We start from the raw sequence: 57,283 nt of genomic DNA on the forward strand, positions 1-57,283 counted from the left end.
AAAAAAATATATGGTTAATTATTATATGTTTTTTTGAGCGGTGTTCTGATTATAGTATTTCTTAAGTTATTGATTACAAAGGCTATGAATCTAATAAAAGGATATAAGAGATTTATCACAGTGCTTGTACTGTTTATATATAAAATCTTGATAGCTTTTACACTGTATTTTGACTTTTTACAACGGTGAAAGCATCAAAAACATTAAGTACTTAGGATGATAATATGCATATTTGGACACTAACAAATTGGGAGAAATATTATAATCTAGAAGAGAAGAGTCACCGTACTGGACTACGATTAAAATTTGATACAGATGTTGATCCTGAAGTAAGAAGAGCCATTAAGGAATTTTGTAAATGGTTGCGCCAAGAATACTTTTTCCCAATTAGAGTACCTATTTATGTGAAAACTTCATATAAAATAAAGACAATGGATGGAGAGCTAGTCTATGGTACTTTCTTTGGGCCGTTTGATCGAAATGTTGAGCCGTATATTCGTATTTCGGCAGGGGATTATTATGATACGGTGCAGAAAAATGGAAAAGATAACGCTTTAGGGTACTATCTGGTTACTATTGCGCATGAGCTAACGCATTATTTCCAATGGATTAATGATATAAAACTAACGAGAATTGGATATGAGAGGCAGGCTACTGCTTATTCAGGATATATTATTGATGAGTATAAAGAAACTAGAGAGCATCCGTAAAGTAGAAACTGTATAGCTAACTGGAAGTATGAGGATTCTACATTTGTAATGAATGTTTAGTAACTCTTTGAAAAGGAGATATGTATATGAAATTTTATAACGCTGGATACCTCATAATTTCCTATGATAGGGAACTTATCTATAAAGAATGCAATATTGAGGGACTATCAAAAATGATTTTAACGATATGTAATGGGATACGGCCTACATTTCCGGATTATTGGTTTTTCCCTTGGTGTAATTCAAATAAAAATGATCCTATTGCTCAGATGATAAATGGAAGGTTGAAGATTAGTAAAGAGGAACATGAAAGTGGACAATCCTTTTTAGATACACTAATGGAAGAAGAAAAGTTCTCGTGGCCGAATACTTTTAAAAATTTAGAAGATGCGAGATTCTTTAAGCGAAATTATTTAAAAGGGATAGAAGATTTAGAGATTATTAGTTTGCATCTTTCAGAAGAGTATCGGACGGATTTTTTAATGAATGAGCGAGAAGAAAATGACTTTAAAGTTTCTATATATGACTTTCTCGAAAGTTCATTACCTGTTGATGTTGAAAACGATGAAATATTAGGATTTGATATATGTGGCTTTAGTAACAATAATTTTTATTCTTTTATTCATAACAATTTACAAGAGGATTTTGAAGCGTTTGGCAAGAAATTAAATGATTTATCACTTGTTGATAAGTATGAAGATGCAAAGTAGATTATCCATTTAATTGATGATGGGGAAATTGAGACAGAAGAGGTATTGTGGTATCCGTGGTTAATTTTGAAATGTTAAAGAAAGAGGTATGAGCATCGGATTAAAAGGGGGGCATGATAGTGCAAGATAATGTACTAGAACAATTAATAAACCGTCTTTCCGTATTATGCCCTGAAAAAGAACGTGAAATATTAGCGGTGGATTTAAATGATATATATGAGAGTAGTGAAAGATTCGAAAAATTGCTTGAAAATATTATGAAATCTCAGCAAAATAAAGACGACTTAATAGATATATTAATTGAAGTAGAGGTAGAACTAGATCACATCAATTGGCATTATAAAAGTCTGAAGAAAAAGCTGAAAGTATTAATGAAAGAATAAAAAGCACGACCTTATTTTAAAAAATAAGATCGTGCTTTATTTTAGTTCTCTTTTCCAAAAAGATGAGAAAATGTATCTTTCAAATCACTATCGTTTATTTTAATATCCGCCTTTTTTAATTCATCTTGTAATAATTTTTGACCGAAGGAAGGGTCGGCAATACGTTCTTCTTCTAAGTCTTTACGTATAGAGTCTTTCACTTTATCGTAAGGTTTTAAATCTTTTTTATCAGTTAGTTTAATAATGTGATAGCCGTTTGGTGATTTAACGGGATTGCTAATTTGTCCAACCTTTAATTTGTAGGCAGCTTTTTCAAATTCAGGTGTCATTTTGCCTGCCCCGAAGTATCCGAGGTCTCCGCCATTATCTTTTGATAATATATCTTGAGACTCTTGTTTCGCTAATTCTTCAAATGAAGTGCCGGTATCTAATTTCTTCTTTATTTCTTTCGCTTCATTTTCGTCACTTACTAAAATATGACTAGCTTTAATTTCTGGTTTATAGTGGTCTTTCACATCTTTTTCTGTAACGCTTTGTTTAATCGCTTCATTTAATGAAAGTTTGAATCTAATTTGATTTTTGAAATCTTCTTCATCTTTTAAACGATTATTTTCTAGTGTTGCTTTGAATTGTTCTCCATATTGATCTTTTGCTTTTTCTACTTCTGTATCTACTGCATCATTAGATACTTTATATTTTTTAGTAATAACATCTTGTGCTACCATTTCGTATAGCATGTCTTTTCCATATCGATCTTTCAATTGTTTTTCGAAATCGCTCTTCGCAATGGTTGAGTTTGTTGTTGTAGCGATTGTGGCCGAGTCATTTTTTTGTCCGCAAGCAGATAGCATTAATATACTTATTAGTGCAGTGATAATGAATGTATTTTTTCCTTTCATGCTAACACCTCATCCGAATATGTTATCGCTATTGTAGAATATAGAAGTGAACATGAAGTGAATTTTTAATGTTTTTTCCCTGTAAAATGTAAAAAAAGTACATCAACATTAACGTTGATGTACGATGTAATCAAAGGTGATCGGTTTTCTTAGAATATGCACGTTTTCCTTGCTGAATATTTTTTTGCTCTTGTTCATTTTTTTGAGTGCGCTTTGCATTATTGTCGCGTGCTTTTTTGTCGTTATCGCTCGTATGTGGCATATGTATCAACTCCATTTCTAAACGTTGTATGTTTATCATTTCCTTTTTCGTAAAGACTATGTATAGCAGTGCATTCATGAATACTAAAGGTGGATTAGAAATGGATTTGAAGCTGAATTATACTGAACTTATTAAGAAGTTAGTCGTTGTGATTATTGCAGGTTTATTAAATGCGATTGGGATGAATTTATTTTTAACACCAGCGAAAGTATATGCGAGTGGCTTTGCTGGATTGTCTCAATTATTATCGCAAGTATTAGGTGACTTTTTATCCATTCATATATCTACGGGTGTATTGTTTAGTTTATTTAATATTCCCGTCGTTATTTTAGCATGGAAAAAGGTTGGAAAGGCTTTTACGTTTTTTAGTTTTCTTTGTGTTATATTTATGACTTTGTTTTTAGAAATTATCCCAGTTAGAGCGGTTTCGAATGATATTATATTGAATGCGATTTTTGGTGGTATTATTTCAGCGATTGGGGTAGGAGTTGCTTTAAAGTGGGGGGCTTCTACAGGTGGCCTAGATATTATTGCCATGATTTTATCAAAGATAAAAGATAAGCCTGTCGGTACATATTTTTTCTTCTTTAATGCAATTATCATTATCGCTGCTGGCTATGTGTATGGATGGGAAAAAGCATTATATACTTTAGTCACTTTGTATATATCAACGAGAATTATTGATGCGATTCATACCCGTCATGTGAAGATTACGGCATTAATTGTTACGAAGAACGGGGCAGATGTGCGAAAAGCGATTCACTCTCGCTTAGTGAGAGGGATTACAACTATACCAGCAACAGGTGCTTATACAAATGAAAATAAAGAAATGTTAATGATTGTTATTACTCGTTACGAGCTGTACGAATTAGAGAGGGTTATTAAACAAGTGGACCCAGGTGCATTTACAAATATACTGCAAACGGTCGGAGTGTTTGGGTTATTTCGAAAAGATTAAAGAGGACCAAAGCTGGTCCTCTTTTTTAATGCGAATTCGTAATGTTTTGCAATTGCTCCTGCATTTCACGTAGCTGAACTTTTTCAGCAGTTGAAGAGTTTGCATAAGCAGAGTGCAAAGAGTTTTTTGCTCTATAAACGAGTTCCTGTTGTTCAGCACCACTTGAACAAGAAACGGCACTTGAAACAGCGTCTCTAGCTTGTTGGAATAGTAAGTTTCCCATTAAACCCCTCCAAACGAAGAGTTACTTCTCGCTTTTTCTGCCTCAGCTAATGTACCTCTGTACGGGAATCTTGCATCATGCTTCATAACAGCATCGGCTCCTTGCTGGATAAAACGTTTTGATTTGTTCTTTTTACCCATTCGAAAAACCCCCTTTATTTAGCTGAAAACAATTGACGCGCTGACTTTTGCGTCTAATAATAGTATGAGCGTTTGGCGAGAAACTATAAGCAGGGAATTTTTAGATTACAATCCAAGAACCTCTTCTAAATATAGAGCGATACCATCTTCTTCATTCGTTAATGTCGTATGATTTGCGAGTGATTTTAATTCAGGAATTGCATTACCCATTGCGATTCCATGACCAGCAAATTCGATCATTTCAAAGTCGTTATCCTCATCACCAAAAGCGATAATTCGCTCTTTAGGAATATTATAATGGCCTGAAATTTTTTGTAATCCGACAGCTTTATTTAATCCGCTTTTTACAATTTCAATAATTGGCCAAGGTGCACCCCATTTTCTATGGTCGATGACTTCAGCATGCATATCTGTTAAATGTTGGCGAATTGCAGCAGAGTGCTCGTCATGTGCATCGATTAATAAGCAAGTTGGATGGTCGTTTAAAGTATTTAATAAATCTCCTGTGAAAATCTTCGGAGAACCGAATTCAAAAATATGTTTTTTATCTTCATCAATTTCACGGACATACACATCATCGATGACTTCAGCATAGACATTTTTCACGCCGAAATCAAAGCAAGCTCGGACGATTTCTTGCGCTGTTGAAAGTTCAAGAGGAGAGTGATGTGTTCCCCAACTTGAATCAAGAGGGTGATGCACGTAAGCTCCATTAAAGTTTACGATTGGTGTGTTAAGGCTAAGTTCTTTATAATAATCGTAACTAGCGCGGAATGGGCGCCCTGTTGAAATAACGACAATATGTCCTTGTTCTTTTGCTTTTGCAATTGTGTTTTTCGTTCTTGGAGAAATTATTTTATTGTCTGTTAATAAAGTTCCGTCTAAGTCTAATGCGATTAAATGTTGTTTATTCATAATTTCACCTCTTATAATAATTTTTTTATTTCTATCTGTATTTCCGTTTTTAATATGCAGAAATAAGAGGTTAGACTGGGTGAAACTACTGTAGATGAAAGTTTCACTATATATCCATCTTACGTCGCGAAGCGCTGTGGTGTCTACTATTTCTCATTGGAAATCAGGAAAAAGTCAATATCTTTTTAGAAAGTTCAAACAATGTTTCTTTCATTATGTACAAATTGTGAAAAGGGTTACATTGTTTGGATGATGCGACTTATAATGAACATGTAATCTTCTCGTATATGTTTGACTCTCCTTTGGAACTGGCCTAAACTTAGGTTGGTTTCTTTTTTTTCAACAAATATACCAATAATTCCTGCTTAGGCTTGTGTAATTATATATATGTACATGGATAAACGGTAGTACTGTTTCCTAAACATGACAGAAAAGCTTTCTTTTAAAATGGATATACTAATGAGGCAAGACGTCATGGAAGGAGAATGGAAATGGGACAAAATCGCAGGTTTCGCTCAGGGCAAAAGGCGCCAAATGATGGCATTTACGTAGAAATTGGTGAAACGGGAAGTATGGTGAAAGATCCACAAATGGTGAAATTAACTGCCGGGGAAAGGTTTCCAGAGAACGCAAATCATAACCGTCAGTGGACATATAAAAGAAAACCGTAACAGAAGCCGCAATCGTTATTGCGGCTTTTTTGATTAGGAAAATGAATGTTACTTTTTTCTTTTTCCAATAATAAGTTGGAACTACATAAGCAAAATTATTGTATAAAAAAGTCAGTTGGCGTATAATCAAATCAAAGGTCAAAGAAAGTCAAACATTTGGAGGGCTGTAAAGATGGACTTAAATCAAATGACAACGAAAACACAGGAAGCGATTATGAGTGCTCAATCTTTAGCGGTATCTCATCATCATCAAGAAGTAGATACTGTTCATCTATTGCTTACGTTATTAGAGCAGCAAGACGGATTAACAGTACGTATTTTTCAAAAAATGAATGTCGATATAGAAGCGTTAAAGCAAGGCGCCGAAAGTTTAATTAAGAAAAAGCCTTCTGTAACTGGAAGCGGGGCAGAGGCAGGGAAATTATATGTAACAGGTGCTTTGCAACAACTGCTTGTAAGAGCAGGAAAAGAAGCCGAGAAATTGCAAGATGACTACATTTCAGTCGAACATGTACTGATTGCTTTTTCTGAAGAAAAAGGCAATATAAATCAATTATTCACAAAATTTCATATTACGAAAGATAATTTATTACAGTCTTTAATGACAGTTCGGGGGAATCAAAGAGTGACTAGTCAAAATCCAGAAGCAACTTATGAAGCGTTAGAAAAATATGGCCGTGATTTAGTGGCTGAAGTAAGAGCGGGGAAAATTGATCCTGTAATTGGCCGAGATAGTGAAATTCGCCGCGTGATCCGCATTCTTTCACGCAAAACGAAAAATAACCCTGTTTTAATCGGAGAGCCAGGTGTTGGTAAAACAGCAATTGTTGAAGGATTAGCACAGCGTATTGTGAAAAAAGATGTCCCAGAAGGATTAAAAGATCGAACAATTTTCGCTTTAGATATGAGTGCACTTGTGGCCGGAGCGAAATTCCGCGGTGAGTTTGAAGAGCGCCTGCAAGCTGTATTAAATGAAATTAAAAAGAGTGAAGGTCGCATTTTATTATTCATTGATGAACTTCATACAATCGTCGGCGCTGGTAAAACAGAAGGAGCGATGGATGCAGGAAATATGTTAAAACCGATGCTAGCGCGTGGTGAACTGCATTGTATCGGGGCGACGACATTAGATGAATACCGTAAATATATTGAGAAAGATCCAGCATTAGAAAGACGTTTCCAACAAGTATTAGCAGAAGAGCCAACTGTTGAGGATACAATTTCCATTTTACGTGGTTTAAAAGAGCGTTTTGAAATTTATCACGGTGTAAATATTCATGACCGCGCGATTGTAGCAGCATCTGTTTTATCAGATCGATATATTTCAGATCGTTTTTTGCCCGATAAAGCAATTGATCTTGTTGATGAAGCTTGTGCAACAATTCGAACAGAAATTGATTCTATGCCAACAGAATTAGATGAAGTAACGCGCCGCATTATGCAGCTGGAAATTGAAGAAGCTGCTCTTGGGAAAGAAAAGGACTTAGGTAGTCAAGAGCGCCTAAAAACATTGCAACGTGAATTATCGGATTTAAAAGAAGTTGCAAGTAGTATGAGAGCGAAATGGGAGAAAGAAAAAGAAGACATTCATAAAGTGCGTGACTTACGTGAACATTTAGAGCGCTTGCGCCGTGAGTTAGAAGAAGCAGAAGGAAATTACGATTTAAATAAAGCAGCTGAGCTTCGCCATGGGAAAATTCCAGCTATCGAAAAAGAGTTAAAAGAAGCGGAAGAGATGGGTGCACATAATAAACAAGAGAATCGTTTATTACGCGAGGAAGTAAGTGAAGAAGAAATTGCAGACATTGTTTCAAGGTGGACTGGTATTCCTGTCGCAAAACTCGTTGAAGGTGAACGGGAGAAATTATTACGTCTTGAACAAATTTTATCAGAGCGTGTTATCGGTCAAGAGGAAGCGGTAAGCCTTGTATCAGACGCAGTTCTTCGTGCTCGCGCTGGCATTAAAGATCCGAATCGTCCAATCGGTTCATTCATTTTCTTAGGCCCTACAGGTGTTGGTAAAACTGAGCTTGCAAAAACGTTAGCACAAACATTATTTGACAGTGAAGAGCAAATGATTCGTATCGATATGTCTGAGTATATGGAGAAACACGCAGTGTCACGCTTAATTGGTGCGCCTCCTGGATATGTTGGATATGAAGAAGGCGGACAATTAACAGAAGCAGTAAGACGTAAACCGTATTCTGTTATTTTGTTAGATGAAATCGAAAAAGCACATCCAGAAGTATTCAACATTTTATTACAAATGTTAGACGATGGACGCATTACAGATTCACAAGGACGTACAGTAGACTTTAAAAACACAGTTATTATTATGACTTCAAATATTGGATCGGCTCACTTATTAGAAGGGCTAGAAGAAGATGGTTCTATTAAAGAAGAGTCAAGAGAACTTGTAATGGGACAATTAAGAGGACATTTCCGACCAGAATTCTTAAACCGTGTCGATGAAATTATTTTATTTAAACCTCTTACAAGGAATGAAATTAAAGGTATTGTTGATAAGATTGTACAAGAATTACAAGGGCGTTTAGCAGATCGCCACATATCATTAGAATTGACGGAATCTGCAAAAGAATTTGTTGTAGAAGCTGGATTCGATCCGATGTACGGAGCTCGTCCGTTAAAACGATACGTACAGCGTCAAGTTGAAACGAAATTAGCGAGAGAATTAATTGCAGGAACGATTACTGATAATAGCCACGTAGTGGTCGATGTTGAAAATAACGAATTAGTCGTTCATGTAAAGTAAAAAAAGAGTTCGGATAAAATCCGGACTCTTTTTAGTGTTGTTCTACTGGCTCGTTTGGAATCGCAGCTGCAATCGCTAATACTAATACCGCAAGAACAACTGAGAAAATAGACGCTTGGTTAAAATCGTATGTACCGCCAGTCATAGAGCCGATTACGTAGCTCATCATATGTACAAGCGCGAACGACCAAATTAATGCCCAAATGAAACGCATATTTTACACCTCTATTCGTTCAATCTGTCCTTATTGTAACACAATTGAAAAAAGAATATAGAAAAATATTTGTAGATTTTTCAACGCAAATTTGCATTCTGTTCATACATTATAAAAGAGTACTTTTATACGTTTAGAAAATAAGGCGGGGGAAAAATGAGTATTACAGAACGTTTTTTTTACTTAGAAAAAGAACCATGTGTAATTTATTTACCGGAAAAGCCAAATGGATTTTCTGTTATGCTCCTAGGAGATTATAACTATTTTATTGAGAATGGTACAAGTTTATGGACACAGCATGCAGGGAGAGCTTATTTTTTACAGGGCCTTATTGAAAAAGGTTACACAGTCTTTTCGTCTAACTTATACGGAAGGCATTGGGGGAACGACCGAGCTGTTCGTCTAGCAAAACGTTTGTATGATGTCGTTCTAAGAAAAGAGACATTGAATACGAAAATGCACATTATGGCAGATGGTATGGGAGCACTTGTAGCACTGGAGATGATGAACAAGTACCCTGAATGTATACGTTCGGTCGTTATGTTAAATCCGTGTTTAGATTTACCAGAATATGTGGAGTTTGAGAAAGAGCATAAGTTTTTTTACAAAAGATTAGTGAAGGAATTAAGTTTGGCGTATGATTCCAAAGAAGAAGAATTAGAATCAAAAATAAATAAGAAATCATTTGCGTTTCTTCCGTCTTGTGTACCTGTTAAAATTTTCGTATCAACACAAGAAAAAAGAGGAAGAAAACAATTGTTACGTAAATACGAGAAAATGAGGCAATTAAATCAATGTGATACTTCTGTTTTATTCCATCTGCAAGATGTGAAATATAAAATGGTTAGACAAACGACTGATTTCTTTAAAAAATATGAAGAAGAATTGTGAAGCTCCCATATACATAAATGAGGAGCTATTTGTTTCAAGGGGAAAGGGTTGGTGGTATGAAACGCGTGCTGATTATAGGTGCACTTACGTTTGTAGGTTATCACCTTGTAAATAAAATGATTGCAGAAGAAATAGAAGTGTATGGTCTTGATTTTGATGAATTTGATAGTATGACAAAAATTAATGAAGAGAAATTATTGTTGATTGGGCGAAATGCGTTATTTACGTACTATTCTATAAGGGATGAAGACGGATGGCGATCGGTAGAGGAAGAGAGTTTCGATACAGTTTATTTTTGTTTGTATGAGCCGAATCAGCAAAGTGGATTTCGGAATGAAAGGGTCATATTACAATATTTAAAACGAATCGTAAGGATGTGTGAAAAAAATAACGTAAAGTTAAATCTAATTTCTTCTATTGAAATAGGAAGCACTGAAGAATCCGAAAACAAACGTCTATTTTCGAAGGTGGAAGAAGGGTTGAAAAAAGGCGAATTACAATATAGTGCATATCGAGTTCCTACATTATATGGGCCGTGGCAACCGTCGTTTATGATGTATCATCAGCTTATTTTATCAGAACTTGATGAAAAAGAGTGCCGTTGTATAAATGGAGAAATAGGAAGCGATTTACTTTACGTTGAAGATGTATGTGAATATTTATGGGAACATGGAATGAATGTAAAGCACCTCGGTGTATATAATTTACTTAGCGGAAAAGAAGAGTTATGGGAAAAAGGTATGACCTTGCTGCATGCAGATGATAAAGTAAATAAAAAAAATGTGGAAGTAAAAGATGAAGCTGTAGAGGTTATTTCTATTCAAAAAAATACACCAGTAGAATTCGGTTTAAATAAACAATTGGCACATATGAAAAAATATAAAGAGTTATACGAAGGGTAGCGCACGTGTTAAACTATTGTATGGATAATTGATTGAAAAGCTTTAATGGAGAGGAAGAGATTACATGAACGAAAAAAGTATGCAATTTTTACAAATCGCAATGAAACATTTACCAGAAGCTAAGGCAATTTTAGATTCTAATGGAATTGCGCTTGATATGGAGAAAGCACAGCCGGTGTTAGAGCTATTGATGAAAGTAATGGGCGAAGCATATGAGCTTGGGAAAGCGGATAAAGAATAAAACTGAAAAACAAAACCTTCTTTTTGGGAGGGGAGAGGGGCTCGAGCCGTGGATAGAAGCGGTTGGGGCTTTTTTTAGTCTCGAGCGGGGTAAGGGTAAGTGTATGGAATAATTTGTATTTTGAAAGAGCAGGAATTTTTCTGTTTCTTTTAATGAAAAATAAAGTTATTAATACGCTGTCCTATTTTTTAGTTGAAATATATTCTAGACAAAAGTACATTTATGTTTTAAAATTAGTACCAAGTCATAATAATTGATATAAAACGGAGGGCTGCAATGTGAACGTGGGCATTTTAGGGATCGGAAGATATGTGCCAGAAAAAGTAGTCACAAATCACGATTTAGAGAAAATCGTAGATACATCTGATGAATGGATTCGTACGAGAACGGGAATTGCAGAAAGACGCATTGCCGATGATACAATAGATACTTCATATATGGCGGTAGAGGCTTCTAAAAAGGCACTTGAAGATGCCGGGATTAGCGGAGAGGATATCGATCTTATTTTAGTGGCAACAGTAACGCCCGATCGCGCATTCCCAGCAGTAGCTTGTGTAATCCAAGAAGCAATTGGCGCAAAACACGCAGCCGCAATGGATTTAAGTGCAGCATGTGCTGGCTTTATGTACGGAATGATTACAGCACAGCAATTTATTCAAACGGGAACTTATAAAAATGTATTAGTAGTTGGTAGTGACAAACTATCTAAAATTGTAGACTGGAACGATCGAAATACAGCCGTACTATTTGGGGACGGAGCAGGTGCTATCGTAATGGGAGCTGTTTCGGAAGGAAAAGGTGTACTTTCCTTTGAATTAGGAGCGGATGGAAGTGGCGGTAAGCATCTTTATCAAGACGAGTATGTTATGATGAACGGCAGAGAAGTCTTTAAATTTGCTGTTCGCCAACTTGGTGATTCCTGTCTTCGCGTGTTAGAAAAAGCAGGACTTACGAAAGAGGATGTGGACTTCTTAGTACCACATCAAGCGAATATTCGTATTATGGAATCTGCAAGAGAAAGATTAAATTTACCGAAAGAAAAAATGAGTATGACAATTGAAAAGTTCGGTAATACATCGGCTTCTTCAATTCCAATTGCAATGGTAGAGGAATTGCAAAATGGACGTATTCAAGACGGTGATTTAATTATACTAGTCGGTTTTGGCGGCGGGTTAACATGGGGAGCAGTAGCTCTTCGTTGGGGTAAATAAGGACTGAGAGAAAAAAAGGAGTGTATTTTGTATGGAAAAAAAGAGGGTCGTAATTACAGGGCTAGGAGCTGTTACACCGATCGGAACAGATGTTGAAACAGCTTGGGAAAACATTAAAAACGGTGTATCCGGAATCGGACGACTTACAAGAATAGATTCAGAACAAATTCCTGCAAAAGTAGCAGCAGAAATTAACGACTTTGAAGTCGAAAAATATATAGATAAAAAAGAAGCGCGCCGTATGGACCGCTTTACGCAATATGCAGTAGCAGCAGCGAAAATGGCAGTAGCAGATGCGAAGCTTGAAATTACAGAAGAAAATGCACCACGCATTGGTGTATGGGTTGGTTCTGGTATTGGTGGTATGGAAACATACGAAGAACAATTTAAGATTTTTACTGAAAAAGGTCCGCGCCGCGTGAGCCCATTCTTCGTACCAATGATGATTCCAGATATGGCAGCAGGTCAAGTGTCAATCGCTACAGGAGCGAAAGGAATTAATACTTGCTCTGTAACAGCTTGTGCATCTGGAGCAAACTCAATTGGTGATGCGTTTAAAGTAATTCAGCGCGGTGATGCTGATGCGATGATAACAGGCGGAGCAGAAGCGCCGTTAACAAGCATGGCATTCGCTGGGTTTAGTTCAGCGAAAGCATTAACATTCAATGAAGATCCAGCAACGGCTTGCCGCCCATTTGATAAAAACCGTAGTGGTTTCGTAATGGGTGAAGGATCAGGAATTCTTATTCTTGAAGAATTAGAGCACGCATTAGCACGTGGTGCTCACATTTATGCGGAAATTGCTGGTTATGGTGCAACTGGTGATGCGTTCCATATTACAATGCCTGCTCCTGGCGGTGAAGGCGGAGTTCGTGCGATGCGTCAAGCTTTAGCTGATGCAGGTCTAGAGCCAGAAGATATTGATTACATTAATGCACATGGTACAAGTACAGATGCAAATGAAAAGTATGAAACGATGGCAATTAAAGAAACTTTCGGTGAGCATGCATATAAAGTAGCGATTAGCTCAACGAAATCAATGACAGGTCATTTATTAGGAGCAGCTGGTGCTGTTGAAGCGATCTTCTCTATTAAATCAATTACAGACGGAGTAATTCCTCCGACGATTAACTATGAAACACCAGATCCAGAATGTGATTTAGATTACGTACCAAATACAGCGAGACATCAAGAAGTGCGGGCTGTATTAAGTAATTCATTAGGATTCGGTGGTCATAACGCAGTATTAGTATTTAAAGCATATAAGTAATATGTACAATAAGGTGTCTTTTCGTAAAGTACTACGAAAAGACACCTTATTTATTTTTTATCACCTTTACGTTCCTTTCTTTTTTTGCATATACATAAGAAAAGGAGGGATGAAGGGTGGGGGTTGTTGAAACGGCAGAATGGTTACATCTGTATTATGGACGCCCAGAAAAGCTTTGTGAGAAATTTACAAAGTATATTCCATTGCCAAAAGAGAGGCTGTATCGTTTTTTAATCTCTAAAGGTATGTATCGCCCAGTAATGCGGGGGGAGCAGGAAATTAAAGAGTTAGAGAAGAAAGAAATTTGGAAAGAACTTAGCATGGAGTATGAAAAATTGAAAAGTTGGCTAAAAGGTCCAGATGTCCCTATCTTTATTTTATTATCAGATTCATATAATCGAACGGTACAAGAGGAATATAACGGGAAGGCTGGTTTATCTATGCGTCACGTTATTTTCTTATTCGTATGTGGACGTAATTCAGTAGAGGAACTAAAAGCTTTATTAACGCATGAATACCACCATATATGTAGATTACATCAAATTGAGACGAAGGAAACAGAGTATACATTACTTGATACGATGATTATGGAAGGGTTAGCTGAGCAAGCTGTGTATGAAAGGTATACAGAAAAAAGATGTGCACCATGGACTACTTATATTTCAAAAGAAGATGCTATTTATTATTGGAGAAATTCAATACAAGAACGAATAGATGTAAAGAGAGGTACGAGGGAGCATGATGTTTTATTAAATGGACTGCACTCGTACCCAAAAATGCTTGGCTATGCACTTGGATTTCATATTGTGAAAGATTGTGTAGCATTTGAAGGAGAAAATACACTGTCTTTATTATCTATAGATGCGAAAGAAATATTGAATAAAGCAAATACATTTCATGTTTCATAAAAAAAACAGGAGCGTTACCTCCTGTTTTTTTTATATTATAGAAGAAAAAATAATAATTAGAATATATTTCCTTAAGTGGAATAAAGTTAAGCAAAAATGAACATAATGATTGGTACAAACAGTAGTGAAGTGAGGGGTAGTGAATGTTATATCTACATGATGTATGGGTAAATTGGTTTGAAGGTGAAGAGAATGGGTATAACGTTTGTCATTTTTACGAATGGCGGAAAGATGATACGATTGAGCTATTAGATCAAGTGCCATTATTAAAAGTAGATGCCACATTATATCATTACATCGAGAACGAATTATTAGAGCTTCCGCAAAAATTATTGGAAGACGTATATCATAAGGCTTATATTCGTAAAAATCACGAACGTTTGCAACAAGAATATTGTTTTGTAGTTACAGATGGAAAAGGAATTATTGCGATTGATTCAATCGGCTATAATGTGCCAATTAGAAAAAGTAGGCTTATACCTCGTCAAGAGCAGATGGTATATGAGATGGTAGAAAGTGTGCAAGCAGAAAAGTATGAGTTCCAAGTAGAAGAGATTGAAAAAGAACATCATATTTTATCACCATCACCGTTCATTATGAATGGCCTAACTCGTAAAGAAAGACAGCTAAAACAATTATTATTTATGGCGTTAGATCAATTACATACAACGAAAAATCCAGCTGAAATTCGCTATTGGTTCACAGAGTGGGATCCATCAGCGTATGGAATGGTCCAACATATGGAGTTTGAAGATGTTTGGGCTAAACTTTATGATGAAGCGAAAACTGGATGGTCTGAGAAGCACGAGCAATTATGTGAGCGGCTTGTAAAAGGACAGCCGTTTTTTGAAAAGTTATGGGAAATGGAAAATGAGCAGAAGGTAAATTAAAAAAAACCGCCAATTGGCGGTTTTTTTTATGGAGGTGGCAAGAATATTCGGTGGCTTTGCGCCTTCCTGCGAGGCAAAAAGCGCCTCTACGTCAGGAGCTCCATCCTCCTCACATTCTGAACGAGCCGCTTCCGCTTTATGTGGAATCTAGCTCCGGCTCCTAGCCCTTCGCGTCTAAGAACCTTCCCCACGAGAAGGTAAAAAGCACCTTCTGTGGGGAAGAACCTTATCCGTCAGGGCTAAGCAGTCGCCTCCGCTTTATAAATAAATCTAGCTCCAGCGGCAAGAATGTTCGGTGGCTTCGCGCCTTCCTGCGAGGCAAAAAGCGCCTCTACGTCAGGAGCTCCATCCTCCTCACATTCTGAACGAGCCGCTTCCGCTTTATATAGTAATCCAGCTCCGGCGGCAAGCTCTTCGTGTCTAAGAACCTTCCGCATAAGAAGACAAAAAGCGTCTTCTATGCGAAAGAACCTTAGCCAGTCAGAGCTGAACGAGCCGCCTCCGCTTTATATGTTACCTACGTTTTCTGCTTAGTCCCATTGCGTTTTCTACTTTGCGTAGTTGTTTGAATGCAACGCGGTTTGCTTTTTCGGCACCTTTGTCTAGAATTTCGTCTAGTTCTGGGGAGTTGATTAGTTCGTTATATTTGTCTTGGATTGGACGAATTGCTTCTACGACTACTTGTGCTAGGTCACCTTTGAAGTCGCCGTATCCTTTTCCTTCGTACATTGCTTCTATTTCTTCTACTGTTTTTCCTGAGAATGAAGAGTAAATTGTTAATAAGTTAGAGATTCCAGGTTTATTCTCTTTATCAAATTTAACGATGCCTTCAGAGTCAGTTACGGCACTTTTTATTTTCTTTTCGATTGTTTTTGGCTCATCAAGCATACTGATCATTGATTTTGGATTTGGATCAGATTTACTCATTTTTTTCGTAGGTTCTGTTAATGACATAACGCGAGCTCCTACTTTTGGAATACGAATTTCAGGAACTGTGAACACTTCACGGAAGCGTTTGTTGAAACGCTCTGCTAGATCACGTGTTAATTCCATATGTTGCTTTTGGTCATCACCAACAGGCACGATTTCTGTGTTGTAAAGTAAAATATCAGCAGCCATTAATGGTGGATATGTAAGTAATCCAGCTGGAACTGAATCTCTTCCTGAAGCTTTGTCTTTATATTGTGTCATACGTTCTAATTCTCCAACGTAAGCAACGGATTGCATAATCCATCCTAGTTGAGCGTGTGCTGGTACTTCTGATTGTACAAATAAAGTAGCTTTTTCAGGATCGATGCCGCATGCAACGTATAGCGCAGCAAGACTGCGGATGTTTTTGCGAAGCCCTACAGGGTCTTGAGGTACTGTAATCGCATGTTGGTTTACAATACAGAAATAACAGTCGTGTTCGTTTTGAAGCTCTGTAAATTGCTTCATAGCTCCTAAATAGTTTCCAAGTGTAATTGTTCCGCTTGGCTGAATACCAGAAAAGATAACTGACATAAGTAATTCCTCCTAAAATTGAATGTGCGATGGGGAAGAGAAGGCATACAAAAAAGCCCATTCATCCCAAATTACATAGGGACGAATGGACCGCGGTACCACCCTAATTATTTCACAGCTGTGAAATCTCTCAAGATCCATAATAACGTCTGGATATAACGCCAAAGCCTACTACTTTCGGTTCGGTTTGGTGCTCAAAAGCCCATTCCATACTGTACAATTACTTGTTCACACCACCCACAAGCTCTCTGAAATTGCCCCAATATGTACTCTTCTTTATCATCGCATACATATAAATTTATTGTTAACTGAGCCCTTTTAATATGAAAGAACTAAAGTTTTATAACAAAATGTTTTGCTGATTATTATATCATATGGAGCAGTGTTTGCAAACTACATCAAAATAGTAAAGCTAATGAGGATCGAGAACAACCCAAGTACGATACCGGTAATACAAATCGGATACGTCCATTTGAATGAATATGTTTTATAAATACGTTCTTTCTTATCGATAGGTTCCTCTGCTTCTTCAATTAAAGAGTCAATTTTTTTATTCGTACCAAATACTCTTTGGAATGCGTAAATTGTTACGTTAAAAAATCCATTTTGAAATATGAATAAAAAACCACCTATAAGAATAAAAATCAATGCAATATAGAATGAGATGTTGACAAAATTCAACAAAAACTGAGATGAAACGAGGAATGCGCCCACACTAGAAGCGATTATCGCAACCAAAAATAGTATACAAGTATGAAAAAAAACGTTATTCAAAATATTCCCCTCCGTCAAAATATTACTAGAATTATTATACTATAAAAGCTATAATAAGTAATATAAATAATTTTTTGAAAATTATACGCAATTGTGGTTCTAATTTCAAGATGATGGTAGCAATGTTAACCTATCCCTTTACGAAAAATTAAAAATATAAACATTTTATTAAAAATTTTAACAAAAAAACAAAAAACTATATTCACAATCGTCATATTATATGTATAATGAAAATTGTAGAAACTTGGAGATTATTCTTTCAATTCTGTTTTTCTACAAGTGAGGGTACAGGAAGTGCAATTAGGGGAGGCAATACAACATGAAGAAAAAGATACCGCTATTGCTTGCATCGACGTTGACAGTAAGTGTGCTAGGAGCCTGTAGTTATCAAAAAGATGATAATAAGGCAAGCGCGAAAGGATCCAGTACTTCAAATAAGCAAGTATTGAATCTAACAGAAACTGCTGAGATACCAACAATGGATACGACGTTATCAACGGATGCAGCATCTTCTAACATCATGAATAACACAATGGAAGGATTGTATCGTCTGGGGAAAGACGATAAACTTGTTCCGGGAGTCGCTAAATCTTATGAGAAATCAGAAGATGGTAAAAAGTATGTATTTAAATTACGTGAAGATGCGAAATGGTCGAATGGTGAACCTGTAACAGCTAAAGACTTCGTTTATTCTTGGAGAAGAGCTATAGATTCAAATACGGGTGCCAAGTTTGCTTACATACTATTTGATGTTAAAAATGCGGAGAAAATTAACAAAAAAGAGTTACCAGTTGAAGAACTTGGTGTAAAGGCCATTGATGATCACACATTTGAAGTGGAATTAGACAACCCTGTTCCTTATTTTGTAAGTTTAACAGTCTATCCAACATTTTATCCTTTGAATGAGAAGTTTGTAAAAGAACAAGGAGATAAATTCGGATTAGAATCCAATACGACACTTTATAATGGTCCATTCATATTAAATGAATGGAAGCATGAACAAAGTTTCCAACTTAAGAAAAATCCAACGTATTGGGAAAATAAAGAAGTAAAACTTGAGGAAATAAACTTCAATATTGTTAAGGATCGTTCAACTGCTATAAATTTATATGAAACGAAAGCGATTGATCGTGTCGTATTAACATCAGAGTTTGTAGACAAATACAAATCAGATGCTGACTTTAAAACGATTAAGAGACCATCTACACAATTTATTCGCTTAAATGAAAAGAATAAATTTTTAGCAAATAAAAATATCCGAAAAGCAATTGCAATGTCCTTTGAACGTGAAAATATCGGAAAAGTGATCTTAAACGATGGTTCAGAGGGGATATATGGTTTTGTTCCGAAAGGCTTAGCAAAAGGTCCGAATGGAAAAGACTTCCGTGAAGAAAACGGAAAGCTTATAAAAGAGGATATTAAAGAAGCACAAAAATATTGGGAAGCTGGTAAAAAAGAACTTGGTGTAGACAAAGTAGAGTTAGAGTTATTAAACTTTGATACTGATGATGCCAAAAAAATTGGAGAGTATTTAAAGGGACAATTCGAAAAGAACTTACCAGGTTTAACAGTTTCAACAAAAATGCAGCCATTTGCACAAAAGTTAAAACTTGAAGCAAGTGGAGATTATGCGATGTCATATGCGGGATGGAGTCCAGATTATATGGATCCAATGTCATTCCTTGAAATGTATACAACAGGTAATTCACAAAATAAAGTGAATTACGCAAACCCAGCTTATGATGAACTAATTAAGAAAGCCAAAACAGAAGTAGATGTACAAGCTCGTTGGGATGCTCTATTAAAAGCAGAACAACAACTGCTTGAAGATGCAGCGATTGCTCCAGTATATCAACCTGGAAAGGCATATTTACAACGTAGTTCAATTACAGGCCTATTAGAACATAAATACGGCGGAGAATTTAGCTATAAGTGGGTTGAACTCAAAAACTAAAAATGGTTTCCATCATGAATAAGGGTATATGCCTATGATGGGCATGTGCTCTTATTTTAAAAAAATAAAAGTAAGAATATTTCAAACTATCTTATTGCTTTTGAGAAAAACGGGGAGGTGCTTGACTATGGGACGTTATGTATTAAAACGTTTCGTGTACATGGCTTTGACATTATTTTTAATTACTACACTGACTTTCTTTTTGATGAAATTACTACCGGGTTCTCCGCTTAAAAACCAGGAGAAGCTATCACCGGCACAAAAAGAAATCATTCTTGAAAAATATGGTTTAAATGATCCAGTACCAGTTCAATATGCACGTTACTTAGGTAACTTAGCGCAAGGTGATTTAGGGGTATCATTCCAATATGATAACCGCCCAGTAACAGACATGATTGTGGATCGCATTGGACCATCAGCACAACTTGGTTTACAAGCGATTATATTAGGAACATTTATCGGTTTACTTTTAGGAATTGTTGCGGCACTTCGTAATAATACATGGGTCGATTATAGTGCAACAGTTATTTCGGTACTCGGGATGTCGGTACCATCGTTCGTATTCGCCGCATTACTACAATATTTCGTAGGGGTAAAACTTGGCTGGTTCCCAGTAGCGTTCTGGAAAGGACCAGAGTTTACAGTAATGCCTACAATTGCATTATCGATGGGAGTTATCGCAACAATCGCACGTTTCTCTCGTGCAGAATTAATTGAAGTTATGCAGTCTGATTATATTTTAACAGCGAAAGCAAAAGGAATTAGTCAAGGCGTTATCATTGTCAAACACGCACTTCGTAACGCGTTAATTCCAGTTGTAACAATTTTAGGACCAATGGTTGCTGCATTAATTACAGGAACACTTGTTATCGAGCAAATTTATGCTGTACCAGGACTTGGGGAACAGTTCGTTAAATCTATTACAGTGAATGACTATACAGTTATTATGGGAACTACAATTTTCTATAGTGCGATCTTCATCTTAGTTATTTTCATTGTCGATATTTTATACGGAATTATTGATCCTCGTATTCGTTTAGCGGGAGGGAAAAAATGATGAAAGATGTACAAAAATTATCTCCAGATTTATTTCAACAAGCCAATCAAAATAATGTTGATAATGAAGTCATTGCCCGTCCAAGCTTAACGTTTTGGCAAGATGTACGAAGACGCTTGTTCCAACATAAAGGCGCGATGTTGGGTTTTGTATTATTGAGCATTATTGTACTACTAGCAATTTTTGGACCGATGGTAAGTAAACATTCTTATAAAGAGCAGGATTTAGGTCGTGCGAAAATGCCACCGAAAATTCCAGTGATTGAAAATATTCATTGGTTACCATTTGACGGCACAGATCAATATGGTGTTGACCAATATGCAAAACGTGATATTAAAGAGTACTTCTGGTTTGGTACAGATGATCTTGGTCGTGACTTGTGGACAAGAACATGGGAAGGTACACGCGTATCATTATATATCGCTCTTTTAGCAGCAGCAATTGACCTAGTAATTGGGGTTGCATACGGGGGTATTTCAGCATTCTACGGCGGTAGAGTAGATAATATTATGCAACGTATTATGGAGATTATTAATGGTATTCCATACTTAATCATCGTTATTTTAATGGTAATCATTATGGGATCTGGTATTTGGTCAATCACACTCGCAATGGCGATTACAGGTTGGATAGGGATGTCGCGGATTGTTCGTGGACAAATCCTAAAATTAAAAAACCAAGAATATGTATTAGCATCTCGTACATTAGGTGCAACAAATACACAATTAATTGTGAAACACTTAATTCCAAACGTTATGGGACCAATTATCGTAATGACAATGTTTACAATTCCATCAGCGGTGTTTGGTGAGGCATTCTTAAGCTTCATCGGTTTAGGAATTCAGCCACCATTCGCATCACTTGGTTCTCTTGTAAATGATGGATATAAATCAATTCAAACGTATCCACACATGATGTTCATCCCTGCGGTTGTCATCAGTATGTTAATTCTAGCATTCAACTTAATGGCAGATGGATTACGCGATGCGTTAGATCCGAAAATGCGTAAGTAAACGAGGAGGGAGAAGTAAAAATGAAAACATTGTTAGAGGTAAAAGATTTACAAGTCTCCTTTGATACACATGCAGGTGAAGTACAAGCAGTGCGCGGAGTTACTTTTGATTTGAAAAAAGGGGAAACATTAGCGATTGTAGGAGAGTCTGGTTCTGGGAAATCAGTTACTTCTAAAGCGCTAATGGGATTAATCCCGAATCCTCCAGGCCGTATTAAAAATGGAGAGATTGTATTTGACGGTCGTGATTTAACGAAATTAACGGAAAAAGAAATGCAGCAAGTACGCGGTAAAGATATTGCGATGATTTTCCAAGATCCAATGACATCGTTAAATCCAACGATGACAATTGGTAATCAGATTATGGAAGGTCTTATTAAACACCAAGGGATGAGTAAAGCGGATGCACGTAAAGTCGCTTTAGAATTAATTGACCTTGTAGGTATTCCAAATCCAGAAGCTCGTTTAAAACAATATCCTCACCAATTCTCAGGTGGTATGAGACAGCGTGTAGTTATTGCTATGGCGTTAGCTTGTAATCCGAAATTATTAATTGCCGATGAGCCGACAACGGCTCTAGACGTTACAATTCAGGCGCAAATTTTAGAGCTTATGAAGGACATTCAGCAAAAAACAGAAGCAGCAATCATTTTCATTACGCATGACTTAGGTGTAGTGGCAAACGTTGCAGACCGAGTTGCGGTTATGTACGCTGGTAAAGTTGTTGAAATTGGAACTGTTGATGAAATTTTCTACAATCCACAACATCCATACACATGGGGCTTAATCGCATCTATGCCAAGCTTAGATGGTTCAGAGGACGAGCTATATGCGATTCCAGGAACGCCTCCAGACTTATTAAAACCGCCAAAGGGTGATGCTTTTGCACCACGTAACCCACAGGCACTGAAAATTGATTTTGAAATGGAACCACCTTTATTTAAAGTAAGTGATACACATTATGCGGCAACTTGGTTACTTCATGAGCAAGCGCCAGAAGTAAAACCACCAGCAGTTGTTGAAAAACGTATTCTTCAAATGAAAGCAGGTGAACAACATGACTAAACAACGTGAGAAATTAATTGAAGTAAAAAATGTGAAACAACACTTTGATGTGAGTGGTGGTGTTGTTAAAGCAGTTAATGATATTTCATTTGATATTTACCGCGGTGAAACATTTGGACTTGTAGGAGAATCTGGTTGTGGTAAGTCAACAACTGGAAGAACGATCATTCGTTTATACGATGCAACTGCCGGTGAAGTGTTGTTCGATGGTGAAAATGTACATGGGAAAAAATCACGCGCAGAACTTAAGAAGTTCAACCGTAAAATGCAAATGATTTTCCAAGATCCATATGCATCATTAAATCCTCGTATGACAGTAGGGGATATTATCGCAGAAGGTATTGATATTCACGGACTAGCAAAAGGTAAAAAAGAGCGTATGGACCGTGTTCACGAGCTGTTAAATACAGTTGGTTTAAATAAAGAGCACGCGAATCGTTTCCCGCATGAATTCTCAGGCGGACAACGTCAACGTATCGGTATCGCTCGTGCGCTAGCTGTAGAACCTGAATTTATCATTGCTGATGAACCAATCTCAGCACTTGACGTATCGATTCAGGCGCAAGTTGTAAACTTACTGAAACAGTTACAAAGAGAAAAAGGTTTAACATACTTATTCATCGCCCATGATTTATCGATGGTAAAATACATTAGTGATCGCATTGGTGTAATGTACCGTGGTCAAATCGTTGAGCTGACAACAAGTGAAGAGTTATATGCGAATCCAATGCATCCATATACAAAATCACTACTATCAGCAATTCCACTTCCAGATCCAGATTATGAGCGCAATCGTAAACGTATCGTATACGACCCATCGCAGCATGATTATGGTAGTGAAGTGCCAACAATGCGCGAAATTCGCCCAGGACATTTTGTATTATGTTCTGAAGCAGAGTATAAGAAATATAAAGAAATCTATCAATAAAAAAGTAGAGCCATTCTTCTATTACAGAAGGATGGCTCTATTTTTTTATACTAGTTAAACTTAAGTTAGTATAAAGCGATTTTATCCAAGTTCTTTTTCTGTTTAAAGACAGCGAAGTAAGAGTTTCCGAGAATGAAGAAAAAGGCGACTGAAATCAGCCGCCTTTTCTTCATTTAGAAACACTTTTATTTTATTGCGCTTGAACAGAAACGCTCTTATCTTGCTCATCAGGTTTAACAAGTGCATAACTTTCCCACGATCTACTTCTCCATCGGAAGAACATAATAATCGCCCGCGTCCATTCATCGCTAGCGATCGCTAGCCAAATACCAACGAGACCCATATCTAAATGGAAGGTGAAAAAGTAACCGAGTGGTAAGCTCATTAACACCATGGAGAATGCTCCGATTAAAACAGGATATTTGGCATCTCCAGCCGCACGAAGTGAATTAATGATGACGATGTTCATCGTCCGTCCTGTTTCCAGTAGTACACTTAGTAAAAGAACGCTTGCTCCTAGAGAGATAATATGAGGATTATCCGTAAATAGTCCCATTAATTGTGTTCGGAATGTAACAACGAGAATGACCATAAATAGAGTTACACCAATCGCCCATTGTACACTTTTCCATACACGTGTGTACGCTTCATCTTTTTCATTTCCGCCAACTAGGCGTCCAACGATAATAGCTGTTCCCATACCGATAGCAATGGCGAATAAATAAGTGAACATGGAAATGTTAGTAGCGTATTGTCTTGCTGCTAATGATTCCGTACCTAAGTATGTTGCATAATATAAGAAGACAATTTGACAAGCTTGATACATGACTTGCTCGAATGCCGATGGAATGCCGATCTTTAAAATTTTGCCAACGTATTCTTTTGATAAAGTGAAGTAATATTGTAATTTCACACGGTATTCCATAACGCGATACAGTAACCAGAAGAAAACGATAAGTGCGATTAACCGGCTGACAGCAGAAGAAATAGCAGCCCCTTGCACACCAAGTTCAGGGAAACCGAATTTCCCGAAAATAAGTACGTAGTTTCCGGCGATATGAATAATATTCATTCCAAGCGAAACAAACATCGCTTGCTTTGTAAAGCCGTGAACGCGGATAATTGCGGCTAATGAGTTAATAATAGCTTGAAGGAAAATAGCTCCTCCGACGATGGATAGATAGCTTTGTGCATACGTTAATACATCGCCTTGTAAGTTCATTGCCATCATCATATGTTTTGAGAATAAAAGAAAACCGGCGCTTATAACGAGCCCGACTCCTAAATTTAATGTTACTGCTAATGCTGATATTTTTGATGCTTCCATAAAGCGTTTAGAACCGAGGTATTGGGATACAACGATAGCTGCACCATTCCCGATGACTTCTAGTACTAAAATCGCGATATGAAGGTATTGATTCGCTGCACCAACCCCAGATACAGCATCGTCTGATAATGCACTTAACATGAAAGTATCAGCGATCCCCATCAGCATAAAAAGAAAAACTTCTAGAAAAATAGGCCATGTTAATAAGAATAAACTTAATTTCTCTGTTGGCCCGTTTTTTGAGCGAATTGCTGTCATGTCCGTCCCCTCTTTACCGATATCTATTTTTAGCAAAGTGTATCGTAACACACTTTCATATCCTTTGCACTTATTTTAGCCTACATATTTTCAATATGAATAAACCTTCATTTTATGACAAAAAAGGAAGAATAATTATACGTAAGATATTATAGGATATAAAATTTGTTTTTCTCTGATAATTTAGAAAAGTATAAAATTTGATATTTTTAACACTTTAGTTCAATAAATACGCAGTATGAAACGTTTACAAATATACTAAACGTTAACAGAAAATTTTAATAAAATAGAAATATAAATATACAAAGAATATATTTGTGTGTATAATATGAATTATTAGAACATATATATATTTCTTTCTGTTTGAAAATGAAAGGGCTAACATTTTTTTGGAGGGGTGGAAGTATGAAAAAAAAGATACCAGTTTTTGTAGCATCAACAGTAGCAATGAGCATGATTTTAGGGGCATGTGGCTACCAAAAAGATGAACCGCAAGCGAACGCAAAAGGGGATAGCGGGAAAAGCGGTGCGAAGCAAGTTATTAACTTAATTGAAACACAAGAAATTCCAACGATGGACCCAGCGTTATCAGCTGATGCAGTTTCTTCAAAAGTAATGAACAATACGATGGAAGGTCTATATCGCCTTGGGAAAGACGATAAATTAGTTCCAGGTGTAGCGAAGGAATTCCAGAAGTCAGAAGACGGTAAAAAGTATACATTTAAATTACGTGAAGATGCAAAATGGTCAAATGGTGACCCTGTAACGGCGAAAGATTTCGTGTATGCATGGCAAAGAGCGATTAATCCAGATACAGCTGCGAAATCGGCGTACATTATGTACGATATAAAAAATGCTGAGAAAATTAATAAAAAAGAGATGAGTCCAGATCAATTAGGCGTGAAAGCGATTGATGATCATACATTAGAAGTAGAATTGGATAATTCTATTCCATATCTTGTTGATTTAATGGTCTATCCGATCTTCTATCCTGTTAATGAAAAGTATGTGAAAGAGCAAGGTGTGAAGTTTGGTTTAGAAGCAAATACAACACTCTATAACGGACCATTTACATTAAGTGATTGGCAACATGAACGTAGCTTCAAAATGACAAAGAGCCCATCATATTGGGACAATAAAGAAGTGAAGCTTGAGGAAGTAAACTTTAATATTGTAAAAGATACATCTACGCCAATTAATTTATATGAAACAAACGCAGTCGATCGAGCGACGTTATTAGCAGAGTTCATCGATAAATATAAAGGAAAACCAGATTTCAAAACGGTAGAAGATACTTCTGTATTCTTCCTTCGCTTAAATCAAAAAGACCCAGCTTTAGCAAATAAAAATATTCGTAAAGCAATTTCTCTTGGTTTTGACCGTAAACCATTCGTTGATACATTATTAAATAACGGTTCTAAGCCAGCGACGGGATTAATTCCTGACAATTTCATTAAAGGACCGGATAAACAAGATTTCCGTGCTGAAAATGGAGATATTGTAAAACCAAATGTAAAAGAAGCGAAAAAGTATTGGGAAGCTGGTAAAAAAGAGCTTGGTAAAAACGAAATTGAATTAGAGTTATTAAATGAAGATGTTGAATTATCGAAGAAAACTGGTGAATATTTAAAAGGTGAGTTAGAAAAGAATTTACCAGGATTAACAGTGAAAATTAAACAACAACCATTCGCGCAAAAACTAAAATTAGAAGATGCTGGCGATTATGTAATGTCATTCTCTGGATGGAGTGCAGACTTCCCGGATCCAGTTACATATCTTGATATGTTTGTAACTGATGGAGCGCAAAACAAAATGAAGTATTCTAATCCGAAGTACGATGAGATTATTATGAAAGCGAAAAAAGACGGAAGCGATGTAAATGCTCGCTGGAAAAACTTATTAGAAGCAGAAAAAATGTTACTTGATGATGCTGCGATTGTTCCAGTATATCAACGTGGTAGAGCATATTTACAAAGAGAAACAATTAAAGATATGTACAACCATAAGTATGGTGGCGAAGTAAGCTTCAAATGGGCATCAGTAGAGAAATAACAAAAAAAGCAGGTGATTACCTGCTTTTTTTAGTACGTACGTTTTTTATAAATGCCTTTTCCGCCAACTTGGTTCCAGCCAGATTGTACATCTAAACTTTTGTTAACAAACTTCATTTTTTCTTTCCCACCAAAGAGTTTTTCACCGATGCTATTTGTAATGACACCAATCAATGCTGTTATTCCGATGATGAGGGTAGCAACAATGATAAAATCAGTAAAAAAAGCGATCATATGCACATTCCCCCTTTGCCTGTCTTTATTTTTATTGTATGAGATAAATGGTAAAAAAGAAAGAAATGTCAGAAAAATATTCGATTTACTTTAGAAAGCATATAGACATGAGCGGGGAGATTCGTTAAAATAAGAACAAGTGTTCTTTTTGTTTCTAATCTTTAGAGTCTTACATTTCTCAATGGTTTTGTCGGGAAAAGGTAAGAAAACGTTCTCTTTTTAATGGGGAAGATTATGAAACTGTAATTGTATATCAAGTGAAAATTATTGTAGAAAGCAAGTATCAAAAGGGTTGAAGGCCGTTGTTAAAGGACAGTTTTAATGAGTGTAATCATGTTACATAGCAGTGGAGTACACGGATAATTTTTCTCAACTAGCAGTAAATTCACTGTATATTTCTTGCAAAAACTATTGTATAATGATTATAGAAGTTACTTATTAAAAGTAATTGTTGTTGCTTACATGAATTGCGATTTTTTACTTTGCTATAAGACAAGTTATCGCGAAAAATTGCGGAAGTTAGAAATTTAAACTGTAATTAGTACAGAATTTGTACTCTTTAAGGAGAGTGAGCTTTGTATGGTAACATTATATAGTTCTCCAAGCTGTACGTCTTGTAGAAAGGCGAAATTATGGCTAGAGGAAAATCATATTCCTTATACAGAACGTAATATTTTCTCAGATCCATTAACGATTGATGAGATTAAAGAGATTTTACGTATGACAGAAAGCGGAACGGATGAGATTATTTCTACTCGTTCAAAAGTTTTCCAAGAATTGAATGTGAACTTAGAGTCTTTACCACTTCAAGATTTATATAAGATGATTCGTGACTATCCAGGTATTTTACGTCGTCCAATTATGATTGACGAAAAACGCCTTCAAGTAGGTTACAACGAAGACGAAATCCGTCGTTTCTTACCACGTACAGTAAGAACGTTCCAATTACGTGAAGCACAGCGTCTTGTAAATTAATTATAATAATATGAAAACCTTCTACCTATTATAGAGTAGAAGGTTTTTTTTTACTGTTTAACATTACGTAATCGCACTTGTTGAACGATAAAGCCTATGCATAAAATCGTGAAAATGAACAAATAAGGGATACTTGTGGTAAAACTAGGATTATGATGAAAAAACGTTGCAAGTCTGTCTTCATGTGTAATCATTTTTCCTGCTGTATAGGCGAGAACTGCTGCTCCGCAATAAATGAGAAATGGAAAGCGTTCCATGAGTATTAAAATAAGTTTGCTTCCCCAAATGATAATCGGGATAGAAATTAATAAACCGATAATTACGAGTGAAAGTCTTCCGTGAGCTGCTCCTGCAATGGCAATAACATTGTCAAACCCCATAACGAGATCCGCGAATACAATTGTACGCACAGCTTGAAATAAAGTTGTTTTTCCTTTGATAGAAGAAAGATCGTTGTTATTATCAGTGAGTAAATTTACCGCAATTAATGTGAGTAAGATTCCGCCGATGAGTTGTAAAAATGGGATATCAAGTAAATAGACAGCTAGTATTGTGAGGAGAATTCGTAGCACAATTGCTAAAATAGTACCAATCAAAATGGCTTTATTTCGTTTTGCTTCAGGTAAATTTCGGCTAGCTAGTGCGATGACAATTGCGTTATCGCCACCTAGTACAACATCGATACCGACAATCATTAGTACAGATGTTAAAAACTCTAAGTCCATTCGTCTGCCTCCATTTATGATGTTTTAATAAGCGAAATATATGTATGTGGTGAAGAAAGTTTGTCTAGTTTTGATCCCGCGCCCCCCGGGGACAAAATAATCACCTATAATAGAAGTTTCACTTTATTACAGTGTACGGGGGAATATGGGAATGTATGTCCAAATTTTTTGTGAACAGTGAATTGGTATAATGGTATATTTATCCCGATTAGTGCGAGCTAATAATCAGTGGAGGATGAAAAAAATCCTGATTAATGTTTCACTTTATGTAAACGATCGAATACAGATAGGTATATAACTATTTTTGTAAAATAAATCGATTTTATTTCCATTCTGGAGAATCTTATCATAAAATGAGAGTACAAGAATCTATTGTTTTGTCATATGAGTGGGGAATCCCTTCATAATAATTCTGAGCAGGAAGGGAGAGTTGTATTTTGGATATTGAAAGAATTAATGACCATACGATGAAATTTTTTATTACGTACATTGATATAGAGGACAGAGGGTTTAACCGTGAAGAAATTTGGTATGATCGCGAACGAAGTGAAGAGCTCTTTTGGGAGATGATGGACGAAGCTCGTGATCATGATGATTTCTTTGTCGATGGACCGTTATGGATTCAAGTGCAAGCAGTCGATAAGGGGATTGAAGTACTTGTAACGAAAGCGGAGCTTTCAAAGGATGGACAAAAGCTGGAACTACCAATAGGTGTGGATAAAATTATAGACATTCCTCTAGATGAAGGCATCGAATCATTATTCCAGCAAGAATTAGTGGAAGAGGTAGAAGAACAAGTAGGAACAAACTTTAATGAAGATGGTACGTTTGGCTTTTTAATTAAGTTTAATGATTTTGAAGATGTCATTTCATTAAGTCATCGTCTTATCTTTGAAGATATAAAAGATGAATTGCATTCATTTGAGGACCGCTATTATGTATATGTGGAATTTGATGAAGTGCTACATGATGAAGAAGAGATTGATCGTATTTTAAGTATTGTTTTAGAATATGGAGAAGAATCTACTTTAACGATTCACCGTGTAAGTGAGTATGGGAAACAGGTTGTGAAAGAGCGTGCGCTTGAGACAATTCGCAACAATTTCCCTCCTAAAATGTAGGCCGATTTCTATAGTATGAAATCGGCTTTTTTTATGAAGAATAGGAAGGCTTTCTTATTTAGGGGGTAAGAGATGAAAAATACACTAAAACTACTTTTCTTTTTTCTACTACTGTTCGCATTATTTGTTTCATTACGCATGTTTATTGATGTAGCATTTTATTCGGATGTCATGGGGATAAAGGATGTTTCGATTTTAGGTATTATTAGTATTTTATTTACGGTTTCCGCATTTTTAATTGGATGTGTTATTTTCTTAGAAAACCGCCATCCGTCAAAAACACTTACGTGGTTAATCGTACTAGGTATTTTTCCAGTGTTCGGTTTCTTTGCTTATCTTTTATTTGGACAAAACTTTCGCAGAAAAAGAATGTTCCAAAAGAAGGCATTACTCGATGAACAGGCGTTTTTACAATATAAGGGACACGAAGATTACGAAGAACGGATTTTACGAGATCATAAGCATCAAGAATTGTTATTTCGTTTAGCAGATCGACTCGGTGCTTTAAATATTTCATTTCAAACTGAAACGAGGACATTAACAAATGGAGACGAAACGTTTCAGGCAATTTTAGATGGGTTAAATCGAGCGAAACACCACATTCATATGGAGTATTACATTGTGCGTGATGACAAGCTCGGTACAGAAATTAAAGATATTTTAATAAAAAAATCAAAAGAAGGCGTTGTCGTTCGTTTTTTATACGACGCGGTTGGAAGCTTTAAATTATCAAATTCGTATATTGAAGAATTGAATGATGCAGGAGTAGAAATGATTCCATTTTTCCCTGTGCGTTTTCCGATTTTAAACGATAAAATTAATTATCGAAACCACCGAAAAATCGTTATTATAGATGGAAATGAAGGGTTTGTAGGTGGATTAAATATTGGTGATGAGTATTTAGGGAAGGATAAATATTTCGGTTTTTGGCGAGACACGCATTTATATTTACGCGGTGAAGCAGTTCAAAGTTTACAGCTGATTTTCCTTCAAGACTGGTTTTATATGACTGGTGAGGCGGTATTAGCACCTGAATATTTACAAGCGGAAGCAGTTGAGGGTGATCATTGGGGCGGCGTCCAACTTGTTGGAGGTGGACCAGATAATAAATGGGAAACAATTAAACATTTATATTTTGCAATGATTGCTTCAGCTAGGAAATCGATTTGGATTGCAACACCATACTTTATTCCAGATGATGATATTTTATCTGCATTAAAAGTAGCTGCACTTGCTGGTATTGATGTTCGTTTGTTAATGCCAAGTAAGCCGGATAAGCGCACTGTCTTTTATGCATCAAGATCGTACTTTCCGGAGTTATTAGATGCAGGAGTAAAAATATATGAATATGAAAAAGGTTTTCTTCATAGTAAAGTCGTTATCGTGGATTCTGATCTCGCATCAATTGGGACAGCTAATATGGATATGAGAAGTTTTCATTTAAACTTTGAAGTAAATGCCTTTTTATATGATACAGATAGCATTCGAAAGCTCGTTCAAGATTTTAAAGACGATTTAGAAGAATCAAGTGAAATTCATGTTGACCGATTTCATAAGAGACGTCTTCATAGGCGGATTGTTGAATCGACGTATCGGTTATTATCACCCTTATTATAGAAAGAGATGTCCTAATTTAGGACATCTCTTTTTTTGAAAGGAATTTGTAGTAAATTGTAGAATACAAGGAGTTGAAAGGGTGTGATTGTGATGTTTATTGCAAGGAGAGAAAACGGAGAAAAAATTCATCTATTATATAACCGGGATGAAGAGCTTTTACGCGAAATGCGTAAACGAGAAAAATTCTTTTGTACAGCTTGCGGAAAAGAAGTGCAAATGAAATTAGGAAAACAGAAGAGCTGGCATTTTGCTCATAAGAAAGTGGATTCATGTCTTACCTTTTATGAAGCAGAATCTATGTATCATATGCACGGTAAAGAATTGTTATATAGCTGGTTAAAACGTCAAGATTTTCATGTAGATATAGAGCATTATCTGCCGGTAATCCAGCAACGGCCAGATATTTACGTAGAGAGAGCGGATAGAAAAATTGCGATTGAATATCAATGTGCAAATCTTTCCGTAGAGCAGCTTTATAAGCGAACATATTCGTATTGGCAAGCTAGTATACAAGTCATCTGGATAATCGGTGGAAATCAGTTGAAAAAGCAATCCGCATATTGGATGACATTCTCCGCCCTTATGGCGTTCTCCTTACAACCTTATCCTCAGCCATTTCTTATTTTCTTTTGTCCGAAACAAAAATCGTTTATGAAATGCGCATTTATCACTCCGTTTTCTACAAATGTTTCTTTCTCACATACTATTTATTTACCAACCGATACGACTACTGTTGACATGCTCTTTTCTCCCGTTCCTTTCCGGAAAGAGTTATTAGGACAAGAATGGAAGAGAAAAAAGAACCATTTTCGGCAAAACGCTCTATCTATCTGGAATTATAATCATAAGTCACTACTCCACCTCTTATATCAATATAAATGTACCCCAGCGAGTTTTCCTTCTGAAATCGGTGTTCCGCTCCCATCCTCATTTGCTTTTCAAACAAATCCATTTATATGGCAAGCTTCTCTTTATATGAAGTGTATAGGTATGCTTAAGGTAGGGGAGTATATTTCTCTGCAAAACGTATGTAACTATGTGGCGAAGTATACGAAGAGGCGTCTACTTCCGTATTTTGCACAACATATATGGAAGGTAGCAGTTGCAGAGTATATGACATTTTTATGTTGTGTAGGTGTATTAATAAAAGTAGGTATTAATAAGTATCGAAAAATAAGAGATATTATGTTGTTAAAAACAGAGGAAGAAATTATGAAATATGATGAAATTTGCTTAGCGCATGCACTATCTCTATTTGAGACAAAGTACAACATGAGAGAGGGAAAAGGGGATATAATAAAGACTGATCGTGAAGGAATTACATAAGAAAAATCGAATTGTACTTAAGTAGAGATATTATAAGGAGGGCTTAAAGAATGGCTGAACAAAATACAGTGAAATCATTGCCAAATCGTAATGAGATTGAAGAAGCAAACACATGGCGATTAGAAGATATTTTCCAAACAGATGCAGAATGGGAAAAAGAATTCCAAGCTATTAAAGAGCTATTGCCAAAGTTAACTGAATTTAAAGGAAAGCTTGGCGACTCTGCAGACAATTTGCTTGAGGCATTGCAATATGAAGATGAAATTTCAATGCGATTAGGTAAGCTATATACATATGCACATATGCGTTACGATCAAGATACAACAAACTCTGTGTATCAAGCATTAAATGATCGCGCAACAAATTTATACTCACAAGTATCTAGTAGCACAGCTTATATCGTACCTGAAATTTTATCTATTTCAGAAGATACATTGCAAACTTTCTTACAAGAAAATCGAGAACTAAGTGTATATGAGCATGCATTAGAAGAAATTACACGTCAACGTCCGCACGTATTATCTGAGGCAGAAGAAGCGTTATTAGCAGAAGCATCTGAAGTGATGAGTGCATCAAGTAATACATTCGGTATGTTGAATAATGCGGATTTGAAATTCCCATCTATTAAAGGTGAGGATGGAGAAGAGGTAGAAATAACACATGGTCGTTACATTCAGTTTTTAGAAAGTGATGATCGTCGTGTGCGTGAAGATGCATTCAAAGCTGTATATGAAACATACGGAACATATAAGAACACATTTGCAAGTACGCTAAGCGGGGCTGTGAAACGTAATAATTTCAATGCACGCGTTCGTAAATACGATTCTGCACGTCAAGCTGCATTAAGTAATAATAATATTCCTGAGGCGGTGTATGATCAACTTATTGAATCGGTAAATGATAATTTACACTTACTACATCGATACATTGATATTCGTAAGCGTGCCCTAGGTCTTGATGAGCTTCATATGTACGATTTATATACACCACTTGTACCAGAAGTGAAAATGAATGTGAAGTATGAAGAAGCGCAAGAAATGTTATTGAAATCTTTAAATGTACTTGGTGATGAATATGTTGAAATTTTAAAAGAAGCATATGAAAATCGCTGGGTAGATGTATACGAGAATAAAGGAAAACGAAGCGGAGCATATTCATCTGGTGCATACGGAACAAATCCATATATTTTAATGAACTGGCATGATAATGTAAATAATTTATTTACACTTGCTCATGAGTTTGGTCATTCAGTGCATAGTTACTATACAAGGAAGACACAACCGCACGTATATGGTGATTATTCAATCTTCGTTGCAGAAGTAGCTTCAACTTGTAATGAAGCGCTTCTAAATGATTACTTATTGAAGACGACAGAAGATAAGAAAGAGCGTCTATATTTATTAAATCACTATTTAGAAGGATTCCGTGGTACTGTATTCCGTCAAACAATGTTTGCAGAGTTCGAGCATATCATTCATAAAAAAGTACAAGAAGGACATGCTGTTACGCCAGATATGTTAACGGAGATTTACTACGATTTAAATAAGAAATATTTCGGGGACGCTTTAGTAATTGATAAAGAAATCGGTTTAGAATGGTCTCGTATTCCGCACTTCTATTACAACTATTACGTATATCAATACGCAACAGGATTTAGTGCAGCGACAGCTTTGTCAAAACAAATTTTAGAAGAGGGACAACCAGCAGTAGAACGTTACATTAACGAATTCTTAAAAGCTGGAAGCTCTGATTACCCAATTGAAGTGTTGAAAAAAGCAGGAGTAGATATGGCATCGCCAGAACCTGTAAAAGAAGCATTACAAGTATTTGAAGAGAAGTTAAATGAATTAGAAGCACTATTGTTTGAAGAGAAATAATGAGAAAAGACGAGGGATTTTATCCTCGTCTTTTTTGTTTGGAACATTTTCTCAAAAGTACACGATGTCGATATTTGTCGAATAATTAAGGTGATTTTCTTTACTTTTTCTATATGAGAAGGAATTTTTACGACTTATTTTTGTAGTTAAAATCCTTTAAATCGTTTTCTATAGTTGAAATAAGAGACAGCGATGACGATAACTCCGAATAAAAGAGGGAAGGCAATAATTTTAGGAAAAGCTTGTAATAGAGAGAGGATATACAAGAAAAAAGAAACAATAACACATAGAAAGATAAGAAATATATGAGACTTTTTCATAAGGAAACCTCCTAAATTGCTTTTTTTATAGCTTATTCAAGAATGAAAACGTTTAGAATGTGACAAAAGTGTGAAATTCGACAAAAGGGGTTGTCATCTGACGTCGAATCTTGTAATATAATAAGCGTGAACGAATTCACATACAAACATATACCCCTTTGTTTGAACGTGAAAATTTCTCCCATCCCCTTTAATATTTTTATAAGCCGTAAAGAAGAAGACCTGGTGTTTACACCAGGTCTTTTTCTTTTGCTATCCATTTCCAATAACGCTCGCACTTCACTTCAATCATTTGTACTTTTCGTTTTAGTTGTAATTTCTTTAGTTCACGCTCTATTTCTTGTTGAGGGCAGTCATATATAAATGAGATTTCCTTTGAAGAAATAAATTGTGTTGCTTCTAGTAATACTTCTAAAGGAGGTAATGGCTCTGGCTCAATCTCGCATTTTACAAGTTCTTTTAATAGCTGTACGTATACATCATAGGAATAAATTCCCGCGATTTTAATACCTTCCTCATCTGAATTTGCATGAAAAAATAGGAGGGAAGGTATTTCTGTAATATGCATCTCATTTGTGAATTTTAGGTCGCATTGGAAAGCTTTTTTTGCGCTAACTGAGTGTAGGTCTTTTTTAAATTCCTCTACATCAATGCCACTATCTTTAGCGCATGTCAACAATAATTCACAGTCAGGGTTTGATACATTTTCAAGAAGAATGTATTCTTGGAGTTTTCGCAAAAATTTCGAACCTGCTTTTCGGCCTTGCAACTCCGCCGCCTTAATTGCCATCGAAACTAAATATGGTGTTGACGATGCCTCTTGCATATGTACTTTTCCATCACATGAAAACCCTTGTAAACTTGTTGTTTTTTCCCACACAAATCGAATATTAGCAGGTTTATTCCATTTGTGTGAGGAAGCGTTTGCTCCGTCCACTTTTCCTGTTACGATATGACGAATAGAGAAGTATTTCCCATACTCAAGCCATAGTTTAATAATAAATGGCTCGATATCCCAGCAATCTTTACAAAGTGGATCAATAAATAAATATGCTTCTACAGATTTATGCTCGCATGTGGAAGGAGAAGGCATATTTATATGCTTTGCTTCCTGCTTATCCATTACACTTCACCTGTTTCATTTGGAGTATTGACCATATGTTGAGCAGTTAATGCTAAACGTTCAAAAACAAACTCTCTTATATGACCGTGCACTCCTGTATCATCCATTGCTTGCTCCATACATGATAGCCAAGCTTCTGCGCGTTTTGGAGTAATCTCAAACGGAAGATGGCGTGCTCTTAGCATAGGATGCCCATGTTCTTCAGTGTATAAATTAGGACCACCTAAATATTGTGTTAAAAATTGTTTCTGCTTCCTAGCAGTTTCTGTTAAATCATCCGGGAAGATCGGAGATAAGTCAGGGTGTTCACTGACATAGGAATAAAATGTATCCACTAATGTTGCAATGCATTGTTCACCGCCAATTGCTTCAAATGGTGTCATCGGTTGCTTGCTCATCCTTTATAAACTCCTTTTTCCATGAAATGTATATCTATTGTAGCAATGGAATGTTATGAAGGGCAACTAAACAGCCTTCATAACATTCTTTGCTTATTCTATATGTTGCTAATAAATCTGCACTTTCCAAAAAGGTGAAACATAGCCACCAGTAAATCACTTCTGCACTGATGGAAATTTTACTTTAGCGCTCTTCGTTTTGTTTGGCAAGGAAAAAGCGTTTTACTTTGTTGTTTGTATGACGAACTGGTACGTTATGTTGCTTTAATAACCTTATAAATGCTGCTTTACCGGTCTTTTCATCTTGCACTTCGTATTCAATTTCATAATCATCGTGATTGTAATAGAAACTATGATCAAAGACAAGCGTTCCGCCTTCAAATAATATTTCAGCTCTTTCTGTTGTTAAACTACCCATATAAGTTAAAGAGGAAACGGGAATTTGTAATTTGTGTAGCTGATCCATTACAGTTCCTTCAATGAGTGCGTTTGTTTCCATCATAAGTTTTGCTTCTTTTTCTGTTACAGACTGATGAGTTTCTAATAAACCAATTTCAGCAGGTTGTTTTAATGTTAATGTATAAGTTCCATCTTTATGACGAATACGAAGTGCAGAGCCTGCATCTTTTAAAGAGAAGTGAGGTGTTTCAAAGTAGTGATTCACTTGTTTTGTAAATGCTTCAATAGAAAAAGATTTGCATAATGTTTGGAATTCTTCCTCTGTAACCATATTTTTAAATTCAATTTCAATTTCTTGTGTCATTTTATGCGCTCCTTTTGAAAAATAATTCTTTCCACATTATCGCTTTTTCGCAAATTTGGTTCAATGTTTTATTTGTTTGCGTCCATGTTATGATACAATAATACTGTTAAGTAAGACAGGAAGTTGAGATGGAGGAGTTTGAGAATGCAAAATAAAATTCAAGTTAAGAGCGTAGAAATGAGAGAGAATGCGCTTATTTTTTGTGCGGAAAATACTGAAATAGAGGTAAAGGAGTTAAGTGCGCGTAATCACGTACTTGTAGACTCAGACAATTTATCATTTTTATATATCTTAGAAAATGAATCATCTTTCATTTATGTAAGTATTCCGCATACATGCTGGGAAGCAATGCATGAAGCGATGAATAAAGATACAGCGATGTTTATTCGCGTGAATGATGTTGAAATAGAATTAGAAGGATTAAAAGAAGAAGTTGAATATTTAGTTGAAAATATTGAAGGTAATGCAAATTACGGAGAAGAACTAGTAACTGCTGTAGAAAAAGTGTTTCTATAAGCAAATGGATTGATTTTGGTGGTGGTTGAAATGAATCGTAATTGGGAAGAATTTTTAGCGCCTTATCACCAAGCGGTGGCGGAGCTGAAAGTGAAACTAAAAGGAATGCGTACTCAATTTGCAATGTTAACGGAGCATTCTCCAATTGAGTTTGTAACAGGAAGGGTAAAGTCGGTTGCAAGTATTATTGATAAAGCGGAGAAGAGAAATGTACCGCTAGACCGAATTAGAGAAGATATGCAGGACATCGCGGGCCTTCGAATGATGTGTCAATTTGTTGATGAGATTAAGCCTGTTGTAGAATATCTTCGAAAACGAAATGATTTTGAAATTGTGGAAGAACGTGATTATGTAACGCAAAAGAAAGATAGCGGCTATCGCTCTTACCACGTTGTCATTAGTTATCCTGTTCAAACGATACAGGGAGAAAAAAAAGTGTTAGTGGAAATTCAAATTCGCACGTTAGCAATGAATTTTTGGGCAACGATTGAGCATTCTTTAAATTACAAATATAGTGGACGTTTTCCTGAAGATATTAAAATACGCTTACAACGTGCAGCGGAAGCGGCGTTTTTATTAGATGAAGAAATGTCTTCCATTCGTCTTGAAATTCAAGAAGCGCAAAAGGTCTTTTCACGAAAGCAGGAAACGAAAGATTCTGAATCATAAACTAAAGGGTGTTGGGCGATGAAATTTACAATTATGTCAAAGGGTGATCAATCATCAGATACACTAGCAAGTACGATGAAAGAATACTTGCTAGATTTTGGGTTTACAATGGATGAAAAGGAACCTGATATTGTAATTTCTGTTGGCGGAGATGGAACGCTTTTATATGCATTCCATCGTTACTATAATCGATTAGATGAAACCGCATTTGTTGGTGTACATACAGGACATTTAGGTTTCTATGCAGATTGGTTACCAACGGAAGTAGAGAAGTTGGTGATTGCAATCGCTAAAACACCGTTCCAAGTGGTTGAATATCCACTTTTAGAAGTAATTATTCGCTATGTGAATGGTAGTAAAGAGTCGCAGTATTTGGCGATGAATGAAGCGACTGTAAAAAGTGCAGAAGGTACATTAGTAACAGAAGTGGAAATACGCGGAGAGTATTTCGAAACGTTTCGCGGAGATGGTCTTTGTATTTCTACTCCTTCAGGAAGTACCGCGTATAATAAGGCGCTTGGCGGAGCAATTATTCACCCTTCTATTGAAGCGATTCAAATTGCAGAAATGGCATCTATCAACAATCGTGTATTTCGTACGGTAGGTTCGCCGCTCGTGCTGCCGAAGCATCATACATGCGTTTTAAAGCCGGCTGCAGGAATGAACTTGCAAATTACGGTGGATCATTTGACGATGGTTCACCAAGATGTGAAATCAATTCAGTATCGCGTTGCAAACGAGAAAGTACGATTTGTTCGTTTCCGTCCGTTCCCATTCTGGAAACGTGTTCGTGACTCGTTTGTTGCAGATAAATAGAGAGGGTTTATATATTTGAACAGATTTACATTGAAATGGGATATAGGGCTGGCTGAAGAAGGAACTTTAGTTAGAGAATTTTTGAAAACAAAAGGGATTTCGAAAGCTGCTTTAACGGATATAAAGTTCCGCGGGGGAGCAATTGAAGTAAACGGTCAACACACGAGTGTTCGTCACAAGTTACAAGCTGGTGAAGAGTTACAAGTCTTTTTTCCAGTGGAGGAAAGAAGTGAAGGGATGGAAGTGGAAGAGATCCCTTTATGTATCGTATATGAAGATGACGCGGTTCTTGTTATAAATAAAGAAGCAAATATGTCGACAATTCCGTCTAGGGAGCACCCGTCAGGAAGTGTTGCAAACGCTCTTTTACATCATTATGATAAACAAAATCTTGCAAGCACGGTGCACATTGTGACGAGGTTAGACCGTGATACTTCAGGGCTTATGTTAATTGCGAAAAATAGATTCGTTCACCACCTTTTATCGAAGCAGCATCAACAAAAAGGGGTGAAACGAACGTATGAGGCAATCGTTCATGGGACTATTTTAGAAGAAGTAGGAACGATTGACGCGCCAATCGGACGAAAAGCGGATAGTATTATCGAGCGAACTGTCTGTGAAGATGGTCAAAGAGCTGTTACTCATTTTAGAGTGATGGAGAGTTATTCAGATAAGATGCATGTAGCGCTTGAGCTCGAGACGGGAAGAACACATCAAATTCGTGTACATATGGCATATATAGGACATCCGCTACTTGGGGATGATTTATACGGCGGCCGAAGAGATGTGATAAAACGTCAAGCGCTTCATAGTACATCTTTGACGTTTTATCATCCTATTTTAGAAAAGGGAATGACTTTTACCGTAAGTATCCCAGAGGATATGCAATACGCTTTACATAACAATTAAAAGGGAACAAAATTCTTATCATAAAAAGAATTTTGTTCCCTTTTTTTAGCGGAATAATATTAAAATTTGATGTTCACCAGTACGCTTTATAACGAAAAAGCCACTTTCAGCTTTTGTAGCAATGCCGTCATCATTTGGACGACAATATCCGTGTGTTTCGCAAGTACCGTCATCACGTACTAACATTTGTCCAATTAATCCGACAGGAAGCCACTCAGTACGGTCTCTTCTTGATAGATACTTACAAGCTGGATTCCATTCTGTATTTAAAAGAGGTTGTATTTCTTGCGTATCCGTACGCGTATATTGACGTTTTCCGAAGCGGTCTGTTTTATAGCGTTTTTGCCAACTTAAAGCACCGCTATTTCCTATGAGAGCAGGAGTAGCGCTAGATATGCCTAATATGAATGTATCATTTGAAGTAGCTTTTCGAATTTTTTCTTCGTTACTAAATGTAATGAAATAACCGACATCAATAGGGCTATGGTCTGCTGCCTCAAACATTTGTGCAAAATCAGTACCACCTGCATTGTAAGAAGCACCATCGATATACATTTCTCCGTTATGGGCAAGCCATTTGGCACCTATATTATAATCAGTGTCATTTGTCCCATTTGCAATAAACCAGGAATAAGCTTCTTCTGCTGTACCAAATTTCCCCATAATATGGCTGCCTGCAAAATTAGCTGTTGATGTATGATTTCCTTCCGCATGAGATGAGAATCCGTTAGCGATAGTTGCGGTTCCTTCTGCATGTGCTGCTTCGCCGAAAGCAATTGTATGATTTCCTTCCGCGTGAGAATAAGGGCCGCCTGCTGTCGTTTCACTTCCTTCACTATGCGAACTATGTCCAGTTGCCTTTGTTTTTGAACCTTCTGCATGAGAAAAGGAACCCTCTGTATGAGTAAGAAATCCTTCTGCATGTGAGGCTATCCCGTCAGCCGTAGAGTGAAGGCCCTCCTTATATGCGTATCTGGCTACTTTTTCATTCTCAGCAGGAGTAGGTGAAAGTATAGGGGGCTGAGTGATAGTAGAATCCTCTTTTTTTATTTCATTGGTTAAAGTTAATCCCTCTTTTATTTTTGTTACTTGCTGTATAATATTGGTGGGAATTTCAGCTTGGGCTTTTTCTTTAATTGCTTTAGGAATTTCAGCTTGGACCTTTTCTTTAATTGCTTTAGGAATTTCAGCTTGGGCTTTTTCTTTAATTGCTTTAGGAATTTCAGCTTGGACCTTTTCTTTAATTACTTTAGGAATTTCAGCGTGGATTTTTTCTTTAATTGTTTCAGGAACTTCTTTGTTTATATTCTCCTGTAAATTCTTTGACTCAAGTATAGGCTCATTGTTATGAGAAAGGCGTTTCTTTTTTTGTAGTGCCTTTATTTTTCTGTTATCTATAATTCGTCTCATAACAGCATGTTCTAAAGAAATATATGTTCCTCTCGTTTTCCCTGTTTTTATTTCCTCTCGTTCTTCTATTTCCTCAATAGCCGCGGCTCGTATGCTACACCAGTTGTTAATTCCATATATGGGATGATATAAAGGAGAGAAATTTCTTGTTTGTTTAGATCGTTTTTTCTTCATTCCGTCACCTCCTGCGACAGTATATGCCGCATAGTAAAAAAAAGATGCACTTCATAGCATCTTTTTTTACTGTATGACCGATTTTTAACGAGGAATTCGCCTAGAAATCCTTCTTTATACGTACTCGGAATGAATTGTACAAAGGTAAATGTAATTATGAAATTGGGCGGAACTTCTCAATGACAAAAGGTAGGGAAGAAGGGACGGAAATGGTCTCCATTTCAGGATAACGAAGTCCAGTTAGTTTGCCGCCAAATACAGCGCCGGTATCAATATTGATTGTATGATTCACAAAGCGAGGCTCGTTGACAGGTGTATGTCCATATATAATCCATGTTTCCCCCTTATACTCTTTCGCCCAATCTCGGCGTACAGGTGAGCCGTCAGGATGCTTTTCTCCTGTAATATCACCATATAATACAAATGTTTGCACTTTTTTATCATTTCTTTCTATGTAATCCTGACGAATGCCAGCATGGCATACGATTAATTTCTTGTTATCCAGTATGTGATACAAGGGGGACTGCTCGTAAAGCGTAATGAACTTTTCTTTTATGATTTGTTGTTTATTAGAAGGTAATGCTTCATATTCGGCAACAGTTGTTTCGAGTCCATGAGCGATTGAAACATTACGCCCAAGGAAAAAACGATACAGTTTATTACAGTGATTCCCAGGCGCATAATAAGCTTCTTTTCTATTTATTACGAGCTCCCATACGATTTCAATCATACGTAATGAATGAGGGCCTCGGTCTGTAATATCACCAACGAACGCCAGCTTTCGTTTGGCATTATGTATAGGGAGACCACTAGCCCAGCTGTATCCTAGTTTCGTTGTTAAATCTTGAAACTCTTGGAAGCATCCGTGAATATCACCTATAATGTCATACTTCATATGTAAACCTCCAGTTCATCTTTTCATTAGTATATCTAAAATGAATATAGAAAAAAACATACCGGTTTTCCGATATGGTTCATTTAAACATAAAGATTTGTGTTCTTGAACGTACGTTTAAAATAAATCCAATAGCAATCATGTATGTGAGTAGTGAACTCCCGCCATAGCTCATAAGAGGTAATGTTATTCCTGTAATAGGGAGTAAACCGATTGTCATCCCAATATTTTGGAATACTTGGAAGGTGAACATTCCGATTGTACCAGCGCAAATATAACTACCGAAAGGTTCATTGCTTTCTAAAGCGATATGGATCATTCGGTAAATGAGTAAGAAAAAAAGTGAAATAATAACACTTGCTCCTAAAAAACCGAATTGTTCAGCGACATTTGTGAAAATAAAATCTGTATGTGGCTCTGGAAAATATACTTGTCCATTTTCCCATCCTTTTCCTTGCATTTCTCCTGAACCGGTAGCTAAAAATGCCTGTCTTAATTGGTATCCTTGTGCGTCATATTCGTAAGGAGATATCCAGCCATAGAAGCGGTTTAATTGATACTCTTTTAGAATATGCTCTTTAAAGAACTCTGTATGAGTGAAATAAATATATATTAAGGTAGAGCCTGTGACGAAAATGACGGAGGTTAATCCGAGGATAAGGCGCCAACGTATACCAGAAACTAAAATCATTGCTGCAAGCATCGCGGAGATTACCATAGTGTTTCCTAAATCAGGTTCTTTTGCGATTAAAAGTAGTGGAGGTAAACTAGCTGCGAATATTTTTCCAAGTAAAATAAAATCTTCACGGGTTGTCCGGAAAAAGTACTTTTCATTATGATTTGCTATAATTCGTCCAATGATGATAATTAAAAATAATTTCATAATTTCAGAAGGTTGAAAGTTTCCGATGCCTGGAAGTATATACCATGCGGTAGCCCCTTTAATCGTAACGGCACCTGGAACTTGAAGCTCTAGACCAATAAGAAGTATGAGGGCAAAGCTATACAAATACCAAGCAATTTGTTTATATCGATCGAAATCAATAATCATAATAACACCAATTGCCACAAATCCAATGACATACCATTGAATTTGTTTTAATGCAAAATTTATGTTTTGTAAAAATGGTGGTAAAGAAGCTTGTGCACTTGCAATAGCAAAGCAGCTAACAGTCCCAATGGCAAATAAAATAAAGATTAGTATGTAGTCTATTTGATATTGAGAGTTCGTATCTTTCACGGTATGTATTCCTTTCTATCGCCTAGTAAGTGTGATGATGACGTGATTGCAAAAAAATAATATGCAAGTAGACTGTTCATACATTTATTCCACTATTAATGGAAAGTCATACATAATAGGAAGGAATATCTCTTTTGTAATTATATTCAAGTTATAGGGAAGATGTACATCCGCATTTAGAATGAGGTTGGGATGTTATCTATAAAATTGCGAAAGCAGTAAAACTGATACCAGTTTTACTGCTAAGGAAACAATTATGCAATTTTTTCAATAACAATTGATGCCCCTGTACCAACAGCTAGTGATAATACCGCCTCTATACCAATTACTTCAACTGATACTGGAGCTGTTGTAATTTGTATAATCGCTTGGATAACGATAGGTGTTCCAAGTGAAACTAAGTTTCTTGCAGCACCTGGTACTGCTAGGCCATTTACTTGAATTTCAATGCCACCGAGTAAACCTGATGTTGCGGTATATACGATAACAGTAATTTTATATAATCCACTTTGGTGTATGGTGAAAGTATCGCTATCTAATTGAGTAATCGCTGTACCGAGCTGTGACCCAGCGGTATTAAATGGTACAGGCGTGTTAATCTCAACGTTGATGCTACTCGCAGCGGAGTTAAATGCGTACAATCCTGCTGGAAGTCCTAATCTAGATGGTCCAGTAGCACCAGTCGGTCCGGTAGTACCAGATGGTCCAGTATCGCCGATTGGTCCAGTAGCACCAGTCGGTCCAGTATCGCCGATTGGTCCAGTAGCACCAGTCGGTCCGGTATCGCCGATTGGTCCAGTAGCACCAGTCGGCCCAGTATCGCCGATTGGTCCAGTAGCACCAGTCGGTCCGGTATCGCCGATTGGTCCAGTAGCACCAGTCGGTCCGGTAGTACCAGATGGTCCAGTATCGCCGATTGGTCCAGTAGCACCAGTCGGTCCGGTAGTACCAGATGGTCCAGTATCGCCGATTGGTCCAGTAGCACCAGTCGGCCCAGTATCGCCAGTCGGCCCAGTGTTGCCAGTCTGTCCAGTAGCACCAGTCTGTCCGGTAGTGCCAGATGGTCCAGTGTTGCCAGTCGGTCCAGTATCGCCAATCGGTCCAGTGTTACCGATTGGTCCAGTATCGCCAGTCGGCCCAGTGTTGCCAGTCTGTCCAGTGGCACCAATCGGTCCGGTAGTACCAGATGGCCCAGTCGGTTCAGGTGTCAAAGAAAATTGTGGAAATGCAGGATCAGATGTGCTGGAAGATAAAGAGTCAACTGGATTTAAGCTGTTTGAATCATTATGATTGGACATCAATTCACCTCCGTAAATCTCTCGTTATATAATAGGTAAAAATTAATGAGAAAATGACATAGATATTTGTATGCTTGAAAAGAAACTTTAATTATATGGAACAATATAAAAAAATGGAAAGTTTTGTGTGCATATAACATATGATTGAGATGGAACAGAGTAAGTATATGGAACATTATAAAGATGTACTATCTCCATCATAAGGGAGAGATGCATAATGAAAGGGATTATTTTAGCGGGCGGAACTGGATCGAGACTATATCCAATAACGAAAGTAACGAATAAACATCTACTTCCCGTTGGGCGGTATCCGATGATTTATCATGCAGTATATAAACTGAAACAATGTGAGATTACAGATATTATGATTATTACAGGTAAAGAGCATATGGGAGATGTTGTTAGCTTTTTAGGAAGTGGTCACGAATTTGGTGTGTCCTTTACGTATCGTGTGCAAGATAAGGCAGGCGGAATTGCGCAAGCGTTAGGGCTTTGTGAGGATTTCATCGGGAATAATCGTATGGTAGTTATATTAGGAGATAATATCTTTTCAGATGATATTCGTCCATATGTTGAAGAATTCACAAATCAAAAAGAAGGTGCTAAAGTGCTGCTTCAATCTGTAGAAGATCCCGAAAGATTTGGTGTGGCACATATTCAAAACCGAAAAATAATTGAAATTGAAGAAAAGCCGAAGAAACCGAAAAGTTCTTATGCTGTTACAGGAATTTATTTGTATGATTCGAAAGTCTTTTCTTATATAAAAGAATTAAAACCTTCCGCAAGGGGAGAACTTGAAATTACGGATATAAATAATTGGTATTTAAAACGAGGGGTACTTACTTATAATGAAATGAGCGGCTGGTGGACGGATGCAGGAACTCATGCTTCTCTTCAAAGGGCGAATACGTTAGCGCGGGATATAAACTTTGGGAAACAGTTTAATGGAGAATAGGTGAGAATATGAAAGTTGTAGACACAAATTTTACCGATGCGAAATTGTTAGAACCAAAGTTATTTGAAGACGATCGAGGTTTCTTTATAGAAAGTTATAATAAGAGGGTGCTAGAAACATTAGGAATTACGGATTCATTTGTACAGGATAACGTATCTTATTCAACTAAAGCAGGAACGATTCGAGGACTACACTTCCAGAAAAAACCGAAAGCACAAACGAAACTCATTCAAGTTGTTCAAGGGGCAATTTATGATGTTATCGTAGATTTAAGAAAAGATTCACCAACCTTTAAACAATGGAAAGGTTATATTTTAAGCGCGGATAATCACCGGCAATTATTAGTGCCAAAAGGATTTGCTCATGGTTTTTGTACGCTTGTACCTCATACAATTGTTATGTATAAAGTAGATGAGTATTATAGTGCTGAGCATGATTCAGGTTTGCTTTGGGAAGATAAAGAACTAGCAATTCCATGGCCGGTAACAAACCCTATTTTGTCTGATAAGGACCGCATATTACCATTACTTCAGGGATATGAAGATAGTTTTTAAGTAGGAGAGTTGTTTATGAATATACTAGTAACAGGTGGAGCAGGATTTATTGGAAGTAATTTCATTCACTATATGTTAAAAAACTATGAAACATATAGAATTATTAATTACGATGCATTAACATATAGCGGGAATTTAAATAATGTAAAGTCAATTCAAGACAATCCTAACTATTCATTCATAAAGGGAAAAATCCAAAATGGAGAGCTGCTGGAGCATATTATTAATGAACGTGACGTGCAAATAATTGTAAATTTTGCAGCGGAATCACATGTGGATCGTAGCATTGAAAATCCTATTCCTTTTTATGATACGAATGTAATCGGGACAGTCACCTTATTAGAGTTAGTGAAAAAATATCCACATATTAAACTCGTGCAAGTATCAACAGATGAAGTGTACGGGTCTTTAGGGAAAACAGGGAAGTTTACCGAGGAAACCCCGTTAGCTCCAAATAGTCCATACTCTTCCAGTAAGGCGAGCGCTGACATGATAGCTTTATCTTATTATAAAACATATCAATTACCAGTCATAGTGACGCGTTGTTCCAATAACTATGGGCCGTATCAATATCCTGAGAAGTTAATTCCATTAATGGTTACGAATGCGCTGGAAGGAAAAAAACTACCGTTATATGGTGATGGATTAAATGTAAGAGATTGGTTACATGTAACGGATCATTGTAGCGCGATTGATGTTGTTTTGCATAAGGGGCGTTTAGGAGAAGTATATAATATAGGCGGAAATAACGAAAAAACAAATGTAGATGTTGTGGAACAAATTATTAATCTATTGGGAAAAACGAAAAAAGATATTGAATTTGTTACAGACCGTTTAGGTCACGATCGTCGTTATGCGATTGATGCACAAAAGATGAAGAATGAGTTTGATTGGGAACCGAAGTATACGTTTGAACAAGGGTTAAAAGAAACGGTGGAATGGTATGAAAACAATACGGAATGGTGGAGACGACTAAAAGAAAAGTAAGGGGCATGTAAATGAAAGAGCGGGTTATCATAACAGGAGCAAATGGTCAATTAGGAAAACAACTACAAGAAGAATTAAATCCTGAAGAATATGATATATATCCATTTGATAAAAAGTTACTAGATGTAACAAATATATCCCGAATTCAGCAAGTGGTACAAGAAATAAGACCACATATAATCATTCATTGTGCAGCGTATACGAAGGTTGATCATGCTGAGAAAGAACAAGATCTTGCTTATTTAATAAATGCGATAGGAGCTCGAAATGTAGCGGTTGCTTCACAATTAGTAGGGGCTAAGTTAGTTTATATTAGTACCGATTATGTATTTCAAGGGGACAGACCGGATGGATATGATGAATTTCATAATCCAGCGCCGATAAATATATACGGGGCCTCTAAGTTTGCGGGGGAGCAGTTCGTTAAAGAGCTACATAATAAATATTTTATCGTTCGTACATCGTGGCTATATGGTAAGTATGGAAATAATTTTGTGAAAACGATGATGCGATTAGGAAAAGAAAGAGAAGAAATATCTGTTGTAGCGGATCAAATAGGCTCTCCTACGTATGTGGCGGATTTAAATATGATTATTAATAAGCTCATTCATACTTCTTTATACGGTACGTATCACGTATCAAATAGAGGCTCATGTTCTTGGTTTGAATTTGCTCAAAAAATATTTTCATATGCAAATATGAAAGTGAATGTATTACCTGTTTCAACCGAAGAATTCGGATCGGCGGCAGCGAGACCGAAATATTCTATCTTTCAACATAACATGCTGCGATTAAATGGTTTTTTAGAAATGCCTTCTTGGGAAGAAGGATTAGAGCGGTTTTTTATAGAAACAAAAAGTCATTAACGAATTTAAGTTAATGACTTTTTTGTTTGCCTTTAAGAGGTTTTATGGTACTATTATTATAGTATCAGGTACTAATAACAAGTATAAGTATTTCTGGGAGGATATATCATGAAACTATTACAAGGGAAAACATTTGTTGTTATGGGCGTTGCGAACCAAAGAAGTATTGCATGGGGAATTGCTCGCTCTTTGCATAATGCAGGTGCAAAATTAATATTCACATTTGCAGGAGAACGTTTAGAAAGAAACGTTCGTGAATTAGCGGATACATTAGAAGGGCAAGAATCACTTGTATTACCTTGTGACGTAACGAATGATGAAGAACTTACAGCTTGCTTTGAAACGATTAAGCAAGAAGTTGGTACAATTCATGGTGTAGCACATTGTATTGCTTTTGCAAATCGTGACGATTTAAAAGGCGAATTTGTAGATACTTCTCGCGATGGATTTTTACTTGCACAAAATATTAGTGCATTCTCTTTAACAGCTGTAGCAAGAGAAGCGAAGAAAGTAATGACAGAAGGCGGAAATATTTTAACGTTAACATACCTTGGCGGCGAGCGTGTTGTGAAAAACTATAACGTTATGGGTGTTGCGAAAGCTTCATTAGAAGCTAGCGTGAAATATTTAGCGAATGATTTAGGACAACATGGCATTCGCGTTAACGCTATTTCTGCAGGACCAATTCGTACGTTATCTGCGAAAGGTGTAGGCGATTTTAACTCAATCTTAAGAGAAATCGAGGAGCGCGCACCACTTCGCCGCACAACAACTCCAGAAGAAGTTGGGGATACAGCAGTATTCTTATTCAGTGATTTAGCACGCGGAGTAACAGGTGAGAATATTCATGTTGATTCAGGATATCATATTTTAGGATAAATATGATATCGATTATAACTTTTTAAGGGCAGTCTCTATATAGTGAGACTGCCCTTTTGATGTTTTAGAGAAAGAAAGAATTTTAACGAAAGTTATTGCGTTAGGATGAATATAACTATAAGAGTACACGATTTATTCAACAGTAGAGGATAATCAGGCTTTTCCCTTTAGATTTAGTAAGTGTAAAGAGTCTTGGTGGACGTTAGCCTAATTTGTTCAATTAATAATTAAATAGGGAAAAATTCCTCGTTGATGAAAGATTCACTTTATGGAAGTGGGAGGGACGAGTGTGGAGAATAAAAATAAAGGCTCAACAGTTGGAAAACCGTTGCTATATATAACGCAAGTAAATTTAGAACTTGATACACTGAAAATAAAAAGAATTCTCCTTACAAACTTTGAAAATGATAATAGGCAGGAACAAGGTGATAGAGAGCAATCCAGTATAAGTAGTGCGGTGGAAGAAATGGTAATACAAAAAGAAGTTGAGAAAGTGGTAGAACAAAAAGAAATTGTGAACAAAGAGAAACAAGAGGAAGTGGAACAAATAGAAGTTGGAGAACAACGAAAGCAGGTGACGACAGTACCACATAATAAAGCATTTAAAGATATGAACAATGAAGAAAAAATTCATTTCTTATTAAACCGCCCTCATTACATTCCGAAAGTAAGATGTAGAATAAAAACAGCGACAGTCTCATATGTAGGATCCATTATTTCGTATCGAAATGGTGTTGTATCAATTATGCCGCCAAATAGTATGAGAGATATTCGAGTATCTATAGAAGAGATAAAATCAATTGATATGGCTGTTTTTTAAATTATGTAAAGGTGGTAGATAGATTCTACCACCCCAATAGTTTTTTAGTTTACTTATTAAATAGTAACATCACGTAAGCACTGAATAGCACAGAAACAGCTTAAGTCAACGGTAATACAAGTATTTGTACCGCGTAAAGTTGAACTTGGTACATTTAAAAACGTACAAATTGGATTGTCACCAGGTGGAACAGGATCTCCGCCGATAGTTACAGTTAATACACGTAATACAGCACAGCTATCATCATCTACGCTCTCGACACGGAAAATCGGAGATGTACAGCTAGTAAGACTTCCTGATGGTGCAAATGCTTCAAAAACTTCTCCATTTTTTTTGTATAAAATAAAAGGACGTGTATTTGCTACTGATGAACTGCTGTGTGCTCCTAAAAATGGAATTTCGCAACCAGATCCGCATGTTGTAGTAGAACAATCTTGTAATTCATTGATAAATTTTACAACATCAGCTACGCAATGAGAAGAGCTATGGTGTTTATTTTCGTTACAACTCATTAATGTCACTCCTTATCTTCTTGTTTGTATTTACATTAATAAGATATTGGAGAAAAGGGGAATCGGTCACACTCTAAAGCGCTTTTTTTTTAAATAGGCTAAAGAAGGTAAGGGAAGGTGAAAGTATGCTATTTACAAGTTGGCTTTTATTTTTTATTTTCGCACTAGCTGCTTTTCGATTAACACGCCTTATCGTTTATGATAAAATTACTGGCTTTTTGCGAAGGCCGTTTATTGATGAGTTAGAGATTACAGAGCCAGATGGAAGCGTATCGACTTTTACAAAAGTGAAAGGTAACGGATTAAGAAAGTGGATTGGAGAATTATTAAGTTGTTATTGGTGTACAGGTGTATGGGTTAGTGCTTTTTTATTAGTCTTATATAATTGGATTCAAATTGTTGCAGAGCCATTACTAGCAGTATTAGCTATTGCAGGAGCAGCAGCAATTATTGAAACAATTACAGGATATTTTATGGAAGAATAATAAATTTTCATGTTAGAGAAAGCGGAGTTTAAAAGGATGAGGGAACGGAAATAAGGAGTTGTTCATATAGTAAATAGACAGAATTGAGAGTAGAGGAGATGTTTGCTGTGAGCAATAATCCAAGGCCAAATTCATATGACCTTCAGCAGTGGTACTACCTACAGCAACAGCAACAAGAACAACAACAGGCATATCAAGAACAATTACAGCAACAAGGCTTTGTGAAGAAAAAGGGATGTAATTGTGGCAAGAAGAAAAATACAATAAAACAATATGAAGAATGAAACACTCATGTTAATGTGAGTGTTTTTCATTTAATAATTAAAAGTGGTATCTCAAATAAGAAATACCACTTTTAGTTAATCAATTTGTACGACTGTTAATGCAGCAGCGCGAATATCTACAATACCTTCTAATTCAACCGGTACGATTTGAATGAAATTACCAGGGTTTAAGTTAATGAGAACAGTACCACTGGAAACTTCTACTTCACCAGTACCAATAACGTTAGAGCGTACTGCTGTACCAGATCCAGGAATAACATTCTGCGGCGTATTTAATGATAAGAAAAAACGAGCCGCTGATGGTATAAAATTAGGATCATTAAAGTTTATTGATAATGTATAGCTGATTTGATAAATACCAGTTCTTTGGATTTTAATGCCATTTCCTACACTTACTGTATCATTTATTACTGGAACAGTGAGATCTGGATTTGAACTTGTACTAGGTAATAATAGTGGTGTGAATAATGAAGCGAATTGAGGGGCGAGAGCGTTGAATGCAAAGCCGAAAGCTGGCAATGTACTAACGGCTTTTGCGTTGCAATCAATTTTATTAAATTTATATTTATCAGAAGAGAGCATGTTTTTCACTCCTTTATTTCTTCTACTTTTATTCAATGAAAGGGATAAGTTCTTTGTTCTAGACAAGTTCCTAATTTTATAAAAAATATATTAGTACCTTTTAAGCATGGATTGGGTGACAGAAATTTCTGCCACCCAATCCATGCTTAAATCATTATTCAGTTTTAAATCGTAACATCACGTAAGCATTGAATAGCGCAGAAACAGCTTAAATCAACAGTAATACAAGAATTCGTTCCCCTTAAAGTTGCAGTTGGAACATTTAAAAACGTGCAAATTGGATTATCGCCAGGTGATATAGGATCGCCGCCTATAGTTACGGTTAGTACACGTAATACAGCACAGCCATCATCATCTATGCTTTCAACTCGGAAAATAGGAGAGGTACAACTAGTAAGGCTTCCTGAAGGCGCGAATGCTTCAAAAAGTGTTCCATCTTTTGTGTATAAAATAAAAGGACGTGTATTCGCTACTGATGCGCTGTTATGTGCTCCTAAAAATGGAACTTCGCAACCCGATCCACATGTTGTGGTTGCACATTCTTGTAGTTCATGTATAAAACGAACGACATTAGATACACAGTTGAAATCACAATCATGGTGATGATGATCTTCATTACAATTGCAGCTCATTATGTTCACTCCTTATCGTGAGTTCTGACATACACTATTACAATATGAACGGGATATGGTTGATATTACGTTAATTCTCAGGATAGAAACAGGGAATTTATATAGAGGGGATGTACATATCGTGATATGGAAAAAAGACATCCTTATTTAGCGGATGTCTTTTCAGGTAAATCTTTTCGCGTAGTATATAAAAAACGAGATATATCTAGTTTCTTTCCTCTGAAAAATTGCGGGGAGGAAATGTAAAGTTCTTCTTTAGCACGCGTAATTGCGACATAGAGTAATCGTCGTTCTTCTTCTAATGCTTCAGAAGTCTCCGTCACACGGTCATTGGCATCTTTTAAAGAAGAAGTATGCGGCAGTATGCCATCGCTTGCACCGAGTAAGAAGACGCATGGAAACTCAAGGCCTTTCGCGTTATGAATCGACATAAGCGATACGGCATCTTTTTGCGGCATTGTTTTTAATGCTTCCATTTCTTTTTGACCTTGAATGGCCTCATTAATAAATTGTAAGTAAGCTGAAATATCCGTAAAGCGAGTTGCTGATTCCATTAATTCTTCTAACATCTCTTCTTGTATGTCCTTATGCATCGTAAAGGAAGAACGATCATTACTTTGTAAGTACTCTAAATACTTTCCTTTACCATGAATAATTTCTTTCAATGCTTTTTTCGGTTCAAGTTCTTTTATAAACTTAATAAAATCGATTCGTTCATTTACTTTTTTAACTTGAAAAGGTTTCAAGCTTGGGTTTAGTAATAGAAAATGAAGAAGAGAAGGGAAACGGCCCTCACCATATTTCCATTGTTCACGTTCAATAAATGAAATGCACTCATCACGGCCAATATACATTGTTGGTAATATATTTGAAAGTGATTCGAGGCGGAACGGTTCTAGCACGAGTCGTAAGTGATCTAATACGGGCCTAATTAAAGAATGCTCGTAGAACGATTGGCTCGCTCCATGTTTAATAAATGGAATCTTATGAATTGTAAGCTGATCAAGTAAAGAACGGCTTACAGAATGTGTACGATATAATAAACAAAAATCTTTATAATTTCGTTCACCACTATCTACTTTTTCCTGAATGAGTTGCAAAATTTGATTTGCTTCATCAAGAGTTGTCGCAGGTCGTGCATAAAAGGGCTGCATGCCATCGTTACGAACAGAATATAGCTCTTTATCAAAACGTTCTTGATTGAGCTTAATAACTTCATTTCCAAGTCCGACGATAAATGGATTAGATCGATAATTCGTATTAAGTGCGATAATCGTTGTATTATCAAATTCCTTTGGAAAAGATAAAATAATTTGGTGACTTGCCCCTCGCCAGCCGTAAATCGCTTGATCGTCATCACCTGCGATAAATAAATTATTTCTTGGCGTGGCTAACAATTTTACAATTTCATATTGTGCATACGACGTATCTTGAAACTCATCTACTTCAATGTAATGAAAACGCTCTTGTAATTGAGTAAGCAGGGGAGCGTTATTTTCTAACAGATAATACATTTCTAATAAGATGTCGTCAAAATCGATATAATTGTACCGTTGTTTTACCTCTTCGAAACGTTCGTATACTTCTTTGAACTCTTGTTCAACCGGTGTTTTCGCTTTTACATCTTTCGGACGATTCAATTTGTTTTTCTCAAGTGAAATCATAGCGAGTATCGTTTCGGCATCATAAGCGTCTTTTAAGCGTAATTCTTTCAAAATTTTCTTTATCATAATTTGTTTATGTTTTTCATTTGCTAAAATTTGCTGATTATATCCTTGACTACGAAGCAATTTTAAAAAGACAGAGTGGAATGTACCAGCAACGACATAGCTACTTGCGGCATGATTCATACCAGGTAAATTCGCTACACGGCTTCGAATTTCTTCAGCTGCTTTTTGTGTAAACGTCAGCAGCAAAATATTTCGTGGATGAACATGTTTTACATTAACTAAATAACCAACGCGAGTTGTTAAAACAGATGTTTTACCACTTCCAGCACCAGCTAGTGTAAGGACAGGTCCTTCTGTCGTTTGCACTGCTTCTAACTGTTTTTCATTTAAATAAACACCTTGCTGTTCTAAAGCGCGGAAATACGCCGCATCTGCATCTTCTTCCATAATTAAATGGGTAGATGTTTTCGGAATATGATACGTCGCTTGCGGAATGCCAGCGTGTGTTAACGGTTTTTGTGAAAATTTTTCTTGTGTCATATATTCACCTTCAAAACTATAGCATCAACATTTAACTTTAGCGGAAGAAAAAGAAAATAGCAATGTAAAAAACAGGAGGGGCTACCTCCTGCTACAAAATTACAATTCTTTTATCATTACGACGTGCGGGATATTTGCTTCCATAAATACATCAGAAGCCGTCACGTATCCTAGCTTTTTATAGAAAACTTCAGCATGTGTTTGAGCATGGAGTTTCAATTTCGGTAGAGACTCCTCTTTTGCATGCGCTTCAAGTGCATCCATAATGATTTTGCCAATACCCTTTTTGCGATGGGAGGCCAGTACGCAAATGCGTTCCATTTTTCCAACTCCATCAACAATGCGAAAGCGGCCCGCACCGACTGGAATGTCATTGTCATATACAACAACGTGCACCGAAGTATCTTCAAATTCATCATATTCTTCTTCAGAAGAAACACGTTGTTCTTCTACAAAAACCTGTTTACGTACAGAGAATGCATCACTTAGCTGCTCGTCTGTTTGTACGATTTGTGCGTGCAAATTAGTTGCTCCCCTTTCCAAGGTGGAATGTTTCATGTACAGTCCATGTTCCGTTTTCTAATTGATATAGAAGGTGGAAACGATCGATTGGTTGCTCATAATAGAAATCTTTCATACGTAATCGACCTAATACATCAGCGTGCTCTGCATCTGACAGGCTTTGACCGATTGTTAAATGAGGTACGAAAGAGTACTCGCGCTCTTGTGTAAAGAATCCATTATGCATTTCTTCATTTAAAAAAGTAAGTTCAGGTGTTTTTTCTACTTTAAAATAAAGAACATTATTAACAGGTGCGAATGAACCAACTTTTCCAACATGAAGGGTGAAAGGGTTCGTTTTGTTTGCGATTGTATGTAACTCATTCACAATCGATTCTAATTGTTCATCTTGCGTTTCAAAGGGTGTTTTCAATGTAATATGTGGCGGAACTAATGCGTAATGTGGATCATAACGTTTACGCAATCCGTTTGCTTTATCTTGAATCATTTTTGATGGGAAAATTACAATTCCTAATTTCATGTTCCAATTCCTCCCTTTGCAAGTCTAGTTAGATTTTGAGAATAAATCTCTTTATCTATTATATCAAATTATTCTGAATATCGCTCTCTATTATTTCATTGATAGAATATGAGAAAATGCTTTCGGTAAATCTGTTTGCCAATATTTCCATGTGTGATTCCCTTCAAACTCTTCATAATGCGTGATGAAATTTCTATCTGTAAGAAGAGTATTTAGCTCACGGTTCGGTTCTACGAAATCAGATACTTGTCCATCTGTGCGCTTGACAGCTGTTTCTTCTGTCCCAATGACGTGATAAAGTTCTAACGCCCCCGGATTTTTAAAGTCTCTTGCTAAGTTCATCACTGTTTCATCAACAAATGGTGACTGCATAACAACTTTACCGAATGTATGCGGATACATAAGTGCAGTCATAAAGGAAACTGTACCGCCAAGAGAATCTCCAATTAAAACGCGTCCTTTACCCATTTGATACGTTGGATAATTTTCATCAATATATGGAGCAAGCTCATGAGCAAGGAAACGAATGTAAGCAGCATTCTTTACATCGCTCGGGAAATATTTTTCCTTACGATCGTGTACATTTTTATATGGAATACCGACAATAATTGTACGGTCGATTTCTTCAGTTTCACGAAGACGCTCAATTACACGGTGCGCTTTACCAAGCTGAAAATAATCTCTACCATCTTGTGCAATAACAACCGTATGCTTATGAAGAGGTGTGTAATTTACTGGTAAATAAACAAGAAGTGTAAGTTCCTCTTGAAGTGATGTACTAAAAAATGAAATTTCTTCAATTCTCCCTATTGTTTGATTCATGTAGATCCCCCTAAATAAAAATTTACTGTAATGATTGTAAGAGCGACGCTTGTAGTGAAAAGGAAAGAAATAATCACTAATAGGTGCCTTAATTTCTATTTTACCATAATGGTACGAAGAATCTAAAAAATTAGTATTTAAGTTATG

The 57,283-nt window shown here is 36.5% G+C and carries 62 protein-coding genes, 4 pseudogenes and 1 other annotated feature (1 of these 67 only partly in view); of the genes and pseudogenes, 38 read left to right on the forward strand and 28 right to left on the reverse strand.

The window, feature by feature from the left end; translation table 11 throughout:
- The 4 genes and pseudogenes from EXW56_RS05890 to EXW56_RS05905 all read left to right on the forward strand — a co-directional run.
- Positions 1 to 18, forward strand: partial view of a hypothetical protein gene (locus EXW56_RS05890; protein ID WP_215597300.1) — the end only. Its footprint begins 432 nt before the window's first position; 18 of the gene's 450 nt are visible here — the last part of the coding sequence; its start codon lies off the left edge, out of view; the stop codon is at positions 16 to 18.
- Between the two features lie 206 nt (positions 19 to 224).
- A complete protein-coding gene (locus EXW56_RS05895; RefSeq protein WP_215597301.1) occupies positions 225 to 710 on the forward strand; it encodes a hypothetical protein in 486 nt (161 codons plus the stop codon).
- An 86-nt stretch (positions 711 to 796) separates the two neighbouring features.
- A pseudogene (locus EXW56_RS05900) lies at positions 797 to 1,498 on the forward strand (hypothetical protein).
- 41 nt (positions 1,499 to 1,539) lie between these two features.
- Positions 1,540 to 1,803, forward strand: a complete 264-nt coding sequence (locus tag EXW56_RS05905; protein ID WP_215597302.1) for a hypothetical protein — start codon at positions 1,540 to 1,542, stop codon at positions 1,801 to 1,803.
- 41 nt (positions 1,804 to 1,844) lie between these two features.
- Here the strand turns inward: EXW56_RS05905 and prsA are convergent, their stop codons facing one another.
- Complete coding sequence (gene prsA, locus EXW56_RS05910; protein WP_215597303.1) at positions 1,845 to 2,702, reverse strand: peptidylprolyl isomerase PrsA; 858 nt, start codon at positions 2,700 to 2,702, stop codon at positions 1,845 to 1,847.
- Positions 2,703 to 2,832: 130 nt separating this feature from the next.
- On the reverse strand, positions 2,833 to 2,964 hold the full coding sequence (locus tag EXW56_RS05915; protein WP_001120851.1) for a DUF3941 domain-containing protein: 132 nt from the start codon (positions 2,962 to 2,964) through the stop codon (positions 2,833 to 2,835).
- Between the two features lie 100 nt (positions 2,965 to 3,064).
- Here EXW56_RS05915 and EXW56_RS05920 point away from each other — a divergent pair, with 100 nt between their 5' ends.
- The gene (locus EXW56_RS05920; protein ID WP_002201384.1) at positions 3,065 to 3,922 is read left to right on the forward strand and encodes a YitT family protein; all 858 of its coding nucleotides are present in this window, start codon (positions 3,065 to 3,067) and stop codon (positions 3,920 to 3,922) included.
- Positions 3,923 to 3,947: 25 nt separating this feature from the next.
- On the opposite strand, the gene EXW56_RS05925 is transcribed toward EXW56_RS05920, so the two are convergent.
- The 3 genes from EXW56_RS05925 to EXW56_RS05935 form a co-directional block, all read right to left on the reverse strand.
- Complete coding sequence (locus tag EXW56_RS05925; protein ID WP_002011309.1) at positions 3,948 to 4,145, reverse strand: DUF3813 domain-containing protein; 198 nt, start codon at positions 4,143 to 4,145, stop codon at positions 3,948 to 3,950.
- Positions 4,145 to 4,285 carry a hypothetical protein gene (locus EXW56_RS05930; protein WP_000516816.1) on the reverse strand — a complete coding sequence of 47 codons (141 nt, stop codon included), beginning with the start codon at positions 4,283 to 4,285 and terminating at the stop codon, positions 4,145 to 4,147. Before EXW56_RS05930 ends, EXW56_RS05925 begins: the two co-directional genes overlap by 1 nt.
- A 105-nt stretch (positions 4,286 to 4,390) precedes the next feature.
- A complete protein-coding gene (locus tag EXW56_RS05935; protein WP_002201383.1) occupies positions 4,391 to 5,200 on the reverse strand; it encodes a Cof-type HAD-IIB family hydrolase in 810 nt (269 codons plus the stop codon).
- Positions 5,201 to 5,691: 491 nt separating this feature from the next.
- Here EXW56_RS05935 and EXW56_RS05940 point away from each other — a divergent pair, with 491 nt between their 5' ends.
- Together EXW56_RS05940 and clpB are read left to right on the forward strand one after the other, a co-directional pair.
- Positions 5,692 to 5,871 carry a YjzC family protein gene (locus EXW56_RS05940; protein WP_002117000.1) on the forward strand — a complete coding sequence of 60 codons (180 nt, stop codon included), beginning with the start codon at positions 5,692 to 5,694 and terminating at the stop codon, positions 5,869 to 5,871.
- A 172-nt stretch (positions 5,872 to 6,043) separates the two neighbouring features.
- A complete protein-coding gene (gene clpB, locus EXW56_RS05945) occupies positions 6,044 to 8,644 on the forward strand; it encodes an ATP-dependent chaperone ClpB (RefSeq protein WP_215597304.1) in 2,601 nt (866 codons plus the stop codon).
- 31 nt (positions 8,645 to 8,675) lie between these two features.
- Here the strand turns inward: clpB and EXW56_RS05950 are convergent, their stop codons facing one another.
- On the reverse strand, positions 8,676 to 8,858 hold the full coding sequence (locus EXW56_RS05950; protein WP_001211111.1) for a YjzD family protein: 183 nt from the start codon (positions 8,856 to 8,858) through the stop codon (positions 8,676 to 8,678).
- A gap of 156 nt (positions 8,859 to 9,014) precedes the next feature.
- Here EXW56_RS05950 and EXW56_RS05955 point away from each other — a divergent pair, with 156 nt between their 5' ends.
- From EXW56_RS05955 to EXW56_RS05985, 7 genes are all read left to right on the forward strand, one after another.
- Positions 9,015 to 9,749, forward strand: a complete 735-nt coding sequence (locus EXW56_RS05955; protein WP_215558141.1) for a lipase family protein — start codon at positions 9,015 to 9,017, stop codon at positions 9,747 to 9,749.
- A 29-nt stretch (positions 9,750 to 9,778) separates the two neighbouring features.
- Positions 9,779 to 10,651, forward strand: a complete 873-nt coding sequence (locus EXW56_RS05960) for an NAD-dependent epimerase/dehydratase family protein (RefSeq protein ID WP_002202777.1) — start codon at positions 9,779 to 9,781, stop codon at positions 10,649 to 10,651.
- 64 nt (positions 10,652 to 10,715) lie between these two features.
- On the forward strand, positions 10,716 to 10,892 hold the full coding sequence (locus tag EXW56_RS05965) for a ComZ family protein (RefSeq protein WP_002011319.1): 177 nt from the start codon (positions 10,716 to 10,718) through the stop codon (positions 10,890 to 10,892).
- 278 nt (positions 10,893 to 11,170) lie between these two features.
- Positions 11,171 to 12,103, forward strand: coding sequence for a beta-ketoacyl-ACP synthase III (fabH, locus tag EXW56_RS05970; RefSeq protein WP_001100550.1), 933 nt, complete (start codon positions 11,171 to 11,173; stop codon positions 12,101 to 12,103).
- 31 nt (positions 12,104 to 12,134) lie between these two features.
- Positions 12,135 to 13,373, forward strand: coding sequence for a beta-ketoacyl-ACP synthase II (gene fabF / locus EXW56_RS05975; protein ID WP_002011323.1), 1,239 nt, complete (start codon positions 12,135 to 12,137; stop codon positions 13,371 to 13,373).
- A 116-nt stretch (positions 13,374 to 13,489) separates the two neighbouring features.
- Positions 13,490 to 14,281, forward strand: coding sequence for a DUF2268 domain-containing putative Zn-dependent protease (locus EXW56_RS05980; RefSeq protein ID WP_002149838.1), 792 nt, complete (start codon positions 13,490 to 13,492; stop codon positions 14,279 to 14,281).
- Between the two features lie 143 nt (positions 14,282 to 14,424).
- Positions 14,425 to 15,171 carry a YjbA family protein gene (locus tag EXW56_RS05985; RefSeq protein ID WP_002011326.1) on the forward strand — a complete coding sequence of 249 codons (747 nt, stop codon included), beginning with the start codon at positions 14,425 to 14,427 and terminating at the stop codon, positions 15,169 to 15,171.
- 239 nt (positions 15,172 to 15,410) lie between these two features.
- Here EXW56_RS05985 and EXW56_RS05990 read toward each other — a convergent pair whose 3' ends face one another.
- The 3 genes from EXW56_RS05990 to EXW56_RS06000 form a co-directional block, all read right to left on the reverse strand.
- A complete protein-coding gene (locus EXW56_RS05990; RefSeq protein WP_002201380.1) occupies positions 15,411 to 15,608 on the reverse strand; it encodes a hypothetical protein in 198 nt (65 codons plus the stop codon).
- A 76-nt stretch (positions 15,609 to 15,684) separates the two neighbouring features.
- Positions 15,685 to 16,674, reverse strand: a complete 990-nt coding sequence (gene trpS / locus EXW56_RS05995; RefSeq protein WP_002201379.1) for a tryptophan--tRNA ligase — start codon at positions 16,672 to 16,674, stop codon at positions 15,685 to 15,687.
- Between the two features lie 74 nt (positions 16,675 to 16,748).
- Positions 16,749 to 16,966: a binding site (T-box leader), on the reverse strand.
- 101 nt (positions 16,967 to 17,067) lie between these two features.
- The gene (locus tag EXW56_RS06000) at positions 17,068 to 17,448 is read right to left on the reverse strand and encodes a DUF3899 domain-containing protein (RefSeq protein WP_002166149.1); all 381 of its coding nucleotides are present in this window, start codon (positions 17,446 to 17,448) and stop codon (positions 17,068 to 17,070) included.
- Positions 17,449 to 17,558: 110 nt separating this feature from the next.
- Here EXW56_RS06000 and EXW56_RS27930 point away from each other — a divergent pair.
- From EXW56_RS27930 to EXW56_RS06025, 6 genes and pseudogenes are all read left to right on the forward strand, one after another.
- Positions 17,559 to 17,771 (forward strand): annotated as a pseudogene (locus EXW56_RS27930) (hypothetical protein).
- On the forward strand, positions 17,768 to 19,402 hold the full coding sequence (locus tag EXW56_RS06005) for a peptide ABC transporter substrate-binding protein (RefSeq protein WP_002166148.1): 1,635 nt from the start codon (positions 17,768 to 17,770) through the stop codon (positions 19,400 to 19,402). The pseudogene EXW56_RS27930 and the gene EXW56_RS06005 overlap by 4 nt, the downstream one beginning before the upstream one ends.
- 127 nt (positions 19,403 to 19,529) lie before the next feature.
- Positions 19,530 to 20,459, forward strand: a complete 930-nt coding sequence (gene opp3b, locus EXW56_RS06010) for an oligopeptide ABC transporter permease (protein ID WP_000534171.1) — start codon at positions 19,530 to 19,532, stop codon at positions 20,457 to 20,459.
- On the forward strand, positions 20,456 to 21,472 hold the full coding sequence (opp3C, locus tag EXW56_RS06015; RefSeq protein ID WP_016104176.1) for an oligopeptide ABC transporter permease: 1,017 nt from the start codon (positions 20,456 to 20,458) through the stop codon (positions 21,470 to 21,472). The genes opp3b and opp3C overlap by 4 nt, the downstream gene beginning before the upstream one ends.
- Before the next feature lie 20 nt (positions 21,473 to 21,492).
- Entirely contained in the window at positions 21,493 to 22,536 is a 1,044-nt protein-coding gene (locus EXW56_RS06020; RefSeq protein WP_002125928.1) for an ABC transporter ATP-binding protein, read from the forward strand.
- A complete protein-coding gene (locus EXW56_RS06025; protein ID WP_002125930.1) occupies positions 22,529 to 23,464 on the forward strand; it encodes an ABC transporter ATP-binding protein in 936 nt (311 codons plus the stop codon). Before EXW56_RS06020 ends, EXW56_RS06025 begins: the two co-directional genes overlap by 8 nt.
- 190 nt (positions 23,465 to 23,654) lie before the next feature.
- Here EXW56_RS06025 and EXW56_RS06030 read toward each other — a convergent pair whose 3' ends face one another.
- A complete protein-coding gene (locus EXW56_RS06030) occupies positions 23,655 to 25,100 on the reverse strand; it encodes an MATE family efflux transporter (protein WP_215597305.1) in 1,446 nt (481 codons plus the stop codon).
- Between the two features lie 354 nt (positions 25,101 to 25,454).
- Between EXW56_RS06030 and EXW56_RS06035 the strand changes: the two genes are divergently transcribed.
- A complete protein-coding gene (locus EXW56_RS06035; RefSeq protein WP_002158887.1) occupies positions 25,455 to 27,101 on the forward strand; it encodes a peptide ABC transporter substrate-binding protein in 1,647 nt (548 codons plus the stop codon).
- Between the two features lie 29 nt (positions 27,102 to 27,130).
- On the opposite strand, the gene EXW56_RS06040 is transcribed toward EXW56_RS06035, so the two are convergent.
- Positions 27,131 to 27,334, reverse strand: a complete 204-nt coding sequence (locus EXW56_RS06040) for a hypothetical protein (RefSeq protein ID WP_000559981.1) — start codon at positions 27,332 to 27,334, stop codon at positions 27,131 to 27,133.
- 579 nt (positions 27,335 to 27,913) lie between these two features.
- On the opposite strand from EXW56_RS06040, the gene spx reads away from it, so the two are divergent.
- A complete protein-coding gene (gene spx, locus EXW56_RS06045) occupies positions 27,914 to 28,309 on the forward strand; it encodes a transcriptional regulator Spx (protein WP_002011348.1) in 396 nt (131 codons plus the stop codon).
- 50 nt (positions 28,310 to 28,359) lie between these two features.
- Here the strand turns inward: spx and EXW56_RS06050 are convergent, their stop codons facing one another.
- Entirely contained in the window at positions 28,360 to 29,034 is a 675-nt protein-coding gene (locus tag EXW56_RS06050) for a TerC family protein (RefSeq protein ID WP_002201377.1), read from the reverse strand.
- Between the two features lie 437 nt (positions 29,035 to 29,471).
- Between EXW56_RS06050 and mecA the strand changes: the two genes are divergently transcribed.
- The 4 genes from mecA to pepF all read left to right on the forward strand — a co-directional run bounded on the left by mecA (position 29,472) and on the right by pepF (position 34,975).
- A complete protein-coding gene (gene mecA, locus EXW56_RS06055; RefSeq protein WP_002201376.1) occupies positions 29,472 to 30,155 on the forward strand; it encodes an adaptor protein MecA in 684 nt (227 codons plus the stop codon).
- Between the two features lie 72 nt (positions 30,156 to 30,227).
- Entirely contained in the window at positions 30,228 to 31,772 is a 1,545-nt protein-coding gene (locus EXW56_RS06060) for a cardiolipin synthase (protein WP_002201375.1), read from the forward strand.
- 90 nt (positions 31,773 to 31,862) lie between these two features.
- Entirely contained in the window at positions 31,863 to 33,098 is a 1,236-nt protein-coding gene (locus tag EXW56_RS06065; protein WP_215597567.1) for a competence protein CoiA, read from the forward strand.
- A gap of 50 nt (positions 33,099 to 33,148) precedes the next feature.
- Complete coding sequence (gene pepF, locus EXW56_RS06070; protein WP_002201373.1) at positions 33,149 to 34,975, forward strand: oligoendopeptidase F; 1,827 nt, start codon at positions 33,149 to 33,151, stop codon at positions 34,973 to 34,975.
- Between the two features lie 146 nt (positions 34,976 to 35,121).
- Here pepF and EXW56_RS06075 read toward each other — a convergent pair whose 3' ends face one another.
- From EXW56_RS06075 to EXW56_RS06090, 4 genes are all read right to left on the reverse strand, one after another.
- Entirely contained in the window at positions 35,122 to 35,295 is a 174-nt protein-coding gene (locus EXW56_RS06075) for a hypothetical protein (protein WP_000748141.1), read from the reverse strand.
- A gap of 229 nt (positions 35,296 to 35,524) precedes the next feature.
- Positions 35,525 to 36,418, reverse strand: coding sequence for a ClpXP adapter SpxH family protein (locus EXW56_RS06080; protein ID WP_002158882.1), 894 nt, complete (start codon positions 36,416 to 36,418; stop codon positions 35,525 to 35,527).
- Positions 36,418 to 36,816 (reverse strand): globin domain-containing protein, encoded by a 399-nt coding sequence (locus EXW56_RS06085; RefSeq protein WP_000043388.1) that lies wholly within the window; start codon positions 36,814 to 36,816, stop codon positions 36,418 to 36,420. Before EXW56_RS06085 ends, EXW56_RS06080 begins: the two co-directional genes overlap by 1 nt.
- Before the next feature lie 184 nt (positions 36,817 to 37,000).
- Positions 37,001 to 37,579 (reverse strand): CYTH domain-containing protein, encoded by a 579-nt coding sequence (locus tag EXW56_RS06090; protein ID WP_215597306.1) that lies wholly within the window; start codon positions 37,577 to 37,579, stop codon positions 37,001 to 37,003.
- 144 nt (positions 37,580 to 37,723) lie between these two features.
- Between EXW56_RS06090 and EXW56_RS06095 the strand changes: the two genes are divergently transcribed.
- The 4 genes from EXW56_RS06095 to EXW56_RS06110 are packed head-to-tail and all read left to right on the forward strand — an operon-like array spanning position 37,724 to position 40,489.
- Entirely contained in the window at positions 37,724 to 38,095 is a 372-nt protein-coding gene (locus tag EXW56_RS06095) for a UPF0738 family protein (protein ID WP_002149812.1), read from the forward strand.
- Between the two features lie 30 nt (positions 38,096 to 38,125).
- Positions 38,126 to 38,764 (forward strand): GTP diphosphokinase, encoded by a 639-nt coding sequence (locus tag EXW56_RS06100; protein WP_002201371.1) that lies wholly within the window; start codon positions 38,126 to 38,128, stop codon positions 38,762 to 38,764.
- Positions 38,765 to 38,782: 18 nt separating this feature from the next.
- Positions 38,783 to 39,580: an NAD kinase gene (locus EXW56_RS06105; protein ID WP_000673196.1), complete on the forward strand. Its 798-nt coding sequence runs from the start codon at positions 38,783 to 38,785 to the stop codon at positions 39,578 to 39,580.
- Between the two features lie 15 nt (positions 39,581 to 39,595).
- Positions 39,596 to 40,489 (forward strand): RluA family pseudouridine synthase, encoded by an 894-nt coding sequence (locus EXW56_RS06110; RefSeq protein WP_215597307.1) that lies wholly within the window; start codon positions 39,596 to 39,598, stop codon positions 40,487 to 40,489.
- Between the two features lie 45 nt (positions 40,490 to 40,534).
- On the opposite strand, the pseudogene EXW56_RS06115 reads toward EXW56_RS06110, so the two are convergent.
- The 5 genes and pseudogenes from EXW56_RS06115 to EXW56_RS06130 form a co-directional block, all read right to left on the reverse strand.
- A pseudogene (locus EXW56_RS06115) lies at positions 40,535 to 41,647 on the reverse strand (peptidase G2 autoproteolytic cleavage domain-containing protein); the annotation flags it as partial.
- Between the two features lie 144 nt (positions 41,648 to 41,791).
- Positions 41,792 to 42,073, reverse strand: a pseudogene (locus EXW56_RS28055) (peptidase G2 autoproteolytic cleavage domain-containing protein); the annotation flags it as partial.
- Positions 42,074 to 42,227: 154 nt separating this feature from the next.
- A complete protein-coding gene (gene prpE, locus EXW56_RS06120) occupies positions 42,228 to 42,968 on the reverse strand; it encodes a bis(5'-nucleosyl)-tetraphosphatase PrpE (protein WP_002201368.1) in 741 nt (246 codons plus the stop codon).
- A 79-nt stretch (positions 42,969 to 43,047) separates the two neighbouring features.
- Positions 43,048 to 44,208, reverse strand: coding sequence for an FtsW/RodA/SpoVE family cell cycle protein (locus EXW56_RS06125; protein WP_002201367.1), 1,161 nt, complete (start codon positions 44,206 to 44,208; stop codon positions 43,048 to 43,050).
- A gap of 254 nt (positions 44,209 to 44,462) precedes the next feature.
- Positions 44,463 to 45,506, reverse strand: coding sequence for a BclA C-terminal domain-containing protein (locus EXW56_RS06130; protein ID WP_215597308.1), 1,044 nt, complete (start codon positions 45,504 to 45,506; stop codon positions 44,463 to 44,465).
- A 217-nt stretch (positions 45,507 to 45,723) separates the two neighbouring features.
- On the opposite strand from EXW56_RS06130, the gene EXW56_RS06135 reads away from it, so the two are divergent.
- The 6 genes from EXW56_RS06135 to EXW56_RS06160 all read left to right on the forward strand — a co-directional run bounded on the left by EXW56_RS06135 (position 45,724) and on the right by EXW56_RS06160 (position 50,567).
- Positions 45,724 to 46,461 (forward strand): sugar phosphate nucleotidyltransferase, encoded by a 738-nt coding sequence (locus EXW56_RS06135; RefSeq protein WP_002201364.1) that lies wholly within the window; start codon positions 45,724 to 45,726, stop codon positions 46,459 to 46,461.
- 8 nt (positions 46,462 to 46,469) lie between these two features.
- A complete protein-coding gene (gene rfbC / locus EXW56_RS06140; protein ID WP_215597309.1) occupies positions 46,470 to 47,015 on the forward strand; it encodes a dTDP-4-dehydrorhamnose 3,5-epimerase in 546 nt (181 codons plus the stop codon).
- A 15-nt stretch (positions 47,016 to 47,030) separates the two neighbouring features.
- A complete protein-coding gene (gene rfbB / locus EXW56_RS06145; protein WP_070138930.1) occupies positions 47,031 to 48,002 on the forward strand; it encodes a dTDP-glucose 4,6-dehydratase in 972 nt (323 codons plus the stop codon).
- 11 nt (positions 48,003 to 48,013) lie between these two features.
- Entirely contained in the window at positions 48,014 to 48,868 is an 855-nt protein-coding gene (gene rfbD, locus EXW56_RS06150; protein WP_215597310.1) for a dTDP-4-dehydrorhamnose reductase, read from the forward strand.
- A 108-nt stretch (positions 48,869 to 48,976) separates the two neighbouring features.
- Positions 48,977 to 49,747 carry an enoyl-ACP reductase FabI gene (gene fabI, locus EXW56_RS06155; protein ID WP_215597311.1) on the forward strand — a complete coding sequence of 257 codons (771 nt, stop codon included), beginning with the start codon at positions 48,977 to 48,979 and terminating at the stop codon, positions 49,745 to 49,747.
- 268 nt (positions 49,748 to 50,015) lie between these two features.
- Positions 50,016 to 50,567 (forward strand): CotO family spore coat protein, encoded by a 552-nt coding sequence (locus EXW56_RS06160; protein ID WP_080013736.1) that lies wholly within the window; start codon positions 50,016 to 50,018, stop codon positions 50,565 to 50,567.
- Positions 50,568 to 50,623: 56 nt separating this feature from the next.
- On the opposite strand, the gene EXW56_RS06165 is transcribed toward EXW56_RS06160, so the two are convergent.
- Complete coding sequence (locus EXW56_RS06165) at positions 50,624 to 51,079, reverse strand: CotY/CotZ family spore coat protein (RefSeq protein WP_002201359.1); 456 nt, start codon at positions 51,077 to 51,079, stop codon at positions 50,624 to 50,626.
- A 125-nt stretch (positions 51,080 to 51,204) separates the two neighbouring features.
- Between EXW56_RS06165 and EXW56_RS06170 the strand changes: the two genes are divergently transcribed.
- On the forward strand, positions 51,205 to 51,564 hold the full coding sequence (locus EXW56_RS06170) for a DUF1360 domain-containing protein (protein ID WP_002201358.1): 360 nt from the start codon (positions 51,205 to 51,207) through the stop codon (positions 51,562 to 51,564).
- Between the two features lie 98 nt (positions 51,565 to 51,662).
- Positions 51,663 to 51,848 carry a hypothetical protein gene (locus EXW56_RS06175; protein ID WP_033710628.1) on the forward strand — a complete coding sequence of 62 codons (186 nt, stop codon included), beginning with the start codon at positions 51,663 to 51,665 and terminating at the stop codon, positions 51,846 to 51,848.
- Between the two features lie 75 nt (positions 51,849 to 51,923).
- Here the strand turns inward: EXW56_RS06175 and exsF are convergent, their stop codons facing one another.
- The 6 genes from exsF to EXW56_RS06205 form a co-directional block, all read right to left on the reverse strand.
- A complete protein-coding gene (gene exsF, locus EXW56_RS06180) occupies positions 51,924 to 52,430 on the reverse strand; it encodes an exosporium protein ExsF (protein ID WP_002202756.1) in 507 nt (168 codons plus the stop codon).
- A 164-nt stretch (positions 52,431 to 52,594) separates the two neighbouring features.
- A complete protein-coding gene (locus tag EXW56_RS06185) occupies positions 52,595 to 53,062 on the reverse strand; it encodes a CotY/CotZ family spore coat protein (RefSeq protein WP_078180030.1) in 468 nt (155 codons plus the stop codon).
- A gap of 143 nt (positions 53,063 to 53,205) precedes the next feature.
- On the reverse strand, positions 53,206 to 55,272 hold the full coding sequence (locus EXW56_RS06190) for an ATP-dependent helicase (protein WP_002201354.1): 2,067 nt from the start codon (positions 55,270 to 55,272) through the stop codon (positions 53,206 to 53,208).
- 99 nt (positions 55,273 to 55,371) lie between these two features.
- A complete protein-coding gene (locus EXW56_RS06195; RefSeq protein WP_215558154.1) occupies positions 55,372 to 55,794 on the reverse strand; it encodes a GNAT family N-acetyltransferase in 423 nt (140 codons plus the stop codon).
- Between the two features lies 1 nt (position 55,795).
- Positions 55,796 to 56,314: a YjcG family protein gene (locus tag EXW56_RS06200; protein ID WP_002201352.1), complete on the reverse strand. Its 519-nt coding sequence runs from the start codon at positions 56,312 to 56,314 to the stop codon at positions 55,796 to 55,798.
- Positions 56,315 to 56,404: 90 nt separating this feature from the next.
- The gene (locus EXW56_RS06205) at positions 56,405 to 57,136 is read right to left on the reverse strand and encodes an alpha/beta hydrolase (protein WP_002201351.1); all 732 of its coding nucleotides are present in this window, start codon (positions 57,134 to 57,136) and stop codon (positions 56,405 to 56,407) included.
- Positions 57,137 to 57,283: the final 147 nt, after the last annotated feature.

The organism is Bacillus mycoides (assembly GCF_018742245.1).
In the GTDB taxonomy this organism is placed as follows: domain Bacteria; phylum Bacillota; class Bacilli; order Bacillales; family Bacillaceae_G; genus Bacillus_A; species Bacillus_A cereus_U.

Bases quoted from the DNA above. Each gene is read 5' to 3' on its own strand.
- EXW56_RS06160 (WP_080013736.1), top strand. From the start codon at position 50,016: ATGGAAGTGGGAGGGACGAGTGTGGAGAATAAAAATAAAGGCTCAACA.
- exsF (WP_002202756.1), bottom strand. From the start codon at position 52,430: ATGCTCTCTTCTGATAAATATAAATTTAATAAAATTGATTGCAACGCA.
- EXW56_RS06075 (WP_000748141.1), bottom strand. From the start codon at position 35,295: ATGAAAAAGTCTCATATATTTCTTATCTTTCTATGTGTTATTGTTTCT.
- EXW56_RS06035 (WP_002158887.1), top strand. From the start codon at position 25,455: ATGAAAAAAAAGATACCAGTTTTTGTAGCATCAACAGTAGCAATGAGC.
- EXW56_RS06100 (WP_002201371.1), top strand. From the start codon at position 38,126: ATGAATCGTAATTGGGAAGAATTTTTAGCGCCTTATCACCAAGCGGTG.
- rfbB (WP_070138930.1), top strand. From the start codon at position 47,031: ATGAATATACTAGTAACAGGTGGAGCAGGATTTATTGGAAGTAATTTC.
- EXW56_RS06060 (WP_002201375.1), top strand. From the start codon at position 30,228: ATGAAAAATACACTAAAACTACTTTTCTTTTTTCTACTACTGTTCGCA.
- prpE (WP_002201368.1), bottom strand. From the start codon at position 42,968: ATGAAGTATGACATTATAGGTGATATTCACGGATGCTTCCAAGAGTTT.
- EXW56_RS06185 (WP_078180030.1), bottom strand. From the start codon at position 53,062: ATGAGCTGCAATTGTAATGAAGATCATCATCACCATGATTGTGATTTC.
- EXW56_RS06065 (WP_215597567.1), top strand. From the start codon at position 31,863: ATGTTTATTGCAAGGAGAGAAAACGGAGAAAAAATTCATCTATTATAT.
- fabF (WP_002011323.1), top strand. From the start codon at position 12,135: ATGGAAAAAAAGAGGGTCGTAATTACAGGGCTAGGAGCTGTTACACCG.
- EXW56_RS05955 (WP_215558141.1), top strand. From the start codon at position 9,015: ATGAGTATTACAGAACGTTTTTTTTACTTAGAAAAAGAACCATGTGTA.
- prsA (WP_215597303.1), bottom strand. From the start codon at position 2,702: ATGAAAGGAAAAAATACATTCATTATCACTGCACTAATAAGTATATTA.
- EXW56_RS06090 (WP_215597306.1), bottom strand. From the start codon at position 37,579: ATGACACAAGAAATTGAAATTGAATTTAAAAATATGGTTACAGAGGAA.
- opp3C (WP_016104176.1), top strand. From the start codon at position 20,456: ATGATGAAAGATGTACAAAAATTATCTCCAGATTTATTTCAACAAGCC.
- pepF (WP_002201373.1), top strand. From the start codon at position 33,149: ATGGCTGAACAAAATACAGTGAAATCATTGCCAAATCGTAATGAGATT.
- EXW56_RS06205 (WP_002201351.1), bottom strand. From the start codon at position 57,136: ATGAATCAAACAATAGGGAGAATTGAAGAAATTTCATTTTTTAGTACA.
- EXW56_RS05920 (WP_002201384.1), top strand. From the start codon at position 3,065: ATGGATTTGAAGCTGAATTATACTGAACTTATTAAGAAGTTAGTCGTT.
- EXW56_RS05930 (WP_000516816.1), bottom strand. From the start codon at position 4,285: ATGGGTAAAAAGAACAAATCAAAACGTTTTATCCAGCAAGGAGCCGAT.
- trpS (WP_002201379.1), bottom strand. From the start codon at position 16,674: ATGTCAGTTATCTTTTCTGGTATTCAGCCAAGCGGAACAATTACACTT.
- rfbC (WP_215597309.1), top strand. From the start codon at position 46,470: ATGAAAGTTGTAGACACAAATTTTACCGATGCGAAATTGTTAGAACCA.
- EXW56_RS06020 (WP_002125928.1), top strand. From the start codon at position 21,493: ATGAAAACATTGTTAGAGGTAAAAGATTTACAAGTCTCCTTTGATACA.
- EXW56_RS06170 (WP_002201358.1), top strand. From the start codon at position 51,205: ATGCTATTTACAAGTTGGCTTTTATTTTTTATTTTCGCACTAGCTGCT.
- EXW56_RS05965 (WP_002011319.1), top strand. From the start codon at position 10,716: ATGAACGAAAAAAGTATGCAATTTTTACAAATCGCAATGAAACATTTA.
- spx (WP_002011348.1), top strand. From the start codon at position 27,914: ATGGTAACATTATATAGTTCTCCAAGCTGTACGTCTTGTAGAAAGGCG.
- rfbD (WP_215597310.1), top strand. From the start codon at position 48,014: ATGAAAGAGCGGGTTATCATAACAGGAGCAAATGGTCAATTAGGAAAA.
- EXW56_RS05950 (WP_001211111.1), bottom strand. From the start codon at position 8,858: ATGCGTTTCATTTGGGCATTAATTTGGTCGTTCGCGCTTGTACATATG.
- EXW56_RS05935 (WP_002201383.1), bottom strand. From the start codon at position 5,200: ATGAATAAACAACATTTAATCGCATTAGACTTAGACGGAACTTTATTA.
- EXW56_RS06085 (WP_000043388.1), bottom strand. From the start codon at position 36,816: ATGAGCAAGCAACCGATGACACCATTTGAAGCAATTGGCGGTGAACAA.
- EXW56_RS06050 (WP_002201377.1), bottom strand. From the start codon at position 29,034: ATGGACTTAGAGTTTTTAACATCTGTACTAATGATTGTCGGTATCGAT.
- EXW56_RS05895 (WP_215597301.1), top strand. From the start codon at position 225: ATGCATATTTGGACACTAACAAATTGGGAGAAATATTATAATCTAGAA.
- EXW56_RS06080 (WP_002158882.1), bottom strand. From the start codon at position 36,418: ATGGATAAGCAGGAAGCAAAGCATATAAATATGCCTTCTCCTTCCACA.
- EXW56_RS06200 (WP_002201352.1), bottom strand. From the start codon at position 56,314: ATGAAATTAGGAATTGTAATTTTCCCATCAAAAATGATTCAAGATAAA.
- EXW56_RS05915 (WP_001120851.1), bottom strand. From the start codon at position 2,964: ATGCCACATACGAGCGATAACGACAAAAAAGCACGCGACAATAATGCA.
- EXW56_RS06105 (WP_000673196.1), top strand. From the start codon at position 38,783: ATGAAATTTACAATTATGTCAAAGGGTGATCAATCATCAGATACACTA.
- EXW56_RS06040 (WP_000559981.1), bottom strand. From the start codon at position 27,334: ATGATCGCTTTTTTTACTGATTTTATCATTGTTGCTACCCTCATCATC.
- EXW56_RS06005 (WP_002166148.1), top strand. From the start codon at position 17,768: ATGAAGAAAAAGATACCGCTATTGCTTGCATCGACGTTGACAGTAAGT.
- EXW56_RS06175 (WP_033710628.1), top strand. From the start codon at position 51,663: ATGTTTGCTGTGAGCAATAATCCAAGGCCAAATTCATATGACCTTCAG.
- EXW56_RS06025 (WP_002125930.1), top strand. From the start codon at position 22,529: ATGACTAAACAACGTGAGAAATTAATTGAAGTAAAAAATGTGAAACAA.
- clpB (WP_215597304.1), top strand. From the start codon at position 6,044: ATGGACTTAAATCAAATGACAACGAAAACACAGGAAGCGATTATGAGT.
- opp3b (WP_000534171.1), top strand. From the start codon at position 19,530: ATGGGACGTTATGTATTAAAACGTTTCGTGTACATGGCTTTGACATTA.
- EXW56_RS06135 (WP_002201364.1), top strand. From the start codon at position 45,724: ATGAAAGGGATTATTTTAGCGGGCGGAACTGGATCGAGACTATATCCA.
- EXW56_RS06095 (WP_002149812.1), top strand. From the start codon at position 37,724: ATGCAAAATAAAATTCAAGTTAAGAGCGTAGAAATGAGAGAGAATGCG.
- EXW56_RS06130 (WP_215597308.1), bottom strand. From the start codon at position 45,506: ATGTCCAATCATAATGATTCAAACAGCTTAAATCCAGTTGACTCTTTA.
- fabI (WP_215597311.1), top strand. From the start codon at position 48,977: ATGAAACTATTACAAGGGAAAACATTTGTTGTTATGGGCGTTGCGAAC.
- EXW56_RS06165 (WP_002201359.1), bottom strand. From the start codon at position 51,079: ATGAGTTGTAACGAAAATAAACACCATAGCTCTTCTCATTGCGTAGCT.
- EXW56_RS05925 (WP_002011309.1), bottom strand. From the start codon at position 4,145: ATGGGAAACTTACTATTCCAACAAGCTAGAGACGCTGTTTCAAGTGCC.
- EXW56_RS06190 (WP_002201354.1), bottom strand. From the start codon at position 55,272: ATGACACAAGAAAAATTTTCACAAAAACCGTTAACACACGCTGGCATT.
- EXW56_RS05985 (WP_002011326.1), top strand. From the start codon at position 14,425: ATGTTATATCTACATGATGTATGGGTAAATTGGTTTGAAGGTGAAGAG.
- EXW56_RS05940 (WP_002117000.1), top strand. From the start codon at position 5,692: ATGGGACAAAATCGCAGGTTTCGCTCAGGGCAAAAGGCGCCAAATGAT.
- EXW56_RS05990 (WP_002201380.1), bottom strand. From the start codon at position 15,608: ATGCGGAAGGTTCTTAGACACGAAGAGCTTGCCGCCGGAGCTGGATTA.